Raw genomic sequence first — 57031 nt, 5'->3', positions numbered from 1 at the left:
TGATGCGACCGCGCTGCCCACGCGTCCATCTCTTCGCGGCTGATACCCACGGCCTGCGCGGTGTTCCAGCCGACGGTGATCGACATGTCCTTGGTCGGCGCCTCCGGCGTCTCGACGTGGGTGGGCGGCATCCACCGCTCCTCGAACTTGAGCTCGGGCCCCGGAATCCGCCAGTTGGTCAACGGCGTCATCGACAGTGATTGCACGCCACCGGCGATCAGCGCGCGTTCCATACCGGAGCCGATCTGTGCCGACGCATTGCCGATGGCCGTCAGGCTGCCCGCGCAGTGCCGGTTGACCGACTGGCCGGGTACGTCCTGCAGGCCCGTCGCGTCGGCCGCGTAGCGAGCAAGATCGCCACCACCGTAATGAGATTCAGCGAAGATGAGGTCGTCGATGTCCGCCGGGTCGATGCCAGAGCGGCGGACGACCTCGGGAAGCACCGTGGTGATCAGGGTCTCGGGCGGGGTGTTGACCAGCGTGCCCTTGAAGGACCGCCCGATCGCTGTGCGGACCGCTCCGACGATGACAGGTGTTGACATATCTTTGACCTCGGTTTTCGACGTAGACGACTTTACGCAGTGACATTACAAAGTTAACAGATACTGTATCGCGTTAGAGAGCCCGATCACTCCGGCTCCGGCACATGGAAGTGCTCGTCACGCAGCCGGAACGCCTCCTTGGTGCCGTGCTGGGCGCGAGTCTTGACGAAGTTGAACTCCCCCGGCGAAAACTGCAGGTTCGTGCCGTAGGCGTGGAAGAGATAACTGGCCACTTCCTCGCCCTGGTAGGCCTGGCTCTGCTCCACCCAACGGAACGCTTCCTTGGCGATGACGACGCCGTCGGCGGGCATCTTCGCCACCTTCTGCGCCCAGTACCAAGCCCGAGCGGTCACCGCCTCTGGCGCACACGTCTCGGTGAACACCCCGAGGCGCTCGACCTCACCGGCTTCGATGATGTCACCGGTCAGCAGCATGCGCCGGGCCAGCACCGGGCCGAGTCGGTGAAAGAACATGTGCAGACTGCCCAGGGCGGGCCCGAGGAACCGCGTCGCGGGCATGCCGATTCTGGTGTCGCGTGCGATGACTGAGATGTCCGTCATGAGGGCCATCTCGAAGCCTCCACCGAGCGCGAACCCGCTGATCTCCCCCACCGTCACCTTCGGGAAGCCCATCAGGTTGTGGTAGAAGCCAAAGGACTTGCGGTCCACCGTAAGTCGTCGACGCTGACTGGGCCGGCTCTTGGCCGGCTTCTCCCCTCCCCTGAAATTCTCGCCGTACCACCCGTATGCGTTGTTCATGTCTGCGCCGGTCGAGAACACACCCTCCACCCCGCGCAGTACCACCACCGTGATGTCGTCGTCCTCGGCGACGACGTCGAGACAGCGGCCGACGGCATCGCGCATCGTCGCGTCGTAGGAGTTGCGTTGCTTGGGGTTGTTGAAGGTGATGGTCGCGATCCGGAGTTCGCGATCGACCTCGAAGAGCACCCGTTCGTCGCCGCTGCTGAAGCTCGTCATGGATCGAAGATCCTTCCTGTCATTGCGAAATTCGATTCGCCTCGATGGTCTGGTCCATACCTAGCGTGCTGCGCCGCGCGGCCGAAAGGTGATCGGTCGCCAGCCGCACCGCGCGTGCCTCGTTGCCATCTCGAATCGCATCGACGAGCCGGTGGTGATCCCGAAGTGCCGCGCGCCGGGTCTTGGCCCGCGCATCGGCGTCACCCTCGTCTCCCTCACCGCTCCACACTGCCGACTCGTGCGCCGACCAGATCAACTCCAGGGAACCGATCAGCACGATCATCGACTCGTTGCCACAGCGGGCGACCAGCGTCTCGTGGAACCCGCGCGCGTTCGGCACGTATCGCGACAGGTCGTCGAACTCCGCTGTCTGCGTTTCGAGTTCGGCCTCCAAGTAAGGGACGACCTCGGTCAGCCGATCGTCGCGCGCCGCACACAAACCCGCGCACACCGGTTCGAGATGAATGAGCGCCCCACTGACGTCGGCCGGGGACGCGCCCCTCGACTGCAGCACCATGCCGATCATGTGCGCGGTCCGCTCCGCCGACGGGAGGTGCACCACCGCACCGCCGACGTTGCCCCGCCGCACCGAGATGAGCCCGTCGGTCTCCAAAATGTGGATCGCCTCGCGCAGCGCAGGCGGGCTCACGCCAAGCTCGCCGAGCAGGTGCTCCTGGGACGGCAGGACGTCGCCCTCCTTGAGCCGCCCGGACAGGATGTCCTCACGCAGTCGCGAGGCAAGGATCTCGGCCACCCGGGGCTGCCGGATGCGCGCGGCGCCCACGGGGCGACCGAAGCGGGGGCCGTCGGCCATCCGTCACCTCGTTCCGGTTGCGCACACCGAATCTTCCTTCGGTGGCCTTTCCTTGCTATCTTGTACAGGATAGTACTGGTATCCCTACTGTAGGGGTAACTGTAGGGAAGCGAAAGGGTGGAACCCGACGGTGAGTCAACAGGGCGCCCGGGACAACGGAGGCGATCCGGGCGACGGCTCCGTGTCCGTTACGCACGACGGGCCGATCCTCCGCGTCGTGCTCGATCGTCCTGGACGGCGAAACTCGCTGAGCCATCTCATGATCGACCAGTTGGTCGCAGCTCTGACCGAGGCTGCCACCGACGATGCGCTGCGGGCCGTACACATCCGAGGTGCCGGCGAGGACTTCTGCTCGGGGGCGGACTGGGTGGCCACGAATTCCGGCGGGCAGGAGCGAAGCGACTCGGGGAATGGCTCCGGCGGGGAGCGGCTGCGGACCGGTGACCTGGTCCGGCGCATCCCACTGACCGCAAACCGTGTCATCGAGTTGATCCACACCATCGCACTGCCGGTCGTGTGCACGGTGCGGGGATGGGCCGTCGGACTTGGCTGCAACCTCGCACTGGCTGCCGACTTCGCGGTCGCGGCCGACGACGCCGTGTTCTGGGAGCCGTTCCTCGCCCGCGGCTTCTCCCCCGACTCCGGCTCGACATGGCTGCTACCTCGCCTCGTCGGAGTCGCCCGCGCCAGACGCATGCTGCTGCTTGGCGAGAAGGTCAGCGGTGCCGACGCGGTCGACTGGGGACTCATCCATCACGCCGCCGCGGCCACGGACCTCGAATCCGCCACCGAGGAGCTGTTGGCCCGGCTGGCCTCCGGCCCGACGGTGGCGCTCGGGCTGGCCAAGCAGGCGATCAATTCCGGCCAACACGCGACTCTGGACCAGGCCATGAAGCAGGAGTTGTTCAACCTCGAACTCTCCAGCAGGACCAAGGATTTCAAAGAAGGACTGGCGGCGTTCCGGGACCGCCGCCCACCGGACTTCCAAGGCCGATGATGAAGGGACACACCAATGCCGGATAAGGCATACGACGACATCCGCTACGAGGTCACCGGGCATACGGCGACGATCACGCTGAATCGGCCGCAGGCGCTGAACGCACTCAGCCCCCACATGATCACCGAACTGCGCACCGCCTACGCAGAAGCCGAGGGTGACGACGACATCTGGTTACTCATCGTCACCGGCACCGGCCGCGCCTTCTGCACCGGAGCCGACGTCACCGAGATCCCCGAGGACGGCAAGGTCATCTACGACCGGCCCTACCTGTCCACCTACGACCAGTGGGAGGCCCCGCAGGAGGGCACGCCACCATTCCGCACCATGGCCAAGCCGGTGCTAGCCGCGATCAACGGATTGTGTTGCGGCGCAGGGCTTGACTGGGTGACCACGGGTGACATCATCATCGCCTCCGACAAGGCCACGTTCTTCGATCCGCACGTGTCCATCGGATTGGTCGCGGGACGGGAAATGGTCCGGCTGGCCCGGGTACTTCCGCGCAACATCGCATTGCGCATGTCACTTGCGGGCAAGCATGAGCGGATGAGCGCCGAGCGCGCCTACGACCTCGGGATGATCAGCGAGGTCGTCGAGCACGACCGGCTCCTGGAGCGCGCGCACGAGATCGCCGACATGGTGAACTCCAATGCACCACTGGCAGTGCGGGGCACCCGACTGGCCATCCACAAGACCCTCGACCTCCCGCTGCACGAGGCCGAGATCCTCGCCGAGACGTTCCGTGAGCGCGTCGTGCGCACCGAGGATGCCATCGAGGGGCCGAAGGCGTTCATGGAAAAGCGGGCACCGAATTGGCAGTGCCGCTAATGGTATTCGACACTGTCCTACTCGACGTCGACGAAGCTGCCCGCGTCGCGACCGTCACACTCAACCGCCCCGAGCGGCTGAATGCGTTCGACCAGACCATGTGTCATGAGATGGCCGAGGTGTGGCGCACCATCAAACTCGACGACCGGATCAACGCGGTGGTGCTGCGCGCGGCGGGCGAGCGCGCCTTCTCCGCAGGCCTCGACGTCAAGCAGGCGTATCACCAGCCGACCAGCGTGTGGAACCACGAGGATCCCGGCGAGTTCCTCAGCCCCAAGTGGCAGAAGATGTGGAAGCCCGTCGTGTGTGCGGTGCAGGGCATGTGCACCGCGGGCGCCTTCTACTTCGTCAACGAGTCCGACGTCGTCATCTGCTCGACCGACGCCACCTTCTTCGACTCTCACGTCAGCGCGGGGTTGGTCTGCGCGCTGGAGCCCATCGGGCTGATGCGCAAGATCGGCCTTGGCGAGACGTTGCGAATCGCGTTGACGGGCAACGAAGAACGGGTCAGCGCGCAGACCGCACTGCGCATCGGTCTGGTCACCGAGGTGGTCGACGCCGACGATCTGTGGGCCCGGGCTCACGACATCGCCGCCTTGATCGCCGGCCACCCGACCTCGGCCACCCAGGGCACCGTCAAGGCGATATGGGAGTCACTGGACAAGCCATACCGCGCCGCACTGGACCAAGGGCTCATCTACACCCGACTCGGCAACGCGCTTGGCAAGACCGAACTCGACCCCGATCGGCCTCGACGGGCGCCGAGGGTGCGCTGATGGTGCACCCGTTGAGCCAGCGAGTCGGCGACGTGCTTGCGATGGCCCCCGACTCCCCGGCCATCGAGTTCGAGGGCCTGTGGTCGTCGCGGGCGGAGGTCGGCACCCACGCGCGCCGCATTGCCGAACTAGTCACGCTCCATGGCGGGACACATCCGCAAGTGGGTGTGCTGCTGCGCAATACACCCAGCCACGTCGCAACCTTCCTTGGCATCTTGATCGCCGATGCCACCCTGGTCGTCATCAATCCAGCCCGCGGCGACGAGCGCACCAGATCCGACATCGCCGCGTTGAACTTGCCGGTGGTCATCGGCACCCGCGACGACATCGCAACGTTGGTCACTCCTTCGGATGCGACGACGGTCGTGACCATCGCCGGTCTTTCGGACCCCCCGCGGGTCGAGCCTGCCGGTGCACCGACCGAGGCCGACGAACGCCCCGGGGTGGCCGTGCGCATGCTCACCAGCGGAACCACCGGGCCCCCCAAGCGCATTGACCTCACCTACGACATGTTGGCGCGCAGCACGCTGGGCAGCGGATCCGCACCCACCGAGCCACGCCGCGGCGTCGCGATCGTGAACGCTCCGCTGGTCCACATTGGCGGCGTGTACCGCGTACTGCAGTGCGTCGCCGAGGCCCGACCCTTCGTGCTACTGCCGCGCTTCGAACTCGAACGCTGGGCCGACGTCGTACGCAGGCACCGCCCGAAGGCGGTGTCACTGGTACCCGCCGCGCTGCGGATGGTGCTCGGGTCCGACCTCACCCGCGACGACCTGAGCAGCATTCAGGCCGTCACCTCGGGCACCGCGCCGCTGTCGGCCGACGACGCCGATGCGTTCACCGAGAAGTACGGCATCCCCGTCCTGACATCCTATGCGGCAACCGAATTCGGCGGCGGGGTCGCTGGGTGGAACATTCGCGACCACCGGGAGTTCTGGGCCACCAAGCGCGGAAGCGTCGGTCGGGCCACCCTGGGCGCCCAACTGCGCGTCGTCGACGATGACGGTCACCCCGTCGGCTCAGACGAGTCCGGGTTGCTCGAGGTCAAACCCGGACAGCTGGGCCGGGACGCGGATTGGATTCGTACCACCGATGTGGCGCGCATCGACGACGACGGGTTCCTGTGGATTCTCGGCCGAGCCGACCAGGCGATCATCCGCGGCGGGTTCAAGGTGATGCCCGACGACGTGCGGGCCGCACTGGAGAGCCACCCTGCGGTGCTCGGTGCGGCGGTGGTCGGCCACCGCGACGATCGGCTCGGCGAGACGCCCGTCGCGATGGTGGAATTGCGGGGCGCCACAACGACGGACGAACTTGCCGAGTTCCTTCGGGCGCGGCTGGCGCGCTATGAGATTCCCTCCGAGTTCGCCGTCGTCGACACGATTCCGCGGACGCCGTCCGGGAAGGCCGACCTCGCCGCGGTGCGGCGACACTTCGACGATGCGACGAGGCTCATCCAAGGCGAACGTGCCTGAAGGTCCAACGGTGGGCGCCGCGATTCGCGAACGGGCGACGGCGCGAGGTGAGCACGAACTGCTGGTGTGCGACGCCGACCGGCTCACCTATGTTGCCGCCGAACGCCGTTCAGCTGCGTTGGCCCGCGGGCTCCTCGCGCTTGGCGCCGGAAGGGGCACGCACGTCGGGATTCTCGAGCCCAACGGCTCGGCGTTCGTGGTGGCAATGCTGGCCGCGGCCCGGATCGGCGCGGTGGTGATCCCGTTCCCCACCTTCGCGACCGCACGCGAACTGCACGAACAACTCGTCGCCAGCGATGTGTCGATTCTGCTGTCGGCGCGGGCATATCGCTCCCACGACTACGCGGCGCGGCTGTCCGAGCTGCTCGGTGGCGACGTGACCTCACCTCTGATGCACCCGGATCTGCCGCAGCTGCGACACATTGTCTTCGACACCGAAGCACTCTGCCACGCAGGTGAATCCATTGCCACCGACCTCCTGCGTGCTGCCGAGGACGATGTCGGCGGCTCCGACCCACTGGCGATCGTCTACACCTCGGGTTCGACGAGCGCGCCCAAGGGTGCCGTACACACCCATGCGGCCCTGCTGACCCATCAGCGCAACCTCAACGCGCTACGCGGGCTGACCGAGCACGACAGGTTGTTCTGCAACTCGCCCTTCTTCTGGGTCGGCGGACTCGGCTTCGCATTGCTCGCCACGCTGGTGGCCGGCGCCACGCTGATCTGTTCCAACGCCGTCGATGCGGCCGACACTCTCGACCTGCTGGAGGCCGAGCAGCCGACCATGACCAACGGCTTTGCTGCCGGGGTGACGGCGTTGGCCCGGCACCCGAGTTTCGGTACGCGGGACCTGTCGTCGATGCGCCGCGGCAACCTGTACCCGATCATGCCTGCCGACGTGCGCCCGGCGGATCCCGAATTGCGCCACAACATGCTCGGCATGACCGAAGCGGGCGGCACGTTCCTGCTGAGCGCCGATGAGGCGGACCAGCCGGAAACGCGGCGTGGCTCATTCGGCACGCCCGCACCGGGATTCGCGACGAAACTCGTCGACGGCGAGCTCTGCATCCGCGGCCCCTACGTCATGCAGCGCTACTACGGGCGCGCCCGCGAGGAGTGCTTCGACGCCGACGGCTGGTTCCACACCGGCGATCTGGTCGGCGCCGACCACGACGGCTTCCTCTATTACCTTGGCCGACGCGGCGCGATGATCAAGACCGCGGGCGCCAATGTGTCACCCGTCGAGGTCGCGCAGGCCATCGCCCGCGTGACCGGTGGCGTGGTCGCCCACGTGCTCGGGCTGCCCGACCCCGAGCGTGGACAGGTGGTCGCGGCAGTGCTGGCGTTGACCGACGACCAACCGTTCGACGAACCAGCGTTGCGCGAAGCACTCCGGCGCGAACTGTCGACGTACAAGGTCCCGCGCAAAATCGTGGCGGTACCGGCCGCGCGGATCCCGCTGCTGTCCAGCGGCAAGGTCGACACCAGGCGGCTGCCGGAGTTGTTCGATGCGTGACACCATCGACCGATTGCTGTCGGACCGCGCGGCCGTCGACGCCGACAAGGCTGCGGTCATCGACCCCACCACTCGAATCACCTATGCAGCCCTGGATTTCGACACCAGGGAACTCGCGGCCGCCTTCGTCGCCGCGGGTGTCGGCAAGGGCACCCGCGTCGGGCTGATCATGCCGAACGGCGTGGCATGGGTACGCATCGCACTGGCCGTGTCCCGGATGGGAGCGGTGCTCGTCCCGCTGAGCACCTTGTTGACATCGGCGGAGCTGGTCGCGCAACTACGCGTCGCCGGGGTGCAGGCGCTGGTGAGCGTCGAGGAGTTCCGCGGCCACCGCTACCTCGACGAGCTCCGCGCCGAACTGGGCGTGCCCAGCTTCGCGACCACAACGACCCAGCTGCCTGCACTGCGCCAGGTGTGGACTGCCGACGCGCTTCCGACCGCTACCGAAGCGGCGCGCCAGGTCGCAGCCGCCTTGGCCGAGTCCGTCACCCCGAGCGACCCTGTGGTCATCATGTTCACCTCAGGCAGCAGCGGAATGCCCAAGGGCGTCATCCACTCTCACGGAAATGCACTGGGCGCGGTGCGCTCGAGCCTCGCACCGCGCTGCATCGACGCCGATACCCGGCTCTACCTTCCGATGCCGTTCTTCTGGGTTGGCGGCTTCGGCGGCGGCATCCTGTCCGCGCTGCTGGCGGGTGCCACATTGGTCACCGAGCCTGCCCCGCAGCCTGACACCACGCTGGGCTTGCTCGAACGCGAGCGCGTCACGCTGTTCCGCGGCTGGCCCGACCAAGCCGATGCCCTGGCGCGGCACGCCGACTCGGTGGGTGCCGACCTTTCCGCGCTGCGTCCGGGCAGCCTCGATGCGTTGCTTCCCGTCGACCAACGCGCCGCACCCGGCGCTAGGGCAAGGCTGTTCGGGATGACTGAGTCATTCGGCCCGTACTGCGGATACGCCGCGGACACCGACATGCCGCCGTCGGCCTGGGGCAGTTGCGGTAAGCCGTTCGCGGGCATGGAAGTTCGGGTCGTCGACGTCGACACCGGGTTGGCTGTGGGCGCAGGCGAGGTCGGCGAGCTCCAGCTGCGCGGGCCGCACACGCTGCGCGGCGTCTGCCGGCGGAGTCGGGAGGCCGTGTTCACCGCCGACGGTTTCTATCCCACCGGCGACCTCGGCCATCTCGACGCCGATGGGTTCATGTTCTATCACGGCCGCTCCGACGACATGTTCAAGGTCAGCGGGGCGACGGTGTATCCCAGCGAGGTCGAGCAGGCGCTGCGGACCATCGACGGCGTGGACGCAGCGTACGTTGCGAACGTGCCCGGTGGGCAGGGCGACCGCGTGGGCGCCGTGGTGGTGTGCGACATTGGCTGCGCACCCGAAGAGCTTCGCGCCGCGGCGCGGAAGACGTTGAGCTCCTTCAAGGTACCGACGGTCTGGCTGCTGGTGACATCGAACGATCAGATACCGCGGGGCTCGACGGGCAAGGTCGACGTCCGTCGACTCCGAGACATGTTGACGGCAACGGAAGAAGATTCATGACGGGCAAACTCCAGGGCAAGGTCGCCTTCATCACCGGTGCGGCCCGCGGTCAGGGCCGGGCGCACGCGGTCCGGATGGCCGAGGAAGGCGCGGACATCATCGCCGTCGACCTCGCGGGTCGGGTGGCGCCGAGCGTCAAGTACGACCCCGCCACCGGAGCGGACCTCGACGAGACCGTTCGACTGGTCAAGGCCACCGGGCGCCGCATCATGGCGTCGGTGGTGGACACCCGCGACTACGCAGGCCTCGCGGGGGCCGTCGACGACGGCGTCGCCGAATTCGGCAGGCTGGACGTCATCGTGGCGAACGCGGGCATCGCAGTGCCCCAGACGTGGAACGAGATCACGCCGGAGTCGTGGGGCGACGTCATCGACGTCAACGTCACCGGCACCTGGAATGCCGTCATGGCGGGCGCCCAGAACATCATCGACGGGGGTCGCGGAGGTTCGATCATCCTGATCAGCTCGGCCGCCGGACTCAAGATGCAGCCGTTCATGGTCCACTACACCACCAGCAAGCACGCGGTCACGGGCATGGCGCGCGCGTTCGCCGCCGAATTGGGCAGGCATTCGATTCGCGTCAACAGCGTGCACCCGGGTCCCGTTGCTACCGATATGGGTTCGGGTGACATGGTGTCCGAGATCGGCCGGACGATGGAGTCCTACCCGCAGTTGTCGAACATGCTGCTCGGCTTCCTCACGATGGGCATCGCCGAGGCGGGCGACATCGCGGATGCCGTGCTCTGGCTAGCCAGCGACGAGTCGAAGTTCGTCACCGCAGCGGCCATCCCCGTCGACGGAGGAACGACGCAGTACTGACCGCCGTCAGCGGTTGACGATGGCAGGCGCCAACGCCCGGGTCACGAACGCCACCTGGTCGTCAGCGACCTTGTCGAACCATGCATTTCCGGGCCAGACGTCGAAGTGGTCGCACGGGTAGTGGTGCACTTCGCCCCGGCCCGCGACCGCGGTCTTGACGACGGAGGCGGCGGGCACGTACCTGTCGTAGTCGCCGAGTTGAACCAGCAGGCGGCACGTCAACCGTTTGGCCGCAGGGGTGGCCCGGATTCCGCCCATCTCGAGGCCGACGGCGGAGTCGACCTCGTTGCGCCACGTCGGTCCCGCCATCCCGGTGTAGCTCTCATACGCCCCGTCGAGCGCCAACGCGCCGCGCTCACCGGGGTGGGCGACCAACGGCATCAGCTTTGCGCCCCTGCCGCGCGCGACGGACACCTTGCTGGCAACACCGGTGGCCATCCACGACAACGCGGTGAGCACGCTGCGTTGCCCGACCGCAGCCCGACCGGCAGCCAGCCCGCTCGTCAACGGGGTCATCGCGATGACGGCGGCAACGTCTGCGCGATCCGCCCCGACATGAAACACGTGACTGCCCGACATCGACGAACCCCAGATTGCGACGCGCTGCGGGTCGACGTCGGGCAGCGCTTTGGCTGCGTCGATGGCGGCGCCGTAGTCCTGCACCTGACGCTTGATGGAAATCGACTGACGCGGTTCACCTTCCGAAGCTCCGAAGCCGCGATAGTCGAAGGCGAACACGTCGGCGCCGGCCGCGGCGAAGCGCTCGGCGAATGGTTCGAGCCCAGAGTCCTTGGTGCCGCCGAAGCCGTGCGCCATGACCACCACCGGGCGGCCCTGCGGCCCGGTCAATAGGTCGGACTCGGCGCGGAAATGCCAGGCGTGACAACGCACGCCATGGGAATCGAACGTGACCTCGCGGTAGCTCATGCGGTCTCCTGTGAATGCTCGGCCAGGTCGGTGATTCCGTAGACCGAGCTGAGCCAGATGGCCGCCGCCCCGTCCTTCAACTGTGCGCTGGTCAGCGTTCCGCCCAGCGTCAGCCGCTCCAGCAACCGGTCGTTGACCTCGAGCAGCACGGCCGCGAGCACATCGGGGTCCAGCCCGTCGGGGGCCCGCCCCGCTGCCCTGTCCCTGCGGATCATTTCAGCGATCGAGTCCGTGAAGGACGCCCTGGCCCCATCCCAGATGTCGCGCACCGAGGAACTGGATCCGCGTACCTCGAGCATCGCCTTGAACAGGTGGTGATGTCGGGCCCGCATCTCGAACAGTCCGTCGAGCATGGCGTAGATGCGGCGCCGAGGTGCATCCTCTGCGGCCGTGAAATGCTCGTTCACGACAATGGTTTCGTCGATCATGCGTTCCATGAGCGCGGCGACCGCGGCGCCCTTGTTCTCGAAGTAGAAGTAGAACGCCGACCGCGTCACGCCAGCCTGTTTGGAGATCTCGGCGATGTTGATCGCATCGAGGTTCGACTCCTGCAACCAGGTGTCGAGCGCGTCCAAGATCGCCTCGCGCCGGTAGTCGCTGCGCTGGGGCGGCCTGCGATCGGTCTGCGACCTCACGCGTGCACCGGTGCTCGCGTGGCGGCGCGCTTGCGCCCGGCGGGCAGTTCCCGCGCGCGCATGTCGTGCTCGTAGTGGAAGTAGTCCACCTGCTGGGTGTGCCGCGCACTACCGGTGCAGTGGCCCGTGTACAGCTTCTGGTCGGCGTCGATGACGCGTTCCATCTCGTCGGCCGACGGAAGCGCGTAACGCCCGATGGCATAGGCGGCCAGGCAACGTGATTGGCATTCGACGAATGGGAAGAGCGTCGGTATCGCCTGGGCGAAGCCGATGAACGCGAGGTCCTCCAGACCGGGGACGAACATGCGCTTGTATAGCCGAATGCTGTTGTCCGGCGCGCTGATGAAGCCGGGATCGAAGAACGGGAACGTGATGTTGTAACCCGTCGCGTAGATGATCACGTCGAACGCGTCGCTGGTCCCGTCGTCGAAGTGCACCGTGTCGCCGTCGAGCCGGGCCACGTTGGGCTTGGGGATGACGTCACCTGAGCCGAGCCGCAGCGGGAGCTCCACCGATTGCGTCGGATGCGCCTCGAACAGCTTGTGATTGGGTTCGGGCAGCCCGTACAGCGTGGGGTTGATGCCCATTACCGGGGCCAGCAGCTGAATCGCCTTGCGCTGCCAGGACAACGGGATGTGCGGCGATGTCTTGAACAGCGTGTCACCGGGTCGGCCCGCGATGTACTTGGGCACGATCCACGCACTCGACCTGGTGGACAGCGTCACCGTGTTCTCCAACGCCTTCGACGACAGCTCCACGGTGATGTCGGCCGCGCTGTTGCCAAGTCCGGCGATGAGGATCCGCTTGCCCGTCAGTTCCATCGGAGTGCGAGGGTCGACGTAGTGGTGGGAGTGAATCGTCTCCCCCGTGAACGTGCCGGGGAAGTCGGGATAGCGGGGATCCCAGTGGTGACCGTTCGCCACGACGAGGAGGTCGAAGCGCCGGCTGTCACCCGCTTGGTCCACGATGTCCCATCCGCCGCCATCGGCCCGGCGCGCACTGGTGACACCATTGCCGAACTCGATGTGGTCGAGGAGTCCGAAGGCGGCGGCGTAGTCGTCGAGATAGGCCTTGATGTCGGCGTGGTGCGGAAACGCCGGATAGTGCTCCGGCATGGGAAAGTCCTTGAACGACAACATTTGCCGCGACGTGTCGATGTGAAGCGAGCGGTAGGCGCTGCTGTGTCCGTTCGGGTTGCCGAACGCCCAGTTGCCACCGATTCGGTCGGACGTCTCGAACGTGGTGTACGGAACGCCGTAGTCCTTCAGCATCTTGCCCGCGGTCAACCCGCTGATGCCTGCACCGATGACCGCCGTGCGCGGTTGAGTCTTTTGCACTGCCGCTCCTGAAGGGTTTTGCGGGACAGTATCAACCGATTTGACGTACGTCAATGAGTTCTGACATCTGTCAATTGCAGGCATTCGCTACCGTGATCACCATGGCGGACATCGACTATCCCTCTGCCGACGGAGCCCTGCCCGCATACCTTGCGATTCCGGAGGGCGACGGCCCGTGGCCGGCCGTCGTCGTACTCCACGATGCGATGGGCATGACGAGCGACCTGAGACGCATCACCGACCGCTTCGCCGCCAGCGGCTACCTCGCAATGGCCCCCGCGCTCTACCGCCGCGGCAACCGGGTGAGATGTGTCGTGGGGACCTTCCGGGCGTCGTTCGAAGGCGGAGGTTCGGCCGTCGACGCAATCGTCGCCGCCCGCGATCATTTGGCCGCCGACCCCCGTTGCACCGGCATGGTGGGCTCGATCGGCTTCTGTCTGGGCGGCGGCTTCTGCCTGCAGTTGGCCCCGCGTGGCGTGTTCGATGTGACTGCACCCAACTACGGCGTCGTGCCGAGACTGCCCGACCTGACCGGCGCCTGCCCGATGGTCGCAAGCTACGGCGGGCGCGACGTGATGCTGCCCGGGGCGGCGGCCCGACTGGAGGCCGAACTAGCTCGCGTCGACGTCGCGCGAGACATCAAGGAGTACCCGAACGTCGGCCACGGGTTCATGAACGACTGGCGCTATCCGCAGGTCGTACAGTTCGTCGAACGCATTGCGGGGCTGTCCTATTCACGCCCGGAAGCCGAGGACGCCTGGGCTCGCATCCTGACGTTCTTCGACGAGCATCTCAACGGCTAAAGCGATTCGCCTCAGGGGCCGATGACCCCGCGCTCGACCAGATGGTCGGTGAGCGGCGCTACTCCGACGGTGAAGTGTTCGGCCATCGCGCTTCGCGCCAACTCGGGGTCACGCGCTTCAAGCGCGGCGATGACGGCGCGATGGTCCTTGATCGACTGCTTGGGCCAGCCGCGCAAGGTCGGGAATACCGACTCTGGCGCATAGCGGGTGATGCCCGACATGAACTGCGTCAGCTTGGGCGAATCGCCCGCAACGTTGATGGTGCGGTGGAATTCGTGGTTCAGGCGCACCGTGTGCTCCAGGTCGGTCTGCTCGTAGGCAAGCTCCAACTCGTCCTGGATGGCCCGCAGCGCGGCAAGTTGATCGTCGGTGATGTGCTCGGCGGCGCGCGCCGCGAGTTCGCCACCGATGAAGGCCTGCACCTTCGCGACGTCGGCGAGGTCGCGCGCCGTCACCTCGAGCACCATGAACCCACGCCTCGGATGTTGGACCAACAGCCCCTCGGCGCGAAGATTGAGCAACGCCTCCCGAACCGGCGTCACGCTGATCCCAAGCTCGACCGCGAGTTGATCCAGCCGTAGATACTCGCCGGCCCGGTACGCGCCCGTGAAGATCCGCCTGCGCACGTAGCGCGCGACGTCTTCGGACAGTTGCGGCCTGGCCGCGAACTCCGGCTCAGATGCGGTACTCATTGAGCAGACTCTTGCTGATGATGGTCTTCTGAATCTCGCTGGTGCCCTCGCCGATCAGGAGGAACGGCGCATCTCGCATGAGCCGCTCGATCTCGTACTCCTTGGAGTAGCCGTAGCCGCCGTGGATGCGGAAGCTCTGCTGTGTAACCTCCGAACAGAACTCGCTGGCAAGGTATTTCGCCATCCCAGCCGCCACGTCGTTGCGCTCCCCCGAATCCTTCAGGCGCGCGGCGTTGACCATCATCAAGTGCGCGGCCTCGACCTTCGTCGCCATTTCCGCAAGTTGGAATGCGATGGCCTGATGCTCGGCGATGGGCTTGCCGAAGGTGCTGCGCTGCTGCGCATACCGGGCCGCGAGCTCGAAAGCCCGGATGCCAACGCCACATGCGCGGGCCGACACGTTGACGCGGCCGACCTCGATGCCGTCCATCATCTGGACGAAGCCGCGGCCGGGGGCGCCCCCCAACACGTCGTCGTCGGAGGCCTGATAGCCGTCGAAGACCAGTTCGGTGGTGTCGACGCCCTTGTAGCCGAGCTTGTCGATCTTGCCGGGAATGAGCAACCCCGGCGCCACTTCGCCGAAGCCGGTGGGCTTCTCCACCAGGAACGCGGTGAGGTTGCGGTGCGGTTTGGCTTCGCCCTCATCGGTTTTCACCAGTGCCGCGACCAACGTCGAACTTCCGCCGTTGGTCACCCACATCTTCTGACCGGTGATGGTGTAGCCGCCGTCGGGGTTGCGTATGGCCTTCGTACGAATGGCCGCCACGTCGGAGCCCAACTCGGGTTCCGACATCGAGAAGGCCCCGCGCACCTCGCCCGTCGCCATCCGAGGCAGAAAGCGCTGCTTCTGTTCGTCGGTGCCGTGCTGACGCAGCATGTACGCGACGATGAAGTGGGTGTTGATCACCCCGGAAACGCTCATCCAGCCGCGCGCAAGCTCTTCCACGCACAGGGCGTAGGTGAGCAGCGACTCGCCCAGCCCGCCGTACTCCTCGGGGATCATCAGCCCGAAGAGCCCCAGCTCTTTCATCTGGTCGACGATGTGCTGCGGATATGTGTCCGAGCGCTCGAGTTCCTGGGCGTTCGGAATGATCTCCTTGTCCACGAATTGTCGTACCGCGGCAAGGATCTCGGTCTGCGTCTCGGTGAGCCCGATGGTCTGGGCAAGCTTTGTCATCAAACGACCCTTTCGAACACGGCCGCCAGCCCTTGGCCGCCGCCGATGCACATGGTTTCCAGTCCGTACCTGCCGCCGCGCCGGTCGAGCTCACGGGCCAGGGTGGCCAGCATCCGGCCACCCGTCGCACTCACCGGATGGCCGAGCGAGATGCCCGACCCCTGCACGTTGGTGCGCTCCAGATCGGTTGCGGTGAACTTCCATTCGGCCATCACCGCCAGCGCCTGCGCGGCGAACGCCTCGTTCAGTTCGATGAGATCCATATCGGAAAGTTTCAGCCCAGCGTTCCGTAACGCCAGTTCGGACGCGGGCACCGGGCCGATGCCCATGACATTCGGCGGAACCCCCGCGACGCCCCAGGAGACCAACCGGACGAGCGGGCGCAGGCCCAGTTCGGCCGCTCGCTCGGACGTGGTGACGAAGCACATTGCGGCCGCATCGTTCTGGCCGCTGGCGTTCCCCGCTGTGACGGTGGCTTCCGGATCCTGCTTGAGCAAGATCGGTTTGAGCCTGCTCAGCGTTTCGACGGAGGTGTCGGCACGGGGGTGCTCGTCGGTGTCGATGACGTCCTCGCCCGTGCGCGTGGTCACGGTGACCGGGATGATCTGGTCGGCCAGTAGCCCGTCGTTCTGTGCGGCGATCGCGCGCCGATGCGACGTGACGGCCAACTCGTCCTGCTCGGCGCGCGAGATGCCGTATTGACGACGGAGGTTCTCGGCGGTCTCGATCATGCCGCCGGGTACCGGGTAATCCCGCCCGCCCGCGGTGGTCCGGCCACGGTTCAACGCGTCGTGCACCTTGACCCCGCCGCGGGATCCACCCCAGCGCATGTCCGTGGAGTGGAACACCACGTTGCTCATGGATTCCGCGCCGCCCGCGACGACGAGGTCGTTCTGGCCACTGGCCACCTGCATGCACGCCTGGATCACGGCCTGTAGTCCCGAACCGCAGCGGCGGTCGAGCTGCATGCCGGGCACGGTCACCGGCAGGCCGGCGTCGAGTGCGACCACCCGACCTATCGCAGGGGCCTCCATGCTCGGATAGCAGTGCCCGAGGATGACGTCCTGCACGGCATCCGGTGCCACACCGGTGCGCTCGAGCAGTCCCTTCAGCGCGGCGACTCCGAGCTCAACTGCGCTCAGCGACTTGAACATTCCGCCGTAGCGGCCGATCGGTGTGCGGACGGGTTCGCAGATGACTGCTTCAGCCATCAGATGTGCCTTCCGCCGGTGACCTCGAGCACGATGCCGGTCATGTACGACGACAGGTCCGACGCCAGGAACAGCGCCACGGAGGCGACCTCGCTTGGCTCCCCCGCACGTGCCATCGGGATCTCGGCCAGCTTGGCATCCCAGATCCGTTGCGGCATGGCCTCGGTCATCGCCGAACGGATCAGACCGGGCTGGATGGCGTTGATGCGCACGCCGAGGTGGGCGACCTCCTTGGCGGCGGCCTTGGTCAAGCCGACGATGCCCGCCTTCGCCGCCGAGTAGTTCGTCTGGCCGACCAGTCCGACCTTGCCGGAGATCGACGAGATGTTGATGATGGCGCCGCTCTTCTGCTCGCGCATGATGTCGGCGGCCTTGCGGGTGCCGTTCCAGGTGCCCTTGAGGTGGACGGAGATCACCTGGTCGAACTGTTCCTCGGTCATCTTGCGCATGGTGGCGTCTCGCGTGATGCCCGCGTTGTTCACCATGACGTCCAGCGCGCCGAACTCCGACACTGCCGCCCTGACGAGGGCTTCGACGTCGTCGGCCTTCGTGACGTCACAACGCACCGCGCTCGCGACGGCACTGCCGCCGAGCTTCTGCACGGCCGCGTCGGTGGCATCGGGGTCGAGGTCGCCGAGCACGACGCGCGCTCCTTCGGCGACGAAGCGCTCGGCGATCGCGAAGCCGATCCCCTGCGCTCCGCCGGTGACCACCGCGGTCCGTCCGTCAAGCAATGCCATCGGTGCTCCTGCCTTCCTTGGGCGGGCTCGGCCGCCCGGGTATGCCACATAAAATATGATATTTGTTGTACAAAGCCAACCCGGCTATCGCCCACCTCAGGAGTTTCAGCATGGCCGACCCGACCGACGCCGCCGTTGGTGAAGAGGACTTCAACGACATCCTCGAGGCGACCCGAGGTTTCGTTCGATCCGTGGTGATGCCACGCGAGCTCGAGGTGATGAACGAGAACAGGGTGCCCGACGACATCCGCGACCAGGCCAAGGAACTGGGCCTGTTCGGCTACGCGATCCCCCAGGAATGGGGCGGGCTCGGGCTCAACATCGCCCAGGACGTCGAGCTGGCCATGGAATTCGGTTACACGACGCTGGCCCTGCGCTCGATGTTCGGGACGAACAACGGCATCGCAGGCCAGGTGTTGGTCGGCTTCGGCACCGACGAGCAGAAGACGCGCTGGCTGGAAGACATCGCCTCGGGCGAGGTCGTCGCCTCGTTCGCACTGACCGAACCAGGTGCGGGATCCAATCCGGCAGGGTTGCGCACCAAGGCCGTTCGCGACGGCGACAGCTGGGTGATCACCGGGCGCAAGCAGTACATCACCAACGCCCCGACAGCCAACCTCTTCATCACCTTCGCCCGCACCCGGCCCGCTGACTCCGACGGCCCAGGCATCGCGGTATTCCTGGTGCCCGCCGAGACCGCAGGCGTCGAGGTCGGCGCCAAGGACGCAAAGATGGGCCAGGAGGGCGCGTGGACCGCCGACGTGAACTTCGACGAAGTCCGGGTCGGACACGAGACGCTCATCGGCGGCGCCGAGGACATCGGGTACCGCGCAGCGATGACCTCGCTGGCGCGGGGCCGCATCCACATCGCCGCACTATCGGTCGGCGCCGCTCAGCGCGCGCTCGACGAATCGGTCACCTACGCCGCGACGGCGACGCAGGGCGGCACCCCAATCGGGGATTTCCAACTGGTGCAGGCGATGCTCGCCGACATGCAGACCGGGGTCATGGCGGGCAGGGCCCTCGTCCGTGACGCCGCAAGGATGTGGCTGTCGGGCGAGGACCGCCGAATCGCCCCGTCGACCGCGAAGTTGTTCTGCACCGAAATGGTCGGCACGGTCGCCGATCTGGCCGTGCAGGTCCACGGCGGCGCCGGGTACATGCGCGACGTCCCGGTCGAGCGGATCTACCGCGACGTGCGTTTGCTGCGTCTGTACGAGGGCACCAGCGAGATCCAACGCCTCATCATCGGCGGCGGGTTGGTCCGGGCCGCAAAGCGACGGCCGTGACGGACTCGTCGGCGGCAAATCTGACGTTGCTGTAGATCGCGCTCAACTCTCGACCCACGCGCCAGTCACCCGGGCGTCAGGCGAGGTAGCGGATGATCGACTCCGCCACCGCGGCAGGCTTGTCAGAGCCTTCAATCTCCACAGTGACGGTCATGGTGGACTGGGCCGCCCCCTCGAGTCGGGTGACCGAGGTGAGTTCGGCCCGCGCCCGCAGTCTGGCGCCGACCTTGACCGGCGAGATGAAACGAACCTTGTTGTAGCCATAATTGACGGCCATGGCGACGTTCTCGACGGTGTACAGCTGATGCGAGAAGTGCGGAAGTAGCGACAACGTCAGCAAACCATGGGCGATCGTTCCGCCGAACGGACCATCGGCCGCTTTCACGGGGTCGACATGGATCCACTGATGGTCGTCGGTCGCGTCCGCGAAGGTGTTCACCCGGTCCTGGCTGATCTCCATCCACTCCGTCGGCCCAAGTTGGCTGCCTTGTGCTCCAGCGAGCTCATCTAGACCACTGAAAACCTTCACTACTTCTCCTTAAATGGGGATCTTGGCGGCGCGCGCCGCCCCGTACTACATCTAGCGCCTCAGCCGCACCGCGCACAACGAGCTGTCCGCGATTTTCCTGGCGAGTTCGCGGATACGCCGTGCCATGGGGATTATGCAGCTGAAACAGGAATGGCGACCATAGCCAGAAATTCATCCTTTCTTTGCCAAAATCAGCGACTCCGGTTCAGAAATCTAACACCATGCTAAATCCGCGCCATAAGGGGCGGTTCCTTGGCGGTTTGGAGCCGATACTAATTGGGCAAACCCCGTGCCGCCGGGCAGCAAAAAACCGCCAGCACGCTGTGATATCGATGTCCTACCAGCACAACTGACGAATGAGGCAAGAATGCACGCTCCATCCCTCGAATTCGAATCCCGCTTCGATTTCGCGATCACCAACAGCCTGAGTTGGTGGGACCCGGATTCGCAATGCACGCTAGTGATATCGAGCCCCGCCGCCGATCCCGAACTCTGGTCGGAGTATCTGCGTGGCGCCGATCACAGCTATCGAAAGCATGGTGTCGAGCAAGCTCTCGACATCGCCGCGATCAGGGACGGATCGGACACGGTGATGTTCTGGGCCACCCTCGACGAGGGGGGCCGAATCATCGGCGGCGTCCGCGCCAAGGGGCCACTGACGTCAGCGGACGACTCGCACGCGGTCATCGAATGGGCGGATCACCCAGGACAGCCCGCCGTCCGCAAGATGATCACCGATCGCGTCCCGTTCGGCGTGCTCGAGATGAAGTCGGCGTGGGTCACCGACGACCGCGATCGGGCCAAGCCGATCACGCAGGTGCTCGCACGCAGCGGTTTTCATGCGATGGCCATGATGGAGGTCCAGTTCTGCATGGCCACGTCGGCGCCGCACGTGCTCGAGCGCTGGCGGTCGTCCGGCGGTGTCGTCGCACCCATCCCGGCGGCGCCCTATCCCGATGAGCGCTACCGCACGAAGATGATGTGGTGGGATCGACGTACCTTCGCCAATCATGCTGAGCCAGAACAAGTGTCGAAGATTCTTCAGGAGACGGAGTCGCTGTCGCGGATGGCGTTGGCGGGGTGAAGCCCGACTAAGCGTCCGCTCCGCCTGATCGGCCGCGGCGATGACGCACGGGGCTGGCGTCGGTTCCGGCCGACGGAGCGACAGCCTGAGCTGACCCTCGACACGGCCAACGCCGGGCCATCGGGGCATGGAGGTCAGCTTCGGGACTTAGTTTGCTTGTTTTGTCCTACACGTCGCCCGCTTCCCCCGCGGTGTCGTGCGGTCCACGACGAGCCCGCGACCTCGGATCAACACGACCCGTCATCAACACGGAAATTCGCTGGCCCCCTCGGCGGGGGGCTCGGGTCCGGCCGCAGGCCGGTACGGGGTGCTGCGTGCTGACGATTGTCCCCAGCGACGGATAAGCTCGCTCGGTGACCGCCGAGAATAACCCCCTCAGCCTGGAGCGATTGGTCACCACCGTCGCTACCCGGTTGATGGCGGCGAATGCGGCCACCTCGGTGGAGGTCAGCGAAGAGGTGCTCTCCGTGCTCGTCGAGTACTTCGACGTCGATGTGAGCTTCCTTCGTTACAACGACCACTCGATTCGGGCCTCGCTCCTGGTGGCCGAATGGCCCGTCCGGCCAGACATCCCCGATCCCGACCCGCTCGGCGTCGTGTACTTCGCCGACGCCGATCCCGTGTTCGCGGCATCCGAACACGGCAAGACCCCGCTGGTATTCCGGCCGGACAACGAGGTCTATCAGAAGCGCATCGAGGAAGGTCGCTACGTCCCCCAAACTTCAATGGCGGCAGCACCATTGGTGTCTGGCGAGTTGACGACGGGGATCATCGGATTCGTCAAGTTCGGCGACAGGGAGTGGCGCACAGACGAGCTCAACGCGCTCGAAGCCATCGGCTCGCTGTTCGCTCAGGTCCAGGCCCGGGTGAACGCCGAGGATCAATTGCGCCACCTCGCCGAGCACGACGACCTCACTGGGCTCTACAACCGGCGCGCGTTGCTTGCGCATCTGGAAGCCCGGCTGAAACCGGGCCACCCGGGACCGGTGTCCGCGCTGTTCTTCGACCTCGACCGCTTGAAGACCGTCAACGACTACCTCGGCCACACCGCAGGTGACTGGTTCCTCCAGGCGATGTCCGAACGGCTCAAGGCCAACGTCGATCCCGCGAGCCACATCGCGCGACTCGGCGGTGACGAGTTCGTCGTCGTCCCGGCAGGCGTGCTATCGGTCGAAGCGGCCGAACAAGAAGCGCACGACCTCTTGAACGTCTTGCGCGAGCGCGTTGCGATCGACGGTGAGTTGTTGACCCGCACCGTGAGCATCGGCGTGGCGCAAGGCCTGCCTGGCCGTGACACCACCTCAGATCTGCTGCGCCGAGCCGACCAGGCGCTGCTCACTGCAAAGGGCTCCGGCGGCAATCGGGTCGCCGCGTTCTCCGACGAGCTTTCGATGGATTCGGCGTTCCGCACCGACATCGAACTGCATCTCGCGGGCACCATCGAAGACGGTGGCCTGTTTCTGCGCTATCTACCCGAGGTGGACATGCGCACCGGTGAGGTGCTCGCGGCAGAGGCACTGGTCCGCTGGGAGCATCCGACCCGAGGGCTCATCTCCCCCGCATCGTTCATCGCGGTCGCCGAATCCATCAACCTGGCTGGAGAATTGGGACGGTGGGTGATGCGCACCGCGTGCGCCGAATTCGCCGGTTGGCGCGCACAGGGCATCGGCACTAGCACGGTGCTGCGGATCAACGTATCCCCGGTCCAGCTGGTGACCGACGGGTTCGCGGAGTCGGTGGCCGCCATCATGAGCGAATTCGGGCTGGAGCCGGGGTCGATATGCCTTGAGATCACCGAAAGTGTGGTGGTCCAGGACATCGAGACGACGCGCATCACGCTGGCCGGCCTCAAGGGAGCAGGCGTCCAGCTCGCCATCGACGACTTCGGGACCGGCTACAGCGTGCTCTCGCACCTGAAGTCGCTACCGGTCGACGTGCTCAAGATCGACCGGAGTTTCGTCACCGAACTTGGCTCTAACCCCGACGATCTGGCCATCGTGCGCGCCATCATCGCGCTGGCCGAGGCATTCGGGTTGCAGCTCGTCGCAGAAGGAGTCGAATCGGAGCTAGCCGCCCTGACCCTGCTACAGCACGGCTGCCATCGGGCTCAGGGCTTTCTGCTGTCTCCGCCGCTGAGCGGAGCAGATTTGGGTGCGCTAATGACGAAAGGCCGGGTGTCAGCGCACTTCTCGGCAACGCCCAACGCTTGACGGCAGCGCCCGCGGCGGCACCCGCAGGCCTGCGAGCAGTTGTCGGCCGGACGCCGTGCACATGGGCTTTACCGGAAACTCGGCAGCCACTGTGTCCAATAGCTCGACGCGGAAGAATCGGCTGGCCGACTGGCCGACGATGCACACCTGCAGCCCATCGGGCCCAGACGGTGCGACCAGCTGGTCGGAGGGTGCCACGAACGGGTCGCGCGACGACACCGAGAGTCCGTGGCGCACACCGACCCTCAACGGGCCATCAGGCGTGGCGAGCACGACCCCGACGACTCGTCCGTCCTCGAAGACAATGCGCTCCAGCGCGCTGTGCTCGTGCATGTCGACGTCGCGTTGGCGCAGCTTCTGCAGCATCCAGTCGGAGATGGTGCACCCGTCCGCGAGCTCGGCCGAATCGATCGATGCGACGGCATGGACCTCGAGCGACTGACCGTCGCTTGCGCGCATGCTCTTGGTACGCCAGCCCGACAGTGACGTGTACAGCAGCCCGTACTGCGACGCCAGGCACTTTGCATTCCATTCGCGGAGGTTTGCTCCCACGAACGGTGCGATGGTGCGGTCGTCGGCGGTGACGGCGCTGACCTCGCGCACGGGCAGCCCGGAATCTCCGGCTCCAACGCCAATCGATTCGAGTCCATGCGACAGTGCGGCAAAGTATTCGTCGGTTTCGGCGTCAGTGACGGTCGGCGACCAGCTTCGAAGAAATCCGCCGACCCGCCGATGAACCGCAACCGCGGAAGCCGGGGCGCGCCGTTCGGTGGACGGTATGGCCAACAGCACGTCAGCGCCCAGGTCCACGGTTGAGATGGCACTTGCCAGCGTTCCGACTCCGGCGCCGATGCACGCTACGTCAACTTCAAGATCCCACATGTGAGTTGATTACCTCGTCATTGCTTTAGCGACAGGATGAGCATTGAAGTCGCCAGGGACCTGCTCGAAGAGCGAAGTCTCGGACGGTCGTATTGCTTCCATGTCCCGCACTTCAAAAGGAATTTCGGGATATGGACGAAGCAAACTGCGCGCTTGACGAATATTCCTGAGTTTCGAGTTTCCCCGGCCCGCGCGAGGGCTCGATGGAATGTGCGGTTGACGACGGCGGCAATGGGCCGGAGCTACCTTTCCGGTCCTTCGTCTTTGGGGCGAGAACCCCATCCGACGTGCCATGCGACGCCCAGGCGTCGGCCAGGAGGAGGCTCCTTGGCTTCAGACCTTGAGTCATCACACCGGGTACTTTACATACTTTTGGAATGTTCCGCAGCGCTGGTGATGACTAAAGGTCTGTAGCAAAATTGGGTACGACTGAAGCCAGAATGTGGTTACGCAGAAAGTCAGATCGAGTCGAGCGACAAGCGCCGACCGCGCACGAGAGGCAGGGCCCGTTGGGGACTGATCAGACAGGCCCCGACGTTGACTAGCTCAGTGGGTTCATCCGACGCCGGTTGGCACTCGCGATCAGGAATACCGCGCCGCCGGGCGATGGCATTCTATGATCTCCCGGACACGTGAAACCGCCATCGATTGGGATGACTGAGGTATTCGAAGTGGTGCGTCAAGCCCGATCGGAAGCCACCAGGCAGAAGATCATCGACTCAGCGGTCGACCTGATCAATGCGATCGGATATCCTGCCGCCGGCTTGGCCGACATCATCGAACGGGCCGAGCTCACCAAGGGCGCGCTGTACTACCACTTCGACTCGAAGGAAGCGCTGGCAACAGCGATCATCGAGGACGGTGGGGGCAGGGTGATCGACGCCTTCGTGGCGGCCGGGCGCCAGGGATCTCCCGCGATGGAGAATCTCATCCACGGCGTGTTCATGGTCGGCGACACGATCTCCAACGACGTACTTGCCGCGGCGGCTTCCCGGCTGCTCCGGACGTTCGGCGGGTTCAATCCCGCCGCTAAGAGCACCTACGGACGGTTCCTCGACGAGATGACCGGGCGCGTCAAGGCCGCGGTGGCCGAGCACGACGCGCGATCGGATCTCGATCCAGACGTCATCGCGCGCACCATCTTCGGCGCGATGCTCGGTACCGAACTGCTGTCCGCCGCACTGTCGGGCGGCAGGGACATGGGCAAGCAGATGGCGGGCACCTGGGAGGTGCTGCTACCCGCCGTCGTCGAACCGGACTCGTTGAACTACTACCGGGAGTTCCTGGCCCGTCAGTCAATGCGCGCTTCGACACCACGCCGGTAGTTCGCGGCACGCCTGTTGCGCGGATCGCCTGTGCCGCAACGTGATTGCGGACCGAACTCGGGGCAGCCAAACTTGGTCACGGCCGTGATCACCGCGATGCCGCGCCGGTGAAATCGGTTGAGCGACGCCGCCAAATGACGCATCAACACGGTATCGGGGCATAGGCTGAAGCGCTGACCTGCAGTCCCCTATAATTTGCCGAGATACGCTAAGAAAACCGGTGCCGCGGGGGGAACCAAGCTGGAGGATGACGTGCTCGAGACGCTCACGCAGAGCAGTACCGCCTCCTTGCCCTTGGCCCCCAAGAATCCGCTGCCGTACCGCCAACGCGTCCGCGCCGCGAAGGCGTTCCATACCGGTCCCGAGATACTGCGCGATGCGGGCGGACCGGTGACGCGCTTCACACTCGGCCCGCGCTGGCTCGTCCCTCAGATCGTGCTGGCGACATCGCCCGGCGCGATCCGCGACATCTTGGCCGTCAACGACGAGAACGTCGACAAGACCAGCCCCGTACTCAACGAGCTACGCCGAATTCTCGGCGCCAACTCGTCCAATCTTCCGCATGAGTTGTGGATACCGCGTCGACGGACGCTACAGCCGATGTTCACAAAGCAGCACGTCCGTGAGTTCGGCGGCCATATGGCGGCGGCCGCCGAGCGCGTCTGCGCGGGCTGGCGTGACGGCGACGAGCTGGACTTGGACGCTGAAGCACGCACGATCACACTGCGTGCGCTTGGCCATTCCGTGCTTGGCATCGACCTCGACCAGCGGCTGGAAACGGTCTCGGAGCCACTTGGCGTCGCGTTGGGATACGCGATGAGCCGATCGCTGCGCCCGATTCGCGCTCCGCGATGGATGTACACCCCCGCACGTCGGCGCGCTCGGGCCGCCAGTGCCAAAGTGCATGAGCTGGCAATGGACATTCTGCGCGCCTGTCGCGCCGACCCCACGCGGGAAGCTCCACTGGTGCACGCCCTGCTCGCGGCGAAGGACCCGATCACTGGGCAAACGCTGTCGGACGAGGAGATCTGTGACGAACTGATCATCTTCATCTTCGCCGGTCACGACACCACTGCCACCACCGTCGCCTACGCGCTCTGGGCGCTCGGCCACCACCCCGACCTCCAGGACAGGGTGGCCGCAGAAGTCGCCGCGCTTCCCCAGCGCCCGTTGACGCCCGATGACGTCCCTGCGCTGAGCTACACCGTTCAGGTCGTGAGGGAGTCGCTTCGGCTGTGCCCGCCTGCGCCCACCGGAACGCGAATGACTGTGCGCGACATCGTCGTTGGTGGCTATCGCGTTAAGGCCGGAACCATGCTGGTGTTCGGCAGGATGGCAGTGCAACGCGACCCGGCGCTCTGGAACGATCCCCTTCGCTTCGACCCCGACCGTTTCAGTCCGGAGCAAGTCAAGGGACGCGACCGCTGGCAGTACATCCCGTTCGGCGGAGGGCCACGCTCATGCCTCGGCGATCACTTCGCGATGCTCGAAGCCACCCTCGCGTTGGCGACTGTCATCCGTCGTGCCGAAATCCACTCCTTGGACGCCGAGTTCCCTTTGGCACTGCACTTCACGATGGTCGCGGGCGGTCCGGTCCGCGCCTCCGTGCGGAGCCGTCGGTGACGCGCGAGGTCCGACGCCGCCACTCCCCGCAACCCGCACGCAACGACCGAACCGCACCGTGATGAACCCCGACGACGAACTTCGCTGCAGCGCCCAGCTTTTCGACGCTGACGCTGACGCGATCGCGGAGTTGCGGGCGGACCCGCGCATCGAATTCATCGATCGCCGCAGCGAACAACTCGACGGGCTGAGGCAGCTTCGCCCGGCGCCGCCAGCCGAACTCGTCGCAGAGCCGACCCAATGGGCCTACTACCCGTGGCGTCGAACCGTCGTTGGAGTGTTGGGGCCGCGCGGATTTCGGGCCCTCCGCCTTGACCGCAACAGAAGTCTCATCACCGCAGCGGAACAAACCCAGCTCGGCGGGCTCCGGATAGGGGTCGCCGGGTTGAGCGTCGGGCATGCCATCGCGCACACGCTCGCAATGCAGGGCTGCTGCGGCATGCTGCGCTTGACCGACTTCGATCGGCTCGAGCTGTCCAACCTCAACCGGGTCCCCGCCACGGTGTTGGACTTCGGGCTCAACAAGGCGATCGTGGCGGCACGGCGCATCGCAGAACTCGATCCCTACCTCAGCGTGGAGGTCGACACGACGGGGCTGACGCCGGAGTCCATGGACGACTTCCTCGACGGTCTCGACATCGTGGTCGAGGAGTGCGACTCGTTCGCGATGAAGGTCATGGTCCGCGAAGCCGCCCGCGCGCGAAGGCTTCCCGTGCTGATGGCGACCAGCGATCGTGGTCTGATCGACGTCGAACGCTACGACCTGGACCCGGATCATCCGGTGATGCACGGCTTGCTCGGCACGGTGGACTCCGGGCAGCTCGCGGGACTGGCCGGCCAGGAGATGATCCCGCACATGCTTCACCACCTCGACGCCGCCCGGTCGTCTCCTCGGTTCACGGCGTCGCTGGTCGAGGTCGGACAGACACTTTCATCGTGGCCGCAATTGGCTGGTGAAGTGACGTTGGGCGCCGCCGCCGTCGCCGAGTGCGTCCGCAGGATCGGGCTGGGTGAGCCGCTGCGATCGGGCCGGATTCGCATCGACATCGGCGACGCCTTCGACCACCTCACCCAACCCGACACCGATGACATCTCCGATTCTGCAAGCGATTCCATGAAACCGGATGACATTGGGGACGAGCAGGACACCGCACGGATCGTCGCGGCGGCCGCGATTCGCGCGCCCTCTGGCGGAAACGCCCAGCCGTGGACCATCGAAACAGACCCCGGCTCGGTGACCATCCGCCTCGCACCCGACCGCACATCGTCGATGGACGTCGCGTACCGGGGTAGCGCAGTTGCCTTGGGCGCCGCGATGTTCAATGCCCGCGTGGCCGCCGCGGCTCACCACGCATTGGGCCCCGTGGTCATGACGACCGATGACGAGCGCGTCCCGCTCGAGGCGGTGCTGACGCTCGAGTCAAGCGCGCATCCCGAACTCGCGGACCTGTATCGACCGATGCTGGACCGCGAGACCAACCGTCATCACGGCGTTCCACGCGCAATCGACGGCGAGACCGTGGCAACGCTGCACGCGTTGGCGCACAGGGAAGGTGCGCAACTGCATCTGCTGACCTCCCGGCCGGACATCGAAGCGGCCGCCGCGTTGTTCGCGGCCGCCGACCGCATCCGGTATCTGACTCCGACACTGCACCGGGAGTTGATCGCCGAACTGCGTTGGCCCGGCGACGAACCCGCAGACACCGGCGTCGAGGTACGAAGTCTCGAGCTCGACGAGACCAGCGTGGCGGTCCTGGAGATCCTTCGGCGCCCCGACGTCATGACGGAGCTCGCGCGGTGGAACGCCGGTGCGGTGCTCGGCGATGACATCCGTCAACGGGTCAGCACGGCGTCAGCGCTTGCCGTGGTGACGGTGGCAGGCAGCGGGTTGACCGAGTTCGCCAGTGGCGGCGCGGCCGCCGAGGCGGTGTGGATCTACGCCCAACAACGCGGCCTTGCCGTCCAACCGATTTCGCCGGTCTTCCTGCACGCCGTGTACGAGCACGAATTGCGGGAACTGTCTGCGTCGTTCGCTCCGGATCTCGTCCGCCTGCAATCGACCTTTCGCCAGTTGTCGGCCACCGAAACAGGTGAGTCGCAGGTACTGGTACTCAAGCTGGCTCACGCGCCGCCGGCCTCGGTGCGCAGCCGCCGCCGAACGCTCGCCCAAGTGCGCCCAGCAGCCACCGAGGCCCGACGATGAGCCGAAGACCGCCGTGTCGCGCAGCCTAGATCGTGTCGTCACCGACACCGCCACGTACCTGATGGCGGTTGACGCCGGGAGTGCGGCCGACGTCAGTCAACAGGTGCTGGCCGAGCTCGTCGACCACTTCGACGTGGACGTGAGCTTCCTGCGCCACAACGATCACCAGGTCCGCGCGACGAGGCTGGTCGCCGAATGGCCACCACGCCAGGACATTCCCGACCCAGACCCGCTGGGTGTCATCTACTTCAAGGATGCCGACCCGATTTTCGCCATGCTCGAGCACGCCAAGGCGCCGGTCGTCGTCCGCCCAGAACCCGTCACCGATGAGTACGGACGACGAATCGAAGTGAGCGGCGGCATTCCGGTCACGTCGATTGCCGCAGCGCCGCTCATCTCTGGAGCCGTGACGACCGGCGCGCTCGGCTTCATCAAGTTCGACGACCGCGAGTGGAACCCCCACGAGCTCAATGCGGTTCAGGCCATCGCGTCCCTGTTCGCGCAGTTGCAAGCGCGCATCGCCGCCGAGGAAGGGTTGCGTCACCTCGCCGATCACGACGACATGACGGACCTACCGAACCGCCGGGCCTTGCTCGCGTACCTCGACGACAAGCTCGCCCCGGGAAGGACGGGACCGGTCGCGGCACTCGTCGTGGACCTCGACAGGCTCAAGGTCATCAACGATCATCTTGGCCATACCGCAGGCGACCGGTTGATCGAGGCCGTCGCGGACCGCTTGAGCTCTGCGACCGGGGAGTCCGGCATTGTCGCCCGCTTCGGTGGCGACGAGTTCGCCGTCGTGCCGTCCACGCCCATGGATGCCGAGGCCGCAGAGGTGCTGGCGCAACGGCTGCACGATGGCCTTCAGGGGCGCCTGGTCATCGAAGGCGAGCTGTTCAGGGTCACGGTGAGTATCGGCATTGCGATCGCCGAACCCGGACACCACTCCTTCGACCTCCTGGGTCGCGCGGACGAAGCGATGCTGGCGGCCAAGACTGCCGGAGGCAATCAGACGGTGGTATTCCGCGAACAGATGCTCGAGCGTCGGACACTTCGCAGCGACGTCGAGCTGCATCTACAGGACGTCATCGAAGCCGACGGACTCGTTCTCCACTATCTGCCCGAAGTCGACTTGCGCTCTGGTGAAGTGCTTGGCGTCGAGGCACTCGTCCGATGGCCACATCCCACTCGCGGTCTGCTGTCGCCGGGATCCTTCATCGGATTGGCGGAATCCGTCAATCTCGCCGGAGCACTCGGTCGCTGGGTCTTGCAGACCGCGTGTCGTCACTTCGCCGATTGGCGCTCCAACGGGTTGGCCGAACACGTCTTGCTGCGCATCAACGTCTCGCCCGTTCAACTCGTCAGTGCGGACTTCGCCAGCACGGTCGGGCCCATTCTCGACGAATTCGGAATCCCCGGCAGTTCAGTGTGTTTCGAGTTCCGGGAAAGTGTCGTCGTTCAAGACTTCGAAGCGGCCAGCAGCACCCTCGCCGACCTACACGCGCTGGGGATAAACCTCGCCATCGACGACTTCGGCACCGGCTACAGCGTCCTGCAGCACCTCAAGTCGCTCCCCGTCGACACCATCAAGATCGACGGTCAATTCGTATCGGAGCTCGGGATCAACCCCGACGACGGCGCGATCGTCCAGTCGATCATGGGACTTGCGGAGGCATTCGGATTGGAGGTGGTCGCCGAAGGCGTCGAGACCGCGGCCGCGGCGAGACTGCTCCTGCAGTACGGCTGCCGCCGCGCGCAGGGCTACCTGTTTTCGCCGCCGGTCAGCAGTGATGCCACAAAGGAACTGCTGGTCAAGGGCGTCGTCTCACTCGCGGACGACGATCTCCGGCCCTGAACCTCGGGATGTTCGCGTACGGCACAGTTCGCTTGCTAGGTTAAACAAGTGGACTTGGCATGGTCGGACACGGACATCGATTTTCGCGACGAGGTTCGGGCATTTTTTCGAGACCGGCTGACCCCAGAGCTCCAGCAGGCGGGTCGGCTGATGACGAGTGTCTACAGCGACCACGACGCGAGCATGGCTTGGCAGGCAATCCTGCACGAGCGTGGCTGGGCGGCCCCTGCGTGGCCTGCCGAGTACGGCGGCTGCGACTGGACCCTGACGCAGCACTACATCTTCAGCCGCGAGTCGACGTTGGCAGGCGCTCCGAATCTGTCGCCGATGGGCATTCGGATGGTGGCGCACGCGCTCATCGCCTACGGAAGCGCGGAGCAGAAGGAGTTCTTCCTGCCCCGCATCCTGACCGGGGAGGTGTTCTTCTGCCAGGGCTACTCCGAACCCGAGGCGGGGTCTGACCTCGCGGCGCTCTCGATGGCCGCGGTCGACGACGGTGAGCACCTGGTGTGCACGGGTTCGAAGATCTGGACGACGCACGCGCAGGAGGCGAACTGGATGTTCGCTCTGGTCCGCACCTCCCGCACGGCGAAGAAGCAACAGGGCATCACGTTCGTGCTGATCCCGATGGACTCGTCGGGTATTCAGATTCGGCCGCTCGTCATGACGTCCGGAGAGGAGGTCCAGAACCAGGTCTTCTTCGATGACGTACGAGTGCCCAAGGGCAATGTGATCGGCGAAATCGACGACGGCTGGACCGTCGCCAAGTACCTCCTGGAGTTCGAGCGCGGCGGCGGCGCCAGTGCTCCCGCGCTTCAGGTGCTGGCAGAGCACGTCGCGACGGTCGCCGCCGGTCAACCGGGACCCGACGGCGGACCGCTGCTCGACGACGCGGCCTTCGCCCGCAAGCTCGCCGACGCGCGCATCCGCACCGATGTGCTCGAAGTCCTGGAACACCGGGTACTGGCGGCCCTCGCCGGCGGCGGGCACCCAGGACCCGCTTCATCGATGTTGAAGATCCTGGCCACCGAACTGAGCCAGACGCTGACCGAACTCGCGATGGAAGCGGCCGGCCCGCGTGGACGCATCTATCAACCTCACGCCACGTATCCAGGTGGCCCCGTCGCCGGATATGAGCCTCCCCCAGACGGTTACGTCAGCGGTGAACCGTGGCAGGCGGTAGCGCCGCTGCGATACTTCAACGACCGCGCTGGCTCGATCTACGCCGGCAGCAACGAAATTCAGCGCAACATCCTCGCCAAAGCGGCGCTGGGGCTCTGATGGACTTCAACCTCTCCGATGAACAAGTCCTCCTGCGCGACGGGCTGAACAGGTTCCTGTCGACCCGCTACGACCTCGAGAAGAGCCGGACCGCAGCCAAGACCGGAGTGGGCTGGCAGCCCGATGTCTGGACGGCGTTCGCCGACGAGCTCGGCATCCTCGGCGCGGCCCTTCCCGAAGACGTCGGCGGCATCGGCGGCGGGCCCGTCGAGACCATGGTGATCGCCGAGGCTCTTGGCTACGCACTGGTGGTCGAGCCCTACGTGGACACCGCCGTGGTGAGTGCTGGATTGCTCCGCCGCGCGGGTGGTGCGCGGGCCCTCGAACTGCTCGAGCGCATCGTTGCGGGTTCGGCCGTCGTTTCGCTCGCGGCCACCGAGGCCGCATCCGGTGACCATTGGCAGGACGTGGCCACGACCGCCCGCCGCGACGGGTCCGATTGGGTGCTAACCGGTTCCAAGATCCTGGCCATCGCCGCCCCGTTCGCGACGCACCTGTTGGTGACGGCCGCGACACCGGATGGCCTTTCGCTCTTCCTCGTCGACCGTGCAGAGCCGAACCCAGGCCTAGCGCTGCATGCCTATCGCACGGTGGATGACCGGCGCGCGGCAGACCTGGAGTTGCACGAACTGCGACTGCCATCGGATGCACTCCTCGGTACAGGGTCGGCCCTTCCTGCCTTGGAGGCGGCGTGGGACGAGGGTGCGGCTGCCATCTGCGCAGAAGCCGTCGGCTGCATGCGAAAGGTGTTGGGCGACACCGTCGAATACTGCAAGCAGCGCAAGCAGTTCGGGCAGCCGATCGGTAGTTTCCAGGCGCTTCAGCACCGGATGGTCGACATGCACATGGAGCTCGAGCAGTCGGTCGCCGCCGTGTACCTCGCCGTGCTCAACCTGGAGGCCGAACCGGCGACACGGGCGCGGGCGGTATCGGCGGCCAAGGCGACCATCGGACGCGCCGCGCGCTTCATCGGCCAGAACGCCGTACAACTGCACGGCGGCATGGGCATGACCGAGGAACTCGCTATCGGGCATTACTTCAAGCGGCTCACCGCCATCGGTTTCGAGTTCGGCTCCACCGACCACCACGTCGCACGGTACGCGAGGCTGACCCGACGGTGAGCCTCCGCGGGTGGGTGCTGTTCGCCGCCATGAGCGTCATCTGGGGCATTCCGTACCTGCTGATCAAAGTCGCGGTCGAGGGCGTGTCGGTGCCCGTGCTGGTGTTCGCCCGCACGGCGATCGGCGCCGCGGTGCTGCTCCCGGTCATGCTCTACCGACGCGAATGGACAGCGGTGCTCAGGCACTGGAAGCCGGTGCTGGGGTTCGCCTTCTTCGAGATGATCGCCGCCTGGCTGCTGTTGTCGGACGCCGAGCGACATCTGACCAGCTCGCTGACCGGACTGCTCATCGCCGCGACACCGATAGTGGTGGCGGTGCTCGATCGGTTCACCGGCGGGGAGCGCCGGATGGGCGCCAAGCGGATGGTCGGCCTTGGCATCGGGTTCGCAGGCGTCGCGGTGCTGGCTGGCCCCGAACTCACCGGCGGTTCTGCGTGGTCGGTCGCCGAGGTGCTGTTGGTCTCGATCTGTTACGCGATCGCGCCGCTGATCGCCGCCCGCTACCTCTCCGACGTGCCCGGACTTCCGCTGACGGCGGCCTGCCTCGGCGTCGCCGCAGTGGCATACGCACTTCCCGCCGCTGCGACGTGGCCGACCGAAATGCCGTCGACCCATGTGCTTTTGGCGATCGGCGGGCTGGCATTGATCTGCACCGCGCTGGCCTTTCTGGTGTTCTTCGCGCTGATCCGCGAGGTTGGGCCGGCCCGCGCGCTGGTATTCACTTACGTGAACCCCGCGGTCGCACTGGCCGCGGGCGTGCTGATCTTGAACGAACCGATCACGGTGTGGAACCTCGCGGGGCTGGCGTTGATCCTGACCGGATCGGTGTTGGCGACCCGCAGACCCGTTGCCGAGCCCGCCAGCGTCCCCACCCCGGGAGTGGCGCCGTAGGCGTTTACTCAGTGGACAAGTGTCCGGTATAGCTACGCGGAGGTAGCCTTCAAGCGAAGGTAAACCTCCAGCATGTCATCGAGAAATTCACCAATATCCCCTGGTCCTTATGCATTTCGAAGGAAGGATTGCGCACATGGAACGGGTCCGATAACCTGGACACATGTCCAGCATGGCGGTGACACATGTCATCCGTCTGCGCGATCCCCATGCCCAGCGCACGCACACGTGTCGGCGCGTGTTCGGTGCGGCCGCCGCCTTGCTCGACGAATCCGCGCAGGACGACGTCTCGGTGCACACGCTCGCCAAGCGCGCGAAGATCGCGCCCTCCGCGTTGTTCGCGCACTTCCCGTCCCTCGACGCGATGTTCGCGGAGCTCTACCTCAACCGCGTGTCGCAGTTGCCACTGGTGGTCGACCCGACGGCAACCGTCCAGACCCGGGTCAGCGATCAACTACGGGCGATCACCCTCGTCGTGGCCGACGAGCCCCGACTCGCCGTGGCGTGCACCCGCGCCCTGTTGCGTAACGACGACGACGCAGTTGTCGTCGCGCGCACGCTCATCGCCGCCGAGGTACGCAGACGCATTGCGGCGGCCATGGGAATGGGCGCATGGCCCGAGGTACTCGAGACGCTCGAAACGCTGTTCTGGGGAGCGCTACTTCAGGTCGAGTCGGGCGCCGTGAGCTATCGCGCGATGGCCAACCGGCTCGACACCATGATTTCGCTGATCTTGCCCGAGGCCGGTCATTAGCCACGCCGAGCACAAGGTGACCTGTCCCCTGTGTGAGGCGATGTGCGGGCTGACGGTACGGGTGTCGGACGGACACGTCAGCGACGTTCGCGGCAATCGGGCCGACGTCTGGTCACGGGGGCATCTATGCCCGAAGGGCGCTGCCCTTGGACAGATACATCACGATCCAGACCGGCTCCGGCTACCACTGATCAAGAAACCGAACGGCGACCACGAAGAGGTGTCTTGGGACGACGCCCTTGCCGAATGCGAGCGCGTGCTGCGGCCGGTGCTCGACCGGCACGGTGCCGGGGCGATGACCGTCTACCTCGGCAATCCCGTCGCCCACAACATCGGGCTGAGCCTGCACATCGGTGCGCTCATCGGCTTCGGCCAGGCGGCGGGCATGCAGGCGTACTACACACCGGGCACCGTCGACCAGTGGCCACTCAACGTCGTCAGCGCATTGCTGTTCGGCGGCATGTGGAATGGGCCGATACCCGATCTCGCGCACACCGATCACCTCGTCGTCATCGGCGCGAATCCCTCTGCGTCACAAGGCTCGATGCTGTCGACACCCGACATCATGGGCGCGCTCGGCGCCATCGCCAAACGCGGCAAGGTCGTCGTCGTCGACCCACGTCGCACCCAGACCGCGCAACGGGCCAGCGAGTGGATACCGATTCGCCCAGGCACTGACGCACTGCTGCTGTTCGCGATACTGCACACGCTCGCCGAGCACAACTGGATCCGCCGACCGGAACATCTGCGCGGGCGCATGCTCGGACTGGACGAGGTCGTCGCACTGGCCACCCCCTTCACACCAGAACGGGTGGCCGAGCAGACCGGAGTCTCCGCGCACACCATTCGCAGAATGGCCGAAGAGCTCGCGCACGCCGAACATCCCGTGCTGTACAGCCGAATCGGTGCGTGCACACAGGAATTCGGGACACTCTCGACGTGGTTGGTGTTCGTGATCAACGCCGCGATCGGAGCGCTGGACCGCACCGGCGGCGCCGCGTTCCCTAAGCCCGCGGTGTGGTCTCCCATGTTCATGAAACCGCCCGACCAGGATGGCCACGGGTGGCAATTCGGCCGAGTCCACAGTCGGGTGCGCGGCCTGCCCGAAGTCTTCGGACAGTTCCCGATCAGCTGCCTTGCCGAGGAGATCGACACTCCGGGTGCCGGACAGCTCAAAGCCTTGATCACGGTGGCGGGCAACCCGGTCATCTCCGCGCCGGGCGCCCGGCGGCTCGAATCCGCCCTCGGCACGCTCGAGGCAATGATCTCAATCGACAACTGGCTCAACGAGACCACCCGGCATGCCGACGTCATCCTGCCGGGATTGTCGCCGCTCGAGCGACCGCACTCCGACGACCTGTACTGGGCATACTCCACTGCGTCGTGTGTGAAATGGTCCGATCCGGTCTTCGAGCCGGCGCCTGACCGCCCCGCGGAATGGGAACTGCTGCTGCGCCTCGGCGGTTCGGTGTTCGGCACGCCGATACCCGACGTCGACGTGACGGCGATGGACGACCTGTACGTCGGTGGCCTGATCGCGACGATGTGTACTCAGCCCCAGACGCCGCTCACCGGACGCGATCCACAACAGGTCATGGCGGCGCTGCCCGGCCACGGGCCAGCACGACTGGTGGACTTGGGCATTCGCCTCGGGCCATGGGGTGATGAGGTCGGGCGCAGACCAGGCGGGCTCACGCTGGCGGCCGTCCGCGAGCATCCCGACGGGCTCAGGCTGGACGAGCTTGCCGGCGGCCGCATAGCCGAGGTCGTCACCACCCCCTCCGGACGGGTCGAGCTGTATCACGCACACCTCGCCGACGACGTGCCCAGATTGCTGGACCGACTCGAGCGGGACATCCCGGAGTTCGTGCTGACCAGTAGGCGTCACCTGCGGTCGAACAATTCGTGGCTGCACAACGTCCCGGCCCTGATGCGGGGCAAGGACCGATGCACCCTGATGATCCACCCCGTGGACGCGGAACGAGTTGGCTTGCGCTCCGGCGACATTGCGGAGATCGCGACGTCCGAGGGTGCCATCACGGTGACAGCCGAGGTCACCGACGAAGTCATGCCGGGGGTGGTCTGCCTGCCCCATGGGTGGGGACACGGCCGAGCCGGTACCCGACTCGACACCGCGAACGCGCACCCTGGCGTCAACTCCAACCTGCTCAACCCCTCCGGGCTCATCGACGTTCCGAGCAATACCCAAGTCGTCAACGGCGTGCCCTGCACGGTCCGGGCCGCCGCAGTCGCAGCGCAATCATGAAGGGGTACAAACCATATGGGCCTTAGCGGGGAGGCGGCGATCGTTGGCTACACCGAGCTGCCTGCAACCAAGCGACCGACGGGACCGCTCGAGTTCAACATCGAGCAGTGGGCCCGGCTGGCCGCGGCAGCGCTCGCCGATGCTGGTCTGGACGCCTCCGACGTCGACGGCATCTGCACCGGTCACCTGCAGGAGTCGCAGATCTTCGTTCCGTCGACGATCATCGAATACCTGGGCATCCGAGCCAATTTCGCCGAACTCGTCGACCTCGGTGGGGCCAGCTCGGCCGCCATGGTGTGGCGAGCGGCCGCCGCGATCGAGCTTGGCCTGTGCCAGGCGGTGCTGTGCGTGGTACCCGCGACGCCGTTGACGCCGATGAGCAAAGCCAAGCCCGTCGACTTCGGCGACCTGCTGTACTTCGGCGCCTCGAGCAACCGGTACGGCTCACCGCAAGCCGAGTTCGAGATCCCCTACGGCAATCTCGGCCAGAACGGTCCGTACGGTCAGGTGGCAACCCTGTACGCCGCCACCTACGGGTACGACGAGCGTGCGATGGCGAAGATCAGCGTCGACCAGCGCGTCAACGCCAATCACACGCCCGGCGCGATTTTCGAAGGCACTCCGATCACCGTCGACGACGTGCTCGCGAGCCCGATCATCGCGTCCCCGCTACACATGCTCGAGATCGTGATGCCCGTGATGGGCGGCGCCGCCGTGCTCGTCACCAACGCCGAATTGGCCAGACGCAGCCGCAACCGGCCAGTGTGGATCAAGGGCTTCGGCGAACGGGTTCCGTACAAGACGCCCACCTACGCCGAGGACCTGCTCGAGACGCCGATGATCAAGGCTGCCGAATCCGCCTTCGGCATGGCGGGTTTGGCGCCGTCGGACATGGACATGGTGTCGATCTACGACTGCTACACCATCACGGTGCTGACGAGCCTGGAGGATGCGGGCTTCTGCTCGAAGGGCAAGGGGCTGCAGTTCGTCGCCGAGCACGACATGACTTTCCGCGGCGACTTTCCCATGAACACCGCGGGCGGCCAACTGGGCTACGGACAGCCCGGCACCGCGGGCGGCATGCACCACGTGTGCGACGCGACCCGCCAACTCATGGGCCGCGCAGGTGCCACCCAGGTCGACGACTGTAACCGAGCGTTCGTCTCCGGCAACGGCGGAATACTGTCGGAACAAACCACTCTCGTGCTGGAGGGCGACTAACCATGGCAGCCATGCCGAAGCCGATGCCCACTCCAACGCCGACCGCGCAGCCCTTCTGGGATGCACTTGCAGAACATCGAGTTCGCATCCAGTACTCGCCATCGGCGGCCCGGTACGTCTTCTATCCCCGGGTGTTAGCGCCAGGGACGCTCGCCGACGACCTCGAGTGGCGCGAAATCAGTGGCGCCGGTTCGCTGTACACGTTCACCGTCTGCCATCGGCCGGTCTCTCCACACTTCGCCGACGACGTGCCGCAGGTGCTCGCGGTGGTGAAGTGGGACGAGGGTCCACATTTCTCGACTGAAATCGTCAACGCCGATCCGAGTCGGCTCACCGTCGGCATGCGCGTGACGCCGGTATTCACCGACTACCCCGACGCGGGCGTCACGATGCTGCGCTACGAGCCGGCCTGAGCGTCACAACGTACCCGGTTCGGCCACCCAACGGTGCTCGAAATCGATCACAGCGGAGGCCGTTTCGAAGTCGGCGTCGTAGTGTAGGACGGTCAGTCGGTGAGTTCTCGCCGTCACTGCGGTCAGCATGTCGGCGATGCCGACCGAGCGGTGTCGGCCCTGCTGCGCCAAACGCATCAGTGCGTCGATGGCGAGTTGCCAGTCCTCGTCGTCGGTTGGTAGGTATTCGAACGTGACAAGCCGCTCATGCCGCACCCGAGCGAACTCTTCGGCGGAGCGGGTGCTGAACAGTGCTTCCGCATCGAGAACGGCGGTCGTTGCCACCAACCCGGCCGCTATCGGCTCAGCCAGCTCGTCGCCGATGCGCGGCGTTCGCATTCGCGCGGTAGCGCTCGTGTCGATTAGATACCGCGCGGTTATCGCCACACCTGGTCACGCGCTTCCTTGTCGGCGAGCTCTGCCATGCCACCCGACCTGAGCCACTCGATGTGGCTGAGTCTCGCCGATCGTGCGGCGGCGAATTGCAAAGCCGACCGCACCGTGTCGGCGATCCCCGTCGTGCCGAGCTCCTGTTTCGCCGACTCGAGCAGCTCGTCGTCGATCTCGATGAGTCGTTTCGTCATGCTCGCCATCGTATATATCTCACGCGCCCTTCGTATATAGCAGGCGCTGGGTCCGGCACGCATCCGCGAAGCGGTTCAAGTTGCCCATATCCGCACTCCTCGCAATCGATGTTGCGACGAGTGTCAGGTGCGCCTCCGACGAATCAACGCCGTGCGCCGGGAGTTATCCACAGACGACGATTACTCACAGCTCAGGCTTGCGCCAACTGCTTCTGCTCGTAGAGCCGCGCCCATTCCTTGCGCGACCGGATGGATACGTCGACGTCGGTGGCCGTAGCCCGTAGCGCCCCGACGGTCGACTGCTCCTTCGGCGTCAACTTGAACGGATCCCAACCGAAGAACCGGCAGGAGTTCTCCCAGGTGATCTTGTTGATGTCCGAATCGTCGGCGCCCGCGGCATTCAATTCGGCGAGCACCTGCTCCGGCGCGTCGGGCCAGAAGCAATCCGAGTGCGGGTAGTCACACTCCCACGCGATGATGTCGATACCGATCTCGTGGCGCAGTTTCAGCGACGTCTTGTCCGTCACGTAGCAGGCCAGCGAATGCTCCCGGAATACGTCACTGGGTAGCTTGTCTCCGAAGTCCCGCCGCAGCCATTTCTGGTTCGTGTAGTGCCGGTCGGAGCGGTCCAAATAGAATGGGATCCAACCGATTCCACCTTCGGAGAAGGCGAACTTCAGGTCGGGGTAGTTGCGCATCGCCGGGCCCCACAGCAGATCCTGCGCACACATGGCCGAGATCTGGGTGGCCAGGATGATGAGGTTGTCGATCGGAGCGTTGGGCGCCATGCTGATCGCGCCGAATCCGGTGCCGATGTGCAGGCACATCACCACGTTCTCCTCGGACAGCGTCCGGAACACCGGACCCCAGTAGTCCTCGTCGTGGTAGCTCGGCAGCCCCTCAAGGTGCGGCAGTTCCGGCATCGTCACCGCACGGCAACCCTTGGCCGCCACCCGGCGGATCTCCGCGACCATGGCTTCGGGACTCCACGTCGGGAGCACTGCGATCGGGATGAAGCGGTCGGGATAGCTGCCCGCCCATTCATCGATGTGCCAGTCGTTGTATGCCGAGACCATCACCAGCGTGATCGGTTCCTGGGTCATGTTCAGGTGCCGCGCGGAGAACCCGGTGAACGTCGGGAAGCACATCGACGCGAGGATGCCGTTGCGGCTCATGTCCTTCACGCGCTGATGGACGTCGTAGACGCCGGGCCGCATCTCGGCGAACCCGGCGGGATCGCGACCCCACTCCTCGGGCGGCCACGACACCACTGCGTTCAGGCCACTGACCCCTTGCGGCCTGCCCTGATAGAACCACTGGTCGACGCCCTTGTCGTCGGTGACGACGATGGGTGCCTCGGCCTTGTACTTCGCAGGGACGTGGTTGAGGAACATGTCGGGCGGCTCCACGACGTGGTCATCGATGCTCACCAGAATCAGGTCGTCGACGTTCATAGTCTCCACTAGTACCCTCTACAGACGTGACCGGCTCTGCAGCTTCGGACAGAGCTTTAGCCGAATCGGCCAACATCGATCTTCGGCCAGTGATCGAACTGCGTCGCGGCGGGCGCGCACTGGCCGGGAGCTACCTCTACGAGGGCGACGGACTGATCACCGGCTGGCACTCCCACGAGGTGCACCAGATCGAGTATGCGATGCACGGCATTGTCGAGGTCGAAACCGATTCCGCGCACTACCTGCTCCCTCCACAGCAGGCCGCGTGGATTCCGGTCGGGCTCGAACATCAGGCCGTGATGAACCCCGACGTCAAGACGGTGGCAGTGATGTTCGATCCGGAGCTCATCTCCGATGCGGGCGGCCGCGCCCGGATCATCGCCGTCTCGCCGCTGATCCGGGAGATGATGAGCTACGCCCTGAGGTGGCCGATCGATCGAGCGCATGGGGACGACATCTCCGACGGCTTCTTCCGCACTTTGGCTCAGCTGGTGTCCGAAGCACTCGACCACGAGGCGCCGTTGAGTTTGCCGACGTCCGACCACCCGATCGTCGCGGCGGCGATGGCCCACACCAAGGAGCACCTGGATTCAGTGTCGGCCGACGACGTAAGCCGTGCGGTATCGGTGTCCGAGCGGACGTTGCGACGGCTCTTTCAGGACACCCTCGGCCTGTCGTGGCGGACGTACTTGCTGCACGCCCGCATGCTGAAGGCGATGGCCCTGCTCGCCGCTCCCGGGCAGTCGGTACAGGCGACCGCGTCGGCGGTCGGGTTCGAGAGCCTCAGCGCATTCACGCGATGCTTCGCCCGGTTCTGCGGCGAGACACCGTCGGCCTATCGGCGCCGCGTCACCGAGGCCTAAGGTCCACCAGCGCTAGCATCGTCGGGCCGTAGGAACAGCCCTTCGCGCAGCAGTGTGGTGACCGAATCCTGCCATCGCTGAAGCTGTTCGGGCGCGGAGAACGCGTTGGGCACCTGACGTTCGATGTGGCCGCGAAGGATGACGGTGCCCAGCGCCAGGATCAACGAGTTCAGGGTCGCCCACGTCAGGTCGATGTCTGCGCGCGATTCGCCGAGATCCCTACGCCTATTCCAGCGCGCAGTGCCGAATGCCGACAGCGTGTCGAAGATCGTGGTGCCGAGCGGGCTGCCATCGACGAGCGCCCGACCGAGATAAGCCACGACGTCGGGGTGGTCACTCATGAGCACGGTGATCCTGCTCCCCATGTCGGCGACCGAGTCTGCGGGCGGCGCAACGATCGGTTGGGCGGTGATCGTGACCACCAGCCCCAGGACGTAGTCGTCGACGGCCTTGATCAGGCCGGCCTTGGTGGCGAAGTGGTGCTGCACCAAGCCAAGGGACACCCCGGCGGATGCGGCAACCGCACGCAGCGTCGTCCCCGAAGCTCCGTGCGCGGCAAAGCTCGTCAACGCCGCGTGACGTATGCGTTCGATGGTTGAGCGCTCTGCCCGTTCCAGCCGGTCGGGCTCCGACAGTGCGGTCATCGGAAATATGCGTCGCTGTTCACGTCTCAAGAGTAGACAATACAAACGTATCGTGTCTACGATACGTCCGTATTGTTGCTACTACGGTGATGCGGAGGCCCACTTTCATGCACAACCAAGGACCACCAGCCGCCGCTGCTGCGCTGCGCGAATTCGATATCGACCGTCCAGTGACGTTCGCGTGCACACGCGATCCCGACCTGTGGACCACCACTGCCGACGAACGCGCCAAGGCGCTCTGCCGCACCTGCCCCCGCCGTTGGCTTTGCGCCCAAGAGGCCTGCAGGACGCCAGGCGCGGAGGGCGTGTGGGCCGGTATCCGCATCCCGGAAGCGGGCCGCGCGCGCCAGTTCGCACTCAAGCAGTTGCGCTCCCTGGCTGAACACAACGGATTCCCCGTCCGGACGACACCGCAAGAAAGCGCCGACGTCGCATAGCCGGGCATCGGCCGCAGATATCCTTCGGCCGAGATGACTGCCGCACGAATCGACCTCATTCACGAACTGGTGTCCTCGGCCGCCCGTGCTGTGCCCGACCGAGTGGCCGTCATCGCACCCGACGGCGAGCCGACGACGTTCGCCGAGTTCGACGGTCAGGTGCGGGCACTCGCCGCTTGGGTATCCGGGCTGACGCGCAGCGGTGACCGCGTCGCGGTCATCGCCGACAACGGCGCCGACTTCGCCCGCTTGTACTACGCCGTGCCCCGCAGTGGACGCATCCTCACCCTCATCAACCAGCGGCTCAGCCCAGCCGAGCAGTCGACTCAACTGGCCGCGACGGAACCCGCCGTGCTCGTGGGCGCCCCTCGGTACCTGAGCGCCCTGCCGCGCCTGAAGTCGATATCGCACGTCGTCCCCTTCAACGATCTGCAATGGCCACGCGCGCAAGATGATTCGGCCGACACCGACCGCGCGTCCGTCGCACCCGACGATCCCGCGTGGCTGCTCTTCACCAGCGGATCGACGGGCACCCCGAAGCCCGTGGTCCACACCCACCGCTCGATCACGACGGCGGTGCGTGGCACCGTCGCCGGGCGTTCGGTGCGCTCGGGCGGGGTGTACCTGCTGCCATTCCCGATGTGCCACATCGCCGGGTACAACATGCTCGTCCACCACTCCGTGCAGTCGACGGTGTTGCCCGTCCCGGTGTTCCGTCCCGAACTGTTCGCCGCAGCGGTGAACGCCCACGGTGTCACGTCCTGTTCGCTTGCCCCGACGATGTTGCACAGCCTGCTGGCCCATCTCGACGAATCCGGCACGACGCTGCCAACGCTGCGTGAGATCGCCTACGGCTCGGCGGCAATTCCGGCCGAGCTACTGCGCCGGGCAATCGCTCGGCTCGACGTCGACTTTCACCAAGGCTACGGGATGACCGAAACGGGCGGCAACGTAACGTTTCTCGGCCCCGACGAGCACCGTGCCGGGGCACGCGGCGATGCCAGGGCACTCGCGGCCGCCGGTCGCCCCCACTCCGAGGTGGAGGTCCGCATCGCAGCGGACACGGGTGAAATCCTGCTGCGCGGTGCGCAAGTCGCTCCGGAACTGACCGCAGCAACCGATGACGGCTGGTTCGCCACCGGTGACGTCGGACGCATCGACGACGACGGTCGACTCGTCGTGGTCGATCGGCTGAAGGACGTCATCATCACCGGCGGCGAGAACGTCTCCTCACGTGAGGTGGAGGACGCACTTTCGAGCCATCCCGACGTCGACATGGCCGCGGTAGTCGGGGTGCCCGACGACTACTGGGGCGAGGCGATCTGCGCCGTCATCGTGGTACGACGAGGCAGCCACCCATCAGTCGACGCGCTCGTCGCCCACGTCCGCGCTCACCTCGCGGCCTTCAAACGCCCCCGTCACGTGCTGTTCGTCGATTCCTTGCCGATGACCAGCAACGGCAAGGTCGCCAAACCGGAGGTTCGGAAGCTGGCCCGTGCGACAGTTCCCCGGTGACCGGAAGCGTCGCCGTGATCGGGGCCGGACCCGGGGGTCTGGTGGCCTCCCGTTGGCTGCTGTCGCAGGGTTTCGAGCCGACGATCTTCGAGCAGGCGCCGATCCTGGGCGGGCAGTGGACGGGGCTCGACGGCCTGAGCGGGGTGTGGCCGACCATGCACACCAACACCAGTCGCATCTTGACGGCCTTCACCGAGCTCGAACACGAGGCCGACCACGTCCACCTCCCTAGCCAGGCGGTGCTCGCCTATCTGAGTCGCTACGCCGACGCCTTCGGGCTGACGTCGCGCATCCGATTCGGCACTCGGGTAACGCACGTCAGCCGAGCGGTCGACGGTTGGCTCGTAAACGCAGGCGACACCAACGCGCGATTCGATCGAGTGGTGGTGGCGAGCGGCCGATTCCAAACGCCCGCCGCCCCTTTGGTGCCCGGCCTCGATTCGTTCGCCGGTTCGTGCGGGGTGAACTCGACGTTCGACTACCGATCACCCGACCGCTATCGGGGTAAGCGTGTGCTGGTGGTGGGCGGCGCGATCAGTGCCCTCGAAATCGCTAGCGAGCTGGCCCAACTCGGTGCCAGCCGCGTCGTGCTCACGCAGCGGCGACAGCGGTACGTGCTGCCGAAGTTCGCCGCCGGAGTGCCATCCGATCACCGGATCTTCACGCGCTATGGAGTACTCGCAAGTGAAGCCCTTCCACCTGCCGAGCTCGACCGACAACTCAAGGAGCTCGTCATCGAGGCCGGTGGGAGCCCCGAGCAGTACGGCGCTCCCGCCCCCGATCCATCGCTGTTCGCCGCCGGAGTGACATTGAGCCAGGACTACCTGCCGCTAGTTGCCGAGGGCCGAATCACGGTGCGGCCGTGGATGGAATCCATCGCGAGCAATACCGTGAACTTCACCGACGGGCGAGCCGAGTCGTTCGACGGGATCGTGCTCGGCACCGGGTTCGACCTGAAGCTGCCGTTTCTGAGCGACGACATCGCGGCGATCCTGGACCTCGATGCGGTGCATCTGGACGCGGACCGCTACACGTTCCATCCCGACCTCCCTGGGCTCGCGTTCATGGGCATGTTCGACCAGTCGGGCGGGTACTTCGTACCGCTGGAACTGCAAGCAAGGTGGATCGCCTACACCTGGGGCGGCGTGATTCCGGCGACGCCTGAGCACGAGCAGCGTTCGGCCATTGCCGGATACCGCGCGCGCCGCGGGCTATCCCAAAAGTCCCGGATGAACCTCGTCGCGCTGGCATTCGCCCGCGCCGCCGGCGTCGAGCCGCGGTTGGAACATTGGCCGGACCTGCGCCGCGCCTTGCTGTTCGGTCCCCTCGCGCCGAGTTGTTTCCGGCTGGAGGGACCAGATGCCCAGCCGGATGCCCCCGTTCGATTCGCCCGCGATGCCGCCGCCTTCGGCGCGATCACGTCGAACGAGCTGACTGAGCGGGAACGGAGCTATTGGAGGCAACTCACGACGCCGTGAGCCCTGAGCCGGCGGGCGCCAAGGATCCGCCAAGACCTCCGCCGCAATCTTTTCGTGACCAGCCCCCTGGGCCGGAAGCGAAAGGAGCCAACATGAACACGACTGAGCCAGCCAAGCGGCAGATGAATGGCCTCTACGCGCTGAAGCCCTGGTTCACCCGCCGCCTGACGTTCGTCGTCAACGCCGCGGTGGCACGTCAGGTGTCGCCCGACGTGTTCACCGCCGCCGGGGTTGCGGCGGCAGGGGCCGCCGGGGCTGCCATCGCGATGGGGTGCTGGCCGCTGGCCGTGCTGTTCCTCGTGCTGCGGCTGGCCGGCGCCAATCTCGACGGCGCCGTCGCCCGCGCCCGCGGAGTGAGCCGGCCGTGGGGCTTCGTGCTCAATGAGCTCGGCGACCGCTCGTCGGATTTGCTGACCTTCGCAGGACTCGCGGTGTTCGCGGCCCGTCAGGGCGATGGCCCCGGGATGCACTGGTTGTCCTGGCACGTACTGCAGGTGCTGCTGGCCGCGCTGGCCGCGACGCTGCCCACGTTCGCCGCGCTGGCTGCGGCGGCCGCTGGTGCGACGCGCAGCAACGGAGGTCCGCTTGGCAAGACCGAACGTTGCCTGTTCGTGGCGCTGGCCACGGCCTTTCCGGTCATACTGCCGATCGTCTTGACCCAGCTGGTGAACGGCTCGATCATCACGACCGTGCTGCGGCTGCGGGCCGCCCGTCGCGAGTTGGCGGCGATGAACGTGAACGCAGCGATCAGCGCGACGTCCCCCTCGGGCAGCGGCGTGACCACGTCGCGGTTGGCATCGGTGCTGCGGCACTGGATGTGGCGCATCGCCTCGGCGGTCTCCGGCGGGCTCACCGTCACCGGGCGCTGGCAGGTCCGCGGTGGCTGCATCGTCGTAGCCAACCACTCTTCCCACGCCGACACCGCCGTCCTGCTCGCCGCGCTGCCGCCCAAGGCCAGGCCCGTGTTCGGGGCAGCCGCCGACTACTGGTTCGAAGTCCCTGTCCGTCGCTTCATCGCTAGCTCGCTCGCGGGCGTGCTACCGGTGCGACGCACCGGCGCAAGCTCCTACGACGCCCTGCTGGCCGCCGTCCGCCCCGCGCTCAAGGCCGGACGCACCGTCGTCATCTACCCCGAAGGCACCCGCTCGACCGACGGCACCGTCGCCGAATTCCGCTCCGGCGCCCTACGGTTGGCCCGCGACTGCGGCGTACCCATCGTCCCGGTAGCCGTGCTCGGCACCGCCGACGTACTGCCCAAGGGAGGCCGCTACTCCCCTGCGGCCATGCGGGTCCACATCGGCGCACCCGTCGACGCCAACACCGTGACGGCACCACAGCTGCGTGCACAGGTCGTCGCCATGCGGGCGAACGGCCTGCCGGAGGGGATGGACCGCTATGCGCTCGCGTCTTGAGCACCGGTCGGACCAAGCTGTCGATAGATTGATCCAGATGAGCCGGCCGCTGCCGCCCAACATCACCGTTTCGGCGGGTGATTGGCAGCGCACCTTCGCGCCGGGCAATGACGTACTGATCGGGCGCGACGTGCGCGCCGACGTCCGGGTGGCGCATTTGGGGGTCTCTCGCCTTCACGTCGTGCTGCGCTACCTCGACGGTCACTGGGTCGCGATCGACAACCAAAGCTTGAACGGGATATTCGTCGACGGCCGTCGGGTGTACTCGGTGGACGTTCTCGACGGCGCGGCGATCAACGTGGGCAATCCCGAGGGCCCGCGGCTGACGTTCGCACTCACCTCGCCGGCCGGACCACCGCCGGACGATCGACCGACCACACCGACGAACCACGTGACCGAGCGCAAGACGGACGTGTTGAGCTTCGCCGCCGCCGTCGCGCAGGCCGTGAGAACGGGCACCCGCTCGACGGCGCCATCGGGCGCGACCACCGTCGGCCGGGCACCCGACAACGACATCGTCATCCCGGACGCGCTGGCCTCGGATTATCACGCCTACCTGGTGCCTACCGCACAGGGCGTGCAGATCGTCGACGTCACCGGCACCAACGGCACGTTCGTCAACGGCCGACAGGTCAAGCACGCAATCCTCGGCGAGGGCGACGTCGTCACGATCGGCAACCTCGACCTGGTCATGGCCGACGGCGCGCTGACTCGGCGCTCCGCCCCCGCGGCCGAGGGCAGTGGCCTCGAGGTGCGCGGCATCAGTTTGACCGTCGACGCCAACCGCACACTGCTGGACCGCATTTCGTTCTCCGCGAACCCGGCCAGTGTGACGGCGGTGATCGGCCCGTCGGGTTCGGGCAAGTCCACACTGGCGAAAGTCATCGTCGGCGGTACGCGGCCGAACAGCGGCACGGTGTCCTTCGAAGGGCACGACGTGCACGCCGAGTATGCGTCGATGCGCAGCCGCGTCGGACTGGTCCCCCAAGACGACGTCGTGCACCGCCTGCTCACCGTCTCCGAAGCACTGGGTTACGCAGCGGAACTGCGGATGCCGCCGGATAGCACGAAGCACGATCGGCAACGCGTGATCGCGCAGGTGCTCGAGGAACTCGAGTTGACGCCTCACGCGCAGACTCGCGTGGACAAGTTGTCGGGTGGACAGCGCAAGCGGGTATCGGTGGCGTTGGAACTGTTGACCGGACCGTCGCTGCTCGTCCTCGACGAGCCCACGACCGGGCTTGACCCCTCGCTCGACCGCCAGGTGATGACGATGCTGCGCGGGCTGGCCGACGCCGGTCGCGTGGTCGTCGTCGTCACGCATTCGCTGGACTACCTCGACGTGTGCGATCAGGTGCTGCTGCTGGGCCCCGGCGGAAAGCCGGCGTTCTGTGGGCCGCCGAATGAGCTCGGACCCGCGCTGGGCAGCACCGACTGGGCTGACATCTTCACTGAAATCGAAGCCAATCCCGATGCAGCCCAACGACGATACATGGAGCAGCGCGATGGCTCCGTCGACCAGGCAGTCGAGGCAGCACCCGAGCAACCGGTGGACTTCGGAAGGCCCGCGCGGACCGCGCCGTGGCGCCAGGTGTCCACTCTTGCCCGTCGCCAGGTGCGCTTGGTCGTCGCCGACCGTCGGTACTTCTTGTACTTGGCCCTGATGCCGTTCATCGTGGGGCTACTGCCACTCGCCGTCGCAGGCCACGTCGGGTTCAACAAGCCGCTGCCCGACAGCATCGCTCCCTTCGAGCCGAAGCAACTCGTCGTCCTGTTGAACCTCGGGGCAATCTTCATGGGGACCGCGCTCACCATTCGCGAGGTGGTCGGCGAGCGGACCATCTTCCGGCGCGAGCAAGCAGCCGGACTGTCGACGTCGGCCTACGTCTTGGCCAAGATCGGCGTGTTCGGTGCGGCCGCGGTGGCCCAGTCGGCGCTGCTGGTGTTGGTGGTCACGGCGCCGAAGCTCGGCAAGAGCGCGCCTTCGACTGCGGCGGCGTTGGGTAGTCCGATATTGGAGCTCTTCGTCGGAGTGGCGGCGACCTGCGTGGCCTCGGCGGTACTCGGCCTTGCGGTGTCGGCGTTGGCGCACAACAGCAATCAGGTGCTGCCGCTGATGGCGGCGACCCTGACGGCGCAGTTGGTGCTGGCCGGCGGCTTCATCCCGGTCACGGGCACGACGCTGCTCGACCCGATCTCCTGGTTCACCCCTGCGAGGTGGGGACTGGCGGCCACGGCATCGACCGCTGACCTGAGCAACCTGGTGGTCGGGGTTCCGAAGGACGCCCATTGGAAGCACACGGCGTCGGCCTGGGCGTTCGACATCGTCATGCTCGGCGTGCTGTCAATTCTCTACGCGGGCTTCGTGCGCTGGAAGCTTCGGCTCACGTCGTTCTAGAGCTCGGGCATGTGCTGGGCGATCATCCACGTTGAGCGAACAGTGACAGTGGCAGCCCCAGGTGGCCGAGTTTGTCCGGGTTGATTACCGAACGCACGGTGCATATCTGGTCGTCGTGGACGTCGACGGTGAGTACGTTGATCAGGCCACCCTCGGCGTCGAACGCCAAAAGGCCGGGCCCGCCGTTGACTTCGCACCGCTGGAAGCGCGCACCGACGCGGTGGTAGGCACGGAAGATTCCGTCGACGACCCGTTGCACGCGCTCACGTCCGAATACCGGCTGCCGCAGGCCGCGGCCGTTGCGCCCCCCGTCGCCGTAGAAGGCCACATCGCCGGCGAGCATCTCCACCAAAGGGCCGAGGGCGCCGTGCTCGGCGGCGTCGAAGAATCGGTCGGCCAGCTTCGCGCGTTGCGCGGAGTCGACCTCGAAACGTCGTCGGCCGTCATCGATGTGACGACGGGCGCGGGCGGCGAGTTGTCGACAATTGGCCTGCGACTTGCCGACGATTCCCGCGATGTCGTCGTAGTCGTACGCGAACACCTCGCGCAACAGGAAGACGGCCCGCTCCACCGGCGAGAGCGTCTCCAACAGCACGAGGAACGCCATCGACAACGAGTCCGACGTCACTGCCGCCTCCGCAACATCGGGCTCGTTGGAGGTCAGCAACGGCTCCGGTAGCCAGGGCCCGATGTAGGTCTCGCGTTGTACGCGCGCCGAGCGCAGCTGATCGATCGCCAAGCGGGTGGTGATGGCGGTCAACAGCGCCTTCGGCGACTCAGCGTCGTGGCCCCGCTTGCCGTAATCGAGGTATCGCAGATAGGCGGCCTGCACGATGTCCTCGGCGTCGGCCACGCTACCGAGCATTCGGTAGGCAATCGAGAACAGTAGCGGCCGCAGTTCAAGGGCATCCTCAAGGTGTGCCATGGCGCCTCCAGTGAGTGATCGAATTCCTCACTTACAGACGATCGAAACCTGCCGTGTGTGACAAGTAGCTGCACCGCGTGGCGTGAGTGTCACAGCGGCCGGCTGCCGTTCGTCTTAGGAGTAGGCACAATCAGAATGGAGAAAACGATGAACATTGCGCTATGGGCCGTCCAAATCTTTCTGGCCGTGGCCTTCGCCTTTTCCGGCACGGCCAAACTCACCATGGCCAGGGAGCGGATGCTGGCGACGGGTCAGACCGGAATCGCGATGTTCCCGATGCCGGTGGTGCGCTTCACCGCCGCGATGGAGCTCATGGCCGCCGTCGGGCTGATCGCGCCGTGGCTCAGCGGCACGGCGAAAGTCCTTACCCCACTGGCCGCAGCTGGACTGTGTGTCGTGATGGTCGGTGCGGCATGGGCACACAGCCGGCTGCGCGAACCGAAGGCGATCGCTACGAACGCGCTGTTGTTCGCGCTGGCGGCCTTCGTGGTGGTCGGACGCCTCCTCGGATGAGGGGGACGAACGTTCGCACCGAGGACATCGGCCCGGTTCGCCATGTCATCATCAGCCGCGCTGAGAAACGTAACGCCTTGTCCAGCAAGGTTTACGGCGAACTGGGCGAAGCATTCGTCGCGGCCGCCCGTGCCGGTGACGTGCGGTGCGTGGTCGTCCGAGGTGACGGTCCCACCTTCTCCTCCGGGAACGACGTAGGCGAACTGGCGGCGTTGGCCGCCGACCCCTCCGCCGTCCGGCAAGGTCGACCGATCATGCTGTCGGCGGTCAATGCCCTCGAAGAGATGGCCAAGCCGACGATTGCGCAGCTCCATGGCGCCTGCATCGGCGGGGCGGCCGAACTCGCATTGGCGTGCGATCTGCGGGTGATGGCAACCGACGCACACATCGCGTTGTTCGAGACGAAGCTCGGGTTGATTCCCGATCTGGGGGGCAGTTCGCGGCTGGCTGCGGTCGTAGGGTTGGGGCGAGCAAAGGAGATCGTCATGACTGCCCGCAGGGTAGGCGCCGATGAGGCGTTGCGCATCGGGCTGGTCAACCGGGTAGCGAGCCCTGGGCGTCTCGACGCGGCCACCGCCGACCTCGTCGACGAGTTAATGGCCAACGGAGACAGCGCCGTCGGCCTGGCCAAGCGAATATTGGACGCCGCCGCCAAGCCGGCGCTGGCGGTGACCCTCGAGATGGAGGTCACCGCGCAGGACACTTTGGTTCGCACGCAGGACTTCGCGCGGCGCCTTAGGACCACGCGGCGATGATCGCGGACAACGAGGCCGCGAAGATCGCGGTCGCGGCGATCAGGTAGCTGCCGTACAGCCGTCGCAACCAGCGCTGAAACAGCGTGGCCAGCAGCCAGACCACCAGCCCCACCATCGAGATTCTCAATCCGCGCTCCAACAGCGTCCAGCCAACCAGGTTCCACAGGTCGATCGAATGCTCACCTGCGGCGCGGGCGTACACCTTCACCGGGATGCCCGAGAATGCTTGGTGCATGATCGCGCTCGGCCCGGCCGCCAGTTGCTGGTATGCCGTCTCCGCCATCCGCGGGGTCGTCAGCGGAGCGGGTAGGAAGACATGGCGGGCCGCCAATGCGGCGTTGGTGAGCACACCGAGTACGGAGCCTGTGATTACCGCTGCGGCCCAAGGCATTACACGGCGCGGAACCGCGGCCGCGAACAGTATCAGGGCCATCTCGGCGACGATGAACCAACTCAGCGCCTCCGCGAAGCCCCACCCGAAGGCCAGCAGCAGGCCGTAGGGGCTTGCGACGAGCCGGGCCATGGGTGTCCAGAAGCACGAATCGCGCTGTTGTGGTGCATCATTCGTCACAACGCGGTCCCGCTCATCCGATGGCGTATGCGAGCGGGAGCACGACCAACAGCGAGTCGATCCGATCGAGCAGCCCTCCGAATCCCGGCAACCACGTGCCCACATCCTTGACCTGGGCATCGCGCTTCACCATCGACTCGAGCAGGTCGCCGGCCAACCCGCCGAACGCGACGGCGATCAACAATCCGATGGAAATGGTGCCAAGCAACGTCAACACGAGAAACGCGCCGACGAACGCACCGAACAATCCGCCGATCGTCTTGTTCGGGCTCAGCCGCGACAACGGATGGCGCGCCCAGCGGAAGCGGCGCAACCCCTTTCCACCACACCAAGCCGCGACGTCCGTGGCCGCCACGGCCAGGCACACCAGGAACGCGTCCGCCCCCAACATCACCAGATGCGCCAGGGACCAGCAGATCCACACCGACCCGAACGCTGTGAAGAGGGTGCGCCGCACGCCGCGCTCGACGTCGCCGCTGAGCACCGACGGCAGCGCACAGGCCAGCACCAACATCGGCGCCAGCTCCAGCAGCGACGGGCGCAGCCACGCGCCGAGCGGATAGCACACGGCCAGCACCAGCAGCAGGCCCGCGTCGAGGTTGCTCAGTTTCACGAGGCGCGCGTATTCGACCACCGCGACGACGGCCACTGCGGCGGCGACCGCTGCCGTCGGGCCCTTGCCCATCCAGATCGGGATGCCGAAGACCGGTGCGATCACCATCCACGATGCCCACTTGTCGATCAGCTCGCGTTTGCGCGAGGCAATCACCGCGATCCCCCCGACCGCAAGGATCCCGACGGTGACCCACATGAGGAACACCGGCCTGCCGTCGAGGTGGACGTGCACCGGACCCAGGTCGACGTCGAGCGACACCCGCCGGTCGAAGTGAAGGATCCGAAGGTAGTAGTCGACGAGCATCAGCCTCCCCCGGCAAACAGCGATTCAGGACACGATAGGCCGCGCTCGCAGATCCAGGAACCCAGTTGAGCGAGCGCCGTACCGCGTTGCGGTTCGTGGCCCGTCGCCATCGCTCGGCGACTGGCAGCTCATTCATCCGCATTTCTCAGACAATTGCCATCAGCCCAAGGCCGAGGCGCAGTCACACCGCCGATCGGGGGTGAGCCGAGTGGGTGGAACATGGACACCACCTGGGGAAACACAGTTTGGATCGGCGGCCGCCGGTTCGGCAGAAGCGCATAGTCACCTGGCCAACCCATCGGCCCAGCTCCAGCATCGCCGCGACATCGTGACCTTGACTCGAGCGCCAATTATGCGTGTGGACGCTACGATTGGGCACCTCGAACAACCAGGGCAGGAGGCCGGTTCGCGCTATGAAGAAAATTCACACCGCCGTCGTCACAGCGACGATGATTGCACTGACGCTGATACTGGCCCCGCACGCCTCCGCCGACTTCGACAGGCCCGGCTACCTTCGCTGCATGGCCGCGGACTCGATGGCGGTGGGTGGCGTTTCGATCCCCTCCAGCACCCTGGCGAAGATCGGCGCCGACGCCTACGGCGCAGGAGCCAGCGATACGGCGGCCACGACGCTGGCCAAGAAGTACAAGCTGGCCGACAGTTTGGCAGCGCTCATCGTGCAGTGTGCTCACCCACAGACCTGACCTCACTGTCCGGGGTGACCATGCGGGAATCGCGCGCACACGGTGAACAGCAATCCCCGTCCAGACGCCAAATCCTGAAATACGCGCTCGCCGCGCCTGCGCTTGCCGGCCTCGGCACGTCGGCCACCGCGATCCTCGCCGGACGCACCGCGTCAGCGGCGGGCCCTCAGCTGGTCGACTTCGCGGAGCATCTGGTGTCGCCGGATCAGATCAAGGCAGCGGGCTACGCGGGGGCCGTGGTCTACGTGTCCGAGTCTCGGCCAGGCGCCAACTTCGACTTCAAGCCCGTCACCCGCGACTTTGCCGATGCGCTACGCGCGGCAGGTCTTCAGGTCGTCAGCAACTACCAGTACGGCAAACCCGGGTGGCCGACGCCCTCGGACTACACCCGCGGGTACGACGGCGGCGTGGCGGACGCCCAGACCGCGCTGCGCCTGCACGCGGCGGCCGGTGGACCGGACTCAGCACCGATCTTCTTCAGCGTCGACGAAGACATCGACCTCGACACCTGGAAAACCGTGGCACTGGCCTGGTTTCGCGGCCTCAACTCGGTCATGGGCGTGGGTCGTACCGGCATCTACGGCCATTCCCGGGCGTGTGCTTGGGCCATCGCCGACGACGTCATCGGGCATTCGAGCACCGCTGGGCATCGATGGGCGTGGCAGACGCGGGCGTGGTCTCGTGGTGAGCGCGAGCCTGCGGCCGTGCTGTATCAGTCCGCCGTCTTCACCGCGTCAGACCCCGCCGTGGTCCTCGGAGGCGTTCATGTCGACGCCGACGACGTGCTCGCCGCAGACTTCGGGCAATGGGACCTCGGCCGGTGAGTTGCACCGTCGAAACCTACAACTCGATTCCGAGTTCGGCGAGCTCTCGTTCAGCCCAGAAGATCCGTCCTGCATACTCTTTGGGGTCTGCGCAGCCCGCGAAGTACGCCAGCATCCGCGCCGGAATCTCCGGCGAGATCATCATCGACTCGTCTACCAGTCCCGCGACGCGATGTACCGCGACCTCGGTGGCCACGAAGCCCGGATGCATGCTGATGATGAAGATGTTCTTCCTCGCAAGGTGCGGCGCAACGACATTGGAGAACCGGTCGAGTGCGCGCTTGCTCGCGAAGTAGGCGGGCGAGCCCAGGTCGAACTCGCCAACTGCTTCGAGCACCGGCGGCTCCTCGGGTTGCCGGAACACTTCTCCGCTGCCAGTGGTCACATTCAAGATCCGGCCGCCACCACGCTGCTCCATGATCGGCACCACCAACTGCACCAGAGTGAACGGCGCGTGCAGGTTGACGGCGAAGTGATAGAGCCAGTCGGCCCGCGGCATGTTCCCGACGGGAGCAACCCAGCTGTGGCCGATCGTCACGGCCGCATTGTTGATGAGGATGTCTATCCCGCCGAACCGCTCGACCGCGGATTGCACCAGCCGCTCGAGCTCGTGTTCCTGCGACAAGTCCGTTGCGACCGCAAGCGCCTCGCCGCCTAGGGCTTCGACCTCGCGCACCGTCTCGCCGATGGTGCCCGCCAACTCCCCGTCGCCGTTTACCGAACGAGCGGCGACGACCACGTTGACTCCGCGACGCGCCAGCGCCAGCGCTGCACGCTTCCCGATTCCTCTGCTGGCGCCGGTGATGAGCGCGATCTTGCCCGACAGGTCTTGCTCCTCCTGTCTCGGCCCGAGCGGTCTTGGCGGTGCGACCACCATGGCGATCGCGTTCTCGATATTGCTATTGGCTGTGTCCGTCATGGCAGCGACGATAGCACTCATATTTGTACGCTGACTAACTTTTGATCCGTGCTGGCATTGTCAAGTAACACCAGTTAGAGCACTGTTAACTCAGGAATGACGCAGCTAAACGGCCGACAAATATTCACAGATGCTTGTACGTCGTACAAATTATGACTAGGTTCGAAGGCATGCCCATCGCCGTCGTCACCGGGGCCAGCCGAGGGATCGGCAAAGCCATCGCCGTCCACCTCGCGCGCGCCGGGTTCGATGTCGCTCTCATCGCCCGCACGTTCACCGAAGGCGAGCAACGTGAGCATTCCTCGACGGTCCGCCAGTCCGACACCAGCCCGCTGCCCGGCTCGTTGACCGCCACCGCCGAGGCCGTCGCGGACGCGGGAGCGAGGTCCCTGACTGTGTGCGCCGACCTCGTCGACCGGCCGTCGATCATTGCTGCCGCGGACCGGATCCTCGCCGAATGGGGGCCCGCCGACGTGTTGGTCAACAATGGCCGATACATCGGCCCGGGTCACATGGACAGGTTCCTCGACACTCCGCTCGAACTGCTCGACCTGCATCTGGAGGCGAACGTCATGGCGCCGCTGACGCTGACCAAGAAGTTCCTCCCCGGCATGCTCGAGCGTGGGGCAGGCCGGATCGTCAACATCAGCTCCGGCGCGGGCACCCGCGATCCCGACCAGCCCGCGGGCGAGGGTGGATGGGGGCTGGGCTACGGGATGAGCAAGGGCGCGCTGCATCGCATTGCCGGGATTCTGGCGCTCGAGCTAGGCGACCGCGGCATCCTCGCCTACAACGTCCAGCCGGGTTTCATCGCGACCGAGCGGATGATTCACGACATGGCTGCCTTCGGATTCGACGCGTCCGGCGCTCCACCCGACGTGGTGGGCGCAGTCGTGGCGTGGCTCGTCACCGATCCTGCGGCAGCGCAACCAAACGGACGCTCGATCGAGGCGCAAGACGTCTGTGCCGAGCGTGGTTTACTGCCGGGATGGCCCGCCTGACGAGTCAGAGGCCGTACGAGGACACGGCTCCGCGCAACACGATGTCGGCCCGCCGACAGAGGTTCTTGCGTAGCGCTGCCGCGGTTTGCGCGGACGACGACCACCGGACCAGAGCGTCCAGAGTCGCCGCGTGCAACAGCGCGGCCAGCTCGAACACGTCCAAGTCCGTTGGCAACACGCCACTTTCCTGGCCATACCGAATGAGCGCCTCGAATCCAACGCCTACGCCTGCGGGCCGTGCGACCGCTTCGGGGCTCAGTCGCGACCACTCGCCAACCGCACGGTATGCCAACGCCTTGGGCCCTCGCGACACGCGTCGCGC

The 57031-nt window shown here is 66.0% G+C and carries 54 protein-coding genes (2 of these 54 running past the window's edge); 33 read left to right on the top strand and 21 right to left on the bottom strand.

What is annotated here, in order from left to right; genetic code table 11:
* The 3 genes from SLQ30_RS17010 to SLQ30_RS17000 all read right to left on the bottom strand — a co-directional run.
* On the bottom strand, positions 1–542 hold the 5' portion of the coding sequence (locus tag SLQ30_RS17010; protein WP_319447137.1) for a thiolase family protein. It extends 634 nt beyond the left edge of the window; 542 of the gene's 1176 nt are visible here — the first part of the coding sequence; the start codon lies at positions 540–542; its stop codon lies off the left edge, out of view.
* A gap of 86 nt (positions 543–628) precedes the next feature.
* Positions 629–1519, bottom strand: coding sequence for an enoyl-CoA hydratase/isomerase family protein (locus SLQ30_RS17005; RefSeq protein ID WP_319447138.1), 891 nt, complete (start codon positions 1517–1519; stop codon positions 629–631).
* A 19-nt stretch (positions 1520–1538) separates the two neighbouring features.
* Positions 1539–2333, bottom strand: a complete 795-nt coding sequence (locus SLQ30_RS17000) for a FadR/GntR family transcriptional regulator (RefSeq protein ID WP_319447139.1) — start codon at positions 2331–2333, stop codon at positions 1539–1541.
* Positions 2334–2463: 130 nt separating this feature from the next.
* Here SLQ30_RS17000 and SLQ30_RS16995 point away from each other — a divergent pair, with 130 nt between their 5' ends.
* From SLQ30_RS16995 to SLQ30_RS16965, 7 genes are read left to right on the top strand one after another with little or no spacing between them, the layout of a single operon-like run.
* Entirely contained in the window at positions 2464–3330 is an 867-nt protein-coding gene (locus SLQ30_RS16995) for an enoyl-CoA hydratase/isomerase family protein (RefSeq protein WP_319447140.1), read from the top strand.
* Between the two features lie 15 nt (positions 3331–3345).
* Complete coding sequence (locus SLQ30_RS16990) at positions 3346–4158, top strand: enoyl-CoA hydratase/isomerase family protein (RefSeq protein WP_319447141.1); 813 nt, start codon at positions 3346–3348, stop codon at positions 4156–4158.
* Positions 4158–4934: an enoyl-CoA hydratase/isomerase family protein gene (locus SLQ30_RS16985; protein WP_319447142.1), complete on the top strand. Its 777-nt coding sequence runs from the start codon at positions 4158–4160 to the stop codon at positions 4932–4934. The genes SLQ30_RS16990 and SLQ30_RS16985 overlap by 1 nt, the downstream gene beginning before the upstream one ends.
* Entirely contained in the window at positions 4934–6409 is a 1476-nt protein-coding gene (locus tag SLQ30_RS16980) for a class I adenylate-forming enzyme family protein (RefSeq protein WP_413468063.1), read from the top strand. Before SLQ30_RS16985 ends, SLQ30_RS16980 begins: the two co-directional genes overlap by 1 nt.
* Positions 6402–7925: a class I adenylate-forming enzyme family protein gene (locus SLQ30_RS16975; protein ID WP_319447143.1), complete on the top strand. Its 1524-nt coding sequence runs from the start codon at positions 6402–6404 to the stop codon at positions 7923–7925. Before SLQ30_RS16980 ends, SLQ30_RS16975 begins: the two co-directional genes overlap by 8 nt.
* Entirely contained in the window at positions 7918–9468 is a 1551-nt protein-coding gene (locus SLQ30_RS16970; RefSeq protein ID WP_319447144.1) for a long-chain fatty acid--CoA ligase, read from the top strand. The genes SLQ30_RS16975 and SLQ30_RS16970 overlap by 8 nt, the downstream gene beginning before the upstream one ends.
* The gene (locus SLQ30_RS16965) at positions 9465–10286 is read left to right on the top strand and encodes a mycofactocin-coupled SDR family oxidoreductase (protein WP_319447145.1); all 822 of its coding nucleotides are present in this window, start codon (positions 9465–9467) and stop codon (positions 10284–10286) included. The genes SLQ30_RS16970 and SLQ30_RS16965 overlap by 4 nt, the downstream gene beginning before the upstream one ends.
* A gap of 6 nt (positions 10287–10292) precedes the next feature.
* On the opposite strand, the gene SLQ30_RS16960 is transcribed toward SLQ30_RS16965, so the two are convergent.
* From SLQ30_RS16960 to SLQ30_RS16950, 3 genes are read right to left on the bottom strand one after another with little or no spacing between them, the layout of a single operon-like run.
* Positions 10293–11213, bottom strand: coding sequence for an alpha/beta hydrolase (locus SLQ30_RS16960; protein WP_319447146.1), 921 nt, complete (start codon positions 11211–11213; stop codon positions 10293–10295).
* The gene (locus SLQ30_RS16955) at positions 11210–11848 is read right to left on the bottom strand and encodes a TetR/AcrR family transcriptional regulator (protein ID WP_319447147.1); all 639 of its coding nucleotides are present in this window, start codon (positions 11846–11848) and stop codon (positions 11210–11212) included. The genes SLQ30_RS16960 and SLQ30_RS16955 overlap by 4 nt, the downstream gene beginning before the upstream one ends.
* Positions 11845–13185 (bottom strand): flavin-containing monooxygenase, encoded by a 1341-nt coding sequence (locus SLQ30_RS16950; RefSeq protein ID WP_319447148.1) that lies wholly within the window; start codon positions 13183–13185, stop codon positions 11845–11847. Before SLQ30_RS16950 ends, SLQ30_RS16955 begins: the two co-directional genes overlap by 4 nt.
* 101 nt (positions 13186–13286) lie before the next feature.
* Here SLQ30_RS16950 and SLQ30_RS16945 point away from each other — a divergent pair, with 101 nt between their 5' ends.
* On the top strand, positions 13287–13988 hold the full coding sequence (locus tag SLQ30_RS16945) for a dienelactone hydrolase family protein (RefSeq protein WP_319447149.1): 702 nt from the start codon (positions 13287–13289) through the stop codon (positions 13986–13988).
* An 11-nt stretch (positions 13989–13999) separates the two neighbouring features.
* Here SLQ30_RS16945 and SLQ30_RS16940 read toward each other — a convergent pair whose 3' ends face one another.
* The 4 genes from SLQ30_RS16940 to fabG are packed head-to-tail and all read right to left on the bottom strand — an operon-like array spanning position 14000 to position 17808.
* Positions 14000–14680, bottom strand: a complete 681-nt coding sequence (locus SLQ30_RS16940) for a GntR family transcriptional regulator (protein WP_319447150.1) — start codon at positions 14678–14680, stop codon at positions 14000–14002.
* Entirely contained in the window at positions 14664–15857 is a 1194-nt protein-coding gene (locus tag SLQ30_RS16935) for an acyl-CoA dehydrogenase family protein (RefSeq protein WP_319447151.1), read from the bottom strand. Before SLQ30_RS16935 ends, SLQ30_RS16940 begins: the two co-directional genes overlap by 17 nt.
* Positions 15857–17068 (bottom strand): acetyl-CoA C-acetyltransferase, encoded by a 1212-nt coding sequence (locus SLQ30_RS16930; RefSeq protein WP_319447152.1) that lies wholly within the window; start codon positions 17066–17068, stop codon positions 15857–15859. Before SLQ30_RS16930 ends, SLQ30_RS16935 begins: the two co-directional genes overlap by 1 nt.
* Positions 17068–17808 (bottom strand): 3-oxoacyl-ACP reductase FabG, encoded by a 741-nt coding sequence (gene fabG, locus SLQ30_RS16925; protein ID WP_319447153.1) that lies wholly within the window; start codon positions 17806–17808, stop codon positions 17068–17070. The genes SLQ30_RS16930 and fabG overlap by 1 nt, the downstream gene beginning before the upstream one ends.
* 110 nt (positions 17809–17918) lie before the next feature.
* Here fabG and SLQ30_RS16920 point away from each other — a divergent pair, with 110 nt between their 5' ends.
* On the top strand, positions 17919–19097 hold the full coding sequence (locus SLQ30_RS16920; protein ID WP_319447154.1) for an acyl-CoA dehydrogenase family protein: 1179 nt from the start codon (positions 17919–17921) through the stop codon (positions 19095–19097).
* A gap of 76 nt (positions 19098–19173) precedes the next feature.
* Here the strand turns inward: SLQ30_RS16920 and SLQ30_RS16915 are convergent, their stop codons facing one another.
* Positions 19174–19626: a MaoC family dehydratase gene (locus tag SLQ30_RS16915; RefSeq protein ID WP_319447155.1), complete on the bottom strand. Its 453-nt coding sequence runs from the start codon at positions 19624–19626 to the stop codon at positions 19174–19176.
* 367 nt (positions 19627–19993) lie between these two features.
* On the opposite strand from SLQ30_RS16915, the gene SLQ30_RS16910 reads away from it, so the two are divergent.
* A complete protein-coding gene (locus tag SLQ30_RS16910; RefSeq protein WP_319447156.1) occupies positions 19994–20710 on the top strand; it encodes a hypothetical protein in 717 nt (238 codons plus the stop codon).
* 416 nt (positions 20711–21126) lie between these two features.
* Positions 21127–22920 carry an EAL domain-containing protein gene (locus SLQ30_RS16905; RefSeq protein WP_319447310.1) on the top strand — a complete coding sequence of 598 codons (1794 nt, stop codon included), beginning with the start codon at positions 21127–21129 and terminating at the stop codon, positions 22918–22920.
* Here SLQ30_RS16905 and SLQ30_RS16900 read toward each other — a convergent pair.
* Complete coding sequence (locus SLQ30_RS16900) at positions 22888–23802, bottom strand: hypothetical protein (protein WP_319447157.1); 915 nt, start codon at positions 23800–23802, stop codon at positions 22888–22890. The two genes, SLQ30_RS16905 and SLQ30_RS16900, sit on opposite strands and share 33 nt — an antisense overlap.
* A 653-nt stretch (positions 23803–24455) precedes the next feature.
* Between SLQ30_RS16900 and SLQ30_RS16895 the strand changes: the two genes are divergently transcribed.
* From SLQ30_RS16895 to SLQ30_RS16845, 11 genes are all read left to right on the top strand, one after another.
* The gene (locus SLQ30_RS16895; protein WP_319447158.1) at positions 24456–25127 is read left to right on the top strand and encodes a TetR/AcrR family transcriptional regulator; all 672 of its coding nucleotides are present in this window, start codon (positions 24456–24458) and stop codon (positions 25125–25127) included.
* Between the two features lie 252 nt (positions 25128–25379).
* Entirely contained in the window at positions 25380–26750 is a 1371-nt protein-coding gene (locus tag SLQ30_RS16890; protein ID WP_319447159.1) for a cytochrome P450, read from the top strand.
* Between the two features lie 61 nt (positions 26751–26811).
* Positions 26812–28953, top strand: a complete 2142-nt coding sequence (locus SLQ30_RS16885) for an Rv1355c family protein (protein WP_319447311.1) — start codon at positions 26812–26814, stop codon at positions 28951–28953.
* Positions 28954–29014: 61 nt separating this feature from the next.
* On the top strand, positions 29015–30808 hold the full coding sequence (locus tag SLQ30_RS16880) for a putative bifunctional diguanylate cyclase/phosphodiesterase (protein ID WP_413468072.1): 1794 nt from the start codon (positions 29015–29017) through the stop codon (positions 30806–30808).
* 48 nt (positions 30809–30856) lie between these two features.
* The gene (locus SLQ30_RS16875; protein WP_319447161.1) at positions 30857–32089 is read left to right on the top strand and encodes an acyl-CoA dehydrogenase family protein; all 1233 of its coding nucleotides are present in this window, start codon (positions 30857–30859) and stop codon (positions 32087–32089) included.
* Positions 32089–33210: an acyl-CoA dehydrogenase family protein gene (locus SLQ30_RS16870; protein WP_319447162.1), complete on the top strand. Its 1122-nt coding sequence runs from the start codon at positions 32089–32091 to the stop codon at positions 33208–33210. Before SLQ30_RS16875 ends, SLQ30_RS16870 begins: the two co-directional genes overlap by 1 nt.
* Positions 33207–34100 carry a DMT family transporter gene (locus SLQ30_RS16865; protein ID WP_319447163.1) on the top strand — a complete coding sequence of 298 codons (894 nt, stop codon included), beginning with the start codon at positions 33207–33209 and terminating at the stop codon, positions 34098–34100. The genes SLQ30_RS16870 and SLQ30_RS16865 overlap by 4 nt, the downstream gene beginning before the upstream one ends.
* A gap of 163 nt (positions 34101–34263) precedes the next feature.
* A complete protein-coding gene (locus tag SLQ30_RS16860; RefSeq protein WP_319447164.1) occupies positions 34264–34854 on the top strand; it encodes a TetR/AcrR family transcriptional regulator in 591 nt (196 codons plus the stop codon).
* 16 nt (positions 34855–34870) lie between these two features.
* The gene (locus SLQ30_RS16855) at positions 34871–37120 is read left to right on the top strand and encodes a molybdopterin-dependent oxidoreductase (protein WP_319447165.1); all 2250 of its coding nucleotides are present in this window, start codon (positions 34871–34873) and stop codon (positions 37118–37120) included.
* Positions 37121–37135: 15 nt separating this feature from the next.
* Positions 37136–38341, top strand: a complete 1206-nt coding sequence (locus SLQ30_RS16850) for a thiolase family protein (protein ID WP_319447166.1) — start codon at positions 37136–37138, stop codon at positions 38339–38341.
* A 2-nt stretch (positions 38342–38343) separates the two neighbouring features.
* Positions 38344–38754 carry a Zn-ribbon domain-containing OB-fold protein gene (locus tag SLQ30_RS16845; protein ID WP_319447167.1) on the top strand — a complete coding sequence of 137 codons (411 nt, stop codon included), beginning with the start codon at positions 38344–38346 and terminating at the stop codon, positions 38752–38754.
* 3 nt (positions 38755–38757) lie between these two features.
* Here SLQ30_RS16845 and SLQ30_RS16840 read toward each other — a convergent pair whose 3' ends face one another.
* The 3 genes from SLQ30_RS16840 to SLQ30_RS16830 form a co-directional block, all read right to left on the bottom strand.
* On the bottom strand, positions 38758–39180 hold the full coding sequence (locus SLQ30_RS16840) for a PIN domain-containing protein (protein WP_319447168.1): 423 nt from the start codon (positions 39178–39180) through the stop codon (positions 38758–38760).
* Positions 39171–39377, bottom strand: coding sequence for a DUF2191 domain-containing protein (locus tag SLQ30_RS16835; RefSeq protein WP_319447169.1), 207 nt, complete (start codon positions 39375–39377; stop codon positions 39171–39173). Before SLQ30_RS16835 ends, SLQ30_RS16840 begins: the two co-directional genes overlap by 10 nt.
* Before the next feature lie 191 nt (positions 39378–39568).
* On the bottom strand, positions 39569–40831 hold the full coding sequence (locus SLQ30_RS16830; protein WP_319447170.1) for an amidohydrolase family protein: 1263 nt from the start codon (positions 40829–40831) through the stop codon (positions 39569–39571).
* 26 nt (positions 40832–40857) lie between these two features.
* Here SLQ30_RS16830 and SLQ30_RS16825 point away from each other — a divergent pair, with 26 nt between their 5' ends.
* Complete coding sequence (locus tag SLQ30_RS16825; RefSeq protein ID WP_319447171.1) at positions 40858–41694, top strand: helix-turn-helix transcriptional regulator; 837 nt, start codon at positions 40858–40860, stop codon at positions 41692–41694.
* Here SLQ30_RS16825 and SLQ30_RS16820 read toward each other — a convergent pair.
* Entirely contained in the window at positions 41691–42338 is a 648-nt protein-coding gene (locus SLQ30_RS16820; RefSeq protein ID WP_319447172.1) for a TetR/AcrR family transcriptional regulator, read from the bottom strand. The two genes, SLQ30_RS16825 and SLQ30_RS16820, sit on opposite strands and share 4 nt — an antisense overlap.
* A 107-nt stretch (positions 42339–42445) precedes the next feature.
* Between SLQ30_RS16820 and SLQ30_RS16815 the strand changes: the two genes are divergently transcribed.
* The 5 genes from SLQ30_RS16815 to SLQ30_RS16795 all read left to right on the top strand — a co-directional run bounded on the left by SLQ30_RS16815 (position 42446) and on the right by SLQ30_RS16795 (position 49578).
* Positions 42446–42775, top strand: coding sequence for a WhiB family transcriptional regulator (locus SLQ30_RS16815; protein WP_319447173.1), 330 nt, complete (start codon positions 42446–42448; stop codon positions 42773–42775).
* 33 nt (positions 42776–42808) lie between these two features.
* Positions 42809–44290, top strand: a complete 1482-nt coding sequence (locus tag SLQ30_RS16810; protein ID WP_319447174.1) for an AMP-binding protein — start codon at positions 42809–42811, stop codon at positions 44288–44290.
* Positions 44287–45768 (top strand): flavin-containing monooxygenase, encoded by a 1482-nt coding sequence (locus tag SLQ30_RS16805; RefSeq protein WP_319447175.1) that lies wholly within the window; start codon positions 44287–44289, stop codon positions 45766–45768. Before SLQ30_RS16810 ends, SLQ30_RS16805 begins: the two co-directional genes overlap by 4 nt.
* A 92-nt stretch (positions 45769–45860) precedes the next feature.
* The gene (locus tag SLQ30_RS16800) at positions 45861–47180 is read left to right on the top strand and encodes a 1-acyl-sn-glycerol-3-phosphate acyltransferase (RefSeq protein WP_319447176.1); all 1320 of its coding nucleotides are present in this window, start codon (positions 45861–45863) and stop codon (positions 47178–47180) included.
* A 31-nt stretch (positions 47181–47211) separates the two neighbouring features.
* On the top strand, positions 47212–49578 hold the full coding sequence (locus SLQ30_RS16795; RefSeq protein ID WP_319447312.1) for an ATP-binding cassette domain-containing protein: 2367 nt from the start codon (positions 47212–47214) through the stop codon (positions 49576–49578).
* Between the two features lie 22 nt (positions 49579–49600).
* Here the strand turns inward: SLQ30_RS16795 and SLQ30_RS16790 are convergent, their stop codons facing one another.
* A complete protein-coding gene (locus SLQ30_RS16790; protein WP_319447177.1) occupies positions 49601–50503 on the bottom strand; it encodes an RNA polymerase sigma-70 factor in 903 nt (300 codons plus the stop codon).
* Between the two features lie 147 nt (positions 50504–50650).
* Between SLQ30_RS16790 and SLQ30_RS16785 the strand changes: the two genes are divergently transcribed.
* Both SLQ30_RS16785 and SLQ30_RS16780 read left to right on the top strand, forming a co-directional pair.
* Entirely contained in the window at positions 50651–51016 is a 366-nt protein-coding gene (locus SLQ30_RS16785; RefSeq protein WP_319447178.1) for a DoxX family protein, read from the top strand.
* Positions 50917–51771 (top strand): enoyl-CoA hydratase/isomerase family protein, encoded by an 855-nt coding sequence (locus SLQ30_RS16780; protein ID WP_319458328.1) that lies wholly within the window; start codon positions 50917–50919, stop codon positions 51769–51771. Before SLQ30_RS16785 ends, SLQ30_RS16780 begins: the two co-directional genes overlap by 100 nt.
* Here the strand turns inward: SLQ30_RS16780 and SLQ30_RS16775 are convergent.
* Both SLQ30_RS16775 and SLQ30_RS16770 read right to left on the bottom strand, forming a co-directional pair.
* Positions 51752–52342: a hypothetical protein gene (locus SLQ30_RS16775; protein ID WP_319447180.1), complete on the bottom strand. Its 591-nt coding sequence runs from the start codon at positions 52340–52342 to the stop codon at positions 51752–51754. The genes SLQ30_RS16780 and SLQ30_RS16775 overlap by 20 nt on opposite strands.
* A 13-nt stretch (positions 52343–52355) precedes the next feature.
* Positions 52356–53261: a phosphatidate cytidylyltransferase gene (locus tag SLQ30_RS16770; RefSeq protein WP_319447181.1), complete on the bottom strand. Its 906-nt coding sequence runs from the start codon at positions 53259–53261 to the stop codon at positions 52356–52358.
* Between the two features lie 413 nt (positions 53262–53674).
* Between SLQ30_RS16770 and SLQ30_RS16765 the strand changes: the two genes are divergently transcribed.
* Together SLQ30_RS16765 and SLQ30_RS16760 are read left to right on the top strand one after the other, a co-directional pair.
* Entirely contained in the window at positions 53675–53965 is a 291-nt protein-coding gene (locus SLQ30_RS16765; RefSeq protein ID WP_319447182.1) for a hypothetical protein, read from the top strand.
* Between the two features lie 20 nt (positions 53966–53985).
* Positions 53986–54789, top strand: coding sequence for a DUF1906 domain-containing protein (locus SLQ30_RS16760; RefSeq protein WP_319447313.1), 804 nt, complete (start codon positions 53986–53988; stop codon positions 54787–54789).
* 16 nt (positions 54790–54805) lie between these two features.
* On the opposite strand, the gene SLQ30_RS16755 is transcribed toward SLQ30_RS16760, so the two are convergent.
* Positions 54806–55708 carry an SDR family NAD(P)-dependent oxidoreductase gene (locus tag SLQ30_RS16755; protein ID WP_319447183.1) on the bottom strand — a complete coding sequence of 301 codons (903 nt, stop codon included), beginning with the start codon at positions 55706–55708 and terminating at the stop codon, positions 54806–54808.
* A 170-nt stretch (positions 55709–55878) separates the two neighbouring features.
* Here SLQ30_RS16755 and SLQ30_RS16750 point away from each other — a divergent pair, with 170 nt between their 5' ends.
* Positions 55879–56709, top strand: a complete 831-nt coding sequence (locus SLQ30_RS16750) for an SDR family oxidoreductase (protein ID WP_319447184.1) — start codon at positions 55879–55881, stop codon at positions 56707–56709.
* A gap of 4 nt (positions 56710–56713) precedes the next feature.
* On the opposite strand, the gene SLQ30_RS16745 is transcribed toward SLQ30_RS16750, so the two are convergent.
* Positions 56714–57031, bottom strand: partial view of a helix-turn-helix domain-containing protein gene (locus SLQ30_RS16745; protein WP_319447185.1) — the end only. It continues 327 nt past the right edge of the window; 318 of the gene's 645 nt are visible here — the last part of the coding sequence; its start codon lies off the right edge, out of view; the stop codon is at positions 56714–56716.

Source organism: Mycobacterium sp. RTGN4, from assembly GCF_033804635.1.
In the GTDB taxonomy this organism is placed as follows: domain Bacteria; phylum Actinomycetota; class Actinomycetes; order Mycobacteriales; family Mycobacteriaceae; genus Mycobacterium.
The sequence above is the reverse complement of the archived record's forward strand: the minus strand, read 5'-3'. Positions and strand labels throughout refer to the sequence as shown.

Excerpts from the sequence above, each read along its gene's own strand:
- SLQ30_RS16920 (WP_319447154.1), top strand. The coding sequence starts at position 17,919 with ATGGCCGACCCGACCGACGCCGCCGTTGGTGAAGAGGACTTCAACGAC.
- SLQ30_RS16760 (WP_319447313.1), top strand. The coding sequence starts at position 53,986 with ATGCGGGAATCGCGCGCACACGGTGAACAGCAATCCCCGTCCAGACGC.
- SLQ30_RS16930 (WP_319447152.1), bottom strand. The coding sequence starts at position 17,068 with ATGGCTGAAGCAGTCATCTGCGAACCCGTCCGCACACCGATCGGCCGC.
- SLQ30_RS16810 (WP_319447174.1), top strand. The coding sequence starts at position 42,809 with ATGACTGCCGCACGAATCGACCTCATTCACGAACTGGTGTCCTCGGCC.
- SLQ30_RS16830 (WP_319447170.1), bottom strand. The coding sequence starts at position 40,831 with ATGAACGTCGACGACCTGATTCTGGTGAGCATCGATGACCACGTCGTG.
- SLQ30_RS16905 (WP_319447310.1), top strand. The coding sequence starts at position 21,127 with ATGGCGGCGAATGCGGCCACCTCGGTGGAGGTCAGCGAAGAGGTGCTC.
- SLQ30_RS17005 (WP_319447138.1), bottom strand. The coding sequence starts at position 1,519 with ATGACGAGCTTCAGCAGCGGCGACGAACGGGTGCTCTTCGAGGTCGAT.
- SLQ30_RS16970 (WP_319447144.1), top strand. The coding sequence starts at position 7,918 with ATGCGTGACACCATCGACCGATTGCTGTCGGACCGCGCGGCCGTCGAC.
- SLQ30_RS16800 (WP_319447176.1), top strand. The coding sequence starts at position 45,861 with ATGAACACGACTGAGCCAGCCAAGCGGCAGATGAATGGCCTCTACGCG.
- SLQ30_RS16895 (WP_319447158.1), top strand. The coding sequence starts at position 24,456 with ATGACTGAGGTATTCGAAGTGGTGCGTCAAGCCCGATCGGAAGCCACC.
- SLQ30_RS16780 (WP_319458328.1), top strand. The coding sequence starts at position 50,917 with ATGGGCACACAGCCGGCTGCGCGAACCGAAGGCGATCGCTACGAACGC.
- fabG (WP_319447153.1), bottom strand. The coding sequence starts at position 17,808 with ATGGCATTGCTTGACGGACGGACCGCGGTGGTCACCGGCGGAGCGCAG.
- SLQ30_RS16845 (WP_319447167.1), top strand. The coding sequence starts at position 38,344 with ATGGCAGCCATGCCGAAGCCGATGCCCACTCCAACGCCGACCGCGCAG.
- SLQ30_RS16940 (WP_319447150.1), bottom strand. The coding sequence starts at position 14,680 with ATGAGTACCGCATCTGAGCCGGAGTTCGCGGCCAGGCCGCAACTGTCC.
- SLQ30_RS16755 (WP_319447183.1), bottom strand. The coding sequence starts at position 55,708 with ATGACGGACACAGCCAATAGCAATATCGAGAACGCGATCGCCATGGTG.
- SLQ30_RS16960 (WP_319447146.1), bottom strand. The coding sequence starts at position 11,213 with ATGAGCTACCGCGAGGTCACGTTCGATTCCCATGGCGTGCGTTGTCAC.
- SLQ30_RS16815 (WP_319447173.1), top strand. The coding sequence starts at position 42,446 with ATGCACAACCAAGGACCACCAGCCGCCGCTGCTGCGCTGCGCGAATTC.
- SLQ30_RS16790 (WP_319447177.1), bottom strand. The coding sequence starts at position 50,503 with ATGGCACACCTTGAGGATGCCCTTGAACTGCGGCCGCTACTGTTCTCG.
- SLQ30_RS16880 (WP_413468072.1), top strand. The coding sequence starts at position 29,015 with ATGGCGGTTGACGCCGGGAGTGCGGCCGACGTCAGTCAACAGGTGCTG.
- SLQ30_RS16835 (WP_319447169.1), bottom strand. The coding sequence starts at position 39,377 with ATGACGAAACGACTCATCGAGATCGACGACGAGCTGCTCGAGTCGGCG.
- SLQ30_RS16765 (WP_319447182.1), top strand. The coding sequence starts at position 53,675 with ATGAAGAAAATTCACACCGCCGTCGTCACAGCGACGATGATTGCACTG.
- SLQ30_RS16980 (WP_413468063.1), top strand. The coding sequence starts at position 4,934 with ATGGTGCACCCGTTGAGCCAGCGAGTCGGCGACGTGCTTGCGATGGCC.
- SLQ30_RS16885 (WP_319447311.1), top strand. The coding sequence starts at position 26,812 with ATGAACCCCGACGACGAACTTCGCTGCAGCGCCCAGCTTTTCGACGCT.
- SLQ30_RS16750 (WP_319447184.1), top strand. The coding sequence starts at position 55,879 with ATGCCCATCGCCGTCGTCACCGGGGCCAGCCGAGGGATCGGCAAAGCC.
- SLQ30_RS16860 (WP_319447164.1), top strand. The coding sequence starts at position 34,264 with ATGTCCAGCATGGCGGTGACACATGTCATCCGTCTGCGCGATCCCCAT.
- SLQ30_RS16900 (WP_319447157.1), bottom strand. The coding sequence starts at position 23,802 with ATGTGGGATCTTGAAGTTGACGTAGCGTGCATCGGCGCCGGAGTCGGA.
- SLQ30_RS16870 (WP_319447162.1), top strand. The coding sequence starts at position 32,089 with ATGGACTTCAACCTCTCCGATGAACAAGTCCTCCTGCGCGACGGGCTG.
- SLQ30_RS16965 (WP_319447145.1), top strand. The coding sequence starts at position 9,465 with ATGACGGGCAAACTCCAGGGCAAGGTCGCCTTCATCACCGGTGCGGCC.
- SLQ30_RS16785 (WP_319447178.1), top strand. The coding sequence starts at position 50,651 with ATGAACATTGCGCTATGGGCCGTCCAAATCTTTCTGGCCGTGGCCTTC.
- SLQ30_RS16820 (WP_319447172.1), bottom strand. The coding sequence starts at position 42,338 with ATGACCGCACTGTCGGAGCCCGACCGGCTGGAACGGGCAGAGCGCTCA.
- SLQ30_RS16910 (WP_319447156.1), top strand. The coding sequence starts at position 19,994 with ATGCACGCTCCATCCCTCGAATTCGAATCCCGCTTCGATTTCGCGATC.
- SLQ30_RS17000 (WP_319447139.1), bottom strand. The coding sequence starts at position 2,333 with ATGGCCGACGGCCCCCGCTTCGGTCGCCCCGTGGGCGCCGCGCGCATC.
- SLQ30_RS16770 (WP_319447181.1), bottom strand. The coding sequence starts at position 53,261 with ATGCTCGTCGACTACTACCTTCGGATCCTTCACTTCGACCGGCGGGTG.
- SLQ30_RS16935 (WP_319447151.1), bottom strand. The coding sequence starts at position 15,857 with ATGACAAAGCTTGCCCAGACCATCGGGCTCACCGAGACGCAGACCGAG.
- SLQ30_RS16850 (WP_319447166.1), top strand. The coding sequence starts at position 37,136 with ATGGGCCTTAGCGGGGAGGCGGCGATCGTTGGCTACACCGAGCTGCCT.
- SLQ30_RS16990 (WP_319447141.1), top strand. The coding sequence starts at position 3,346 with ATGCCGGATAAGGCATACGACGACATCCGCTACGAGGTCACCGGGCAT.
- SLQ30_RS16985 (WP_319447142.1), top strand. The coding sequence starts at position 4,158 with ATGGTATTCGACACTGTCCTACTCGACGTCGACGAAGCTGCCCGCGTC.
- SLQ30_RS16945 (WP_319447149.1), top strand. The coding sequence starts at position 13,287 with ATGGCGGACATCGACTATCCCTCTGCCGACGGAGCCCTGCCCGCATAC.